Origin of the sequence: Caballeronia sordidicola (genome assembly GCF_001544455.2) — a bacterium.
GTDB lineage: Bacteria > Pseudomonadota > Gammaproteobacteria > Burkholderiales > Burkholderiaceae > Caballeronia > Caballeronia sordidicola.
Genome location: NZ_FCOC02000032.1, coordinates 1 through 57671, shown reverse-complemented (window position 1 = coordinate 57671; position 57671 = coordinate 1). Strand labels below are relative to the sequence as shown.

At 61.0% G+C, this 57671-nt stretch carries 47 protein-coding genes and 1 pseudogene (1 of these 48 running past the window's edge); 28 read left to right on the top strand and 20 right to left on the bottom strand.

Going from position 1 to position 57671, the window contains the following annotated elements:
• The 5 genes from AWB64_RS29070 to panB all read left to right on the top strand — a co-directional run.
• Positions 1-338, top strand: the end of a protein-coding gene (locus AWB64_RS29070; protein ID WP_060858872.1) for a histidinol-phosphatase. It extends 349 nt beyond the left edge of the window; 338 of the gene's 687 nt are visible here — the last part of the coding sequence; its start codon lies off the left edge, out of view; its stop codon occupies positions 336-338.
• 49 nt (positions 339-387) lie between these two features.
• Positions 388-1911, top strand: coding sequence for a polynucleotide adenylyltransferase PcnB (gene pcnB / locus AWB64_RS29065; protein ID WP_374728657.1), 1524 nt, complete (start codon positions 388-390; stop codon positions 1909-1911).
• A 72-nt stretch (positions 1912-1983) separates the two neighbouring features.
• Positions 1984-2511, top strand: a complete 528-nt coding sequence (folK, locus tag AWB64_RS29060) for a 2-amino-4-hydroxy-6-hydroxymethyldihydropteridine diphosphokinase (protein ID WP_060858870.1) — start codon at positions 1984-1986, stop codon at positions 2509-2511.
• A 39-nt stretch (positions 2512-2550) separates the two neighbouring features.
• On the top strand, positions 2551-3255 hold the full coding sequence (locus AWB64_RS29055; protein ID WP_060858869.1) for a deoxynucleoside kinase: 705 nt from the start codon (positions 2551-2553) through the stop codon (positions 3253-3255).
• A 58-nt stretch (positions 3256-3313) separates the two neighbouring features.
• Positions 3314-4129, top strand: coding sequence for a 3-methyl-2-oxobutanoate hydroxymethyltransferase (gene panB, locus AWB64_RS29050; protein ID WP_060858868.1), 816 nt, complete (start codon positions 3314-3316; stop codon positions 4127-4129).
• Positions 4130-4133: 4 nt separating this feature from the next.
• Here the strand turns inward: panB and pabB are convergent, their stop codons facing one another.
• From pabB to grpE, 5 genes are all read right to left on the bottom strand, one after another.
• Positions 4134-5927: an aminodeoxychorismate synthase component I gene (gene pabB, locus AWB64_RS29045; protein WP_374728656.1), complete on the bottom strand. Its 1794-nt coding sequence runs from the start codon at positions 5925-5927 to the stop codon at positions 4134-4136.
• A gap of 4 nt (positions 5928-5931) precedes the next feature.
• Positions 5932-7071 (bottom strand): molecular chaperone DnaJ, encoded by a 1140-nt coding sequence (gene dnaJ, locus AWB64_RS29040; protein ID WP_060858866.1) that lies wholly within the window; start codon positions 7069-7071, stop codon positions 5932-5934.
• Positions 7072-7402: 331 nt separating this feature from the next.
• Entirely contained in the window at positions 7403-9355 is a 1953-nt protein-coding gene (gene dnaK, locus AWB64_RS29035) for a molecular chaperone DnaK (RefSeq protein WP_060858865.1), read from the bottom strand.
• 191 nt (positions 9356-9546) lie between these two features.
• A complete protein-coding gene (locus AWB64_RS29030) occupies positions 9547-9948 on the bottom strand; it encodes a thioredoxin family protein (RefSeq protein ID WP_060858864.1) in 402 nt (133 codons plus the stop codon).
• Between the two features lie 25 nt (positions 9949-9973).
• Entirely contained in the window at positions 9974-10555 is a 582-nt protein-coding gene (gene grpE, locus AWB64_RS29025) for a nucleotide exchange factor GrpE (protein WP_060858878.1), read from the bottom strand.
• 455 nt (positions 10556-11010) lie between these two features.
• Here grpE and AWB64_RS32025 point away from each other — a divergent pair, with 455 nt between their 5' ends.
• The gene (locus AWB64_RS32025; RefSeq protein ID WP_167353950.1) at positions 11011-11172 is read left to right on the top strand and encodes a hypothetical protein; all 162 of its coding nucleotides are present in this window, start codon (positions 11011-11013) and stop codon (positions 11170-11172) included.
• On the opposite strand, the gene AWB64_RS29020 is transcribed toward AWB64_RS32025, so the two are convergent.
• The 3 genes from AWB64_RS29020 to hrcA form a co-directional block, all read right to left on the bottom strand.
• A complete protein-coding gene (locus AWB64_RS29020) occupies positions 11144-11551 on the bottom strand; it encodes an Hsp15 family ribosome-associated heat shock protein (protein WP_060858863.1) in 408 nt (135 codons plus the stop codon). The genes AWB64_RS32025 and AWB64_RS29020 overlap by 29 nt on opposite strands.
• 9 nt (positions 11552-11560) lie before the next feature.
• The gene (gene hemH / locus AWB64_RS29015) at positions 11561-12628 is read right to left on the bottom strand and encodes a ferrochelatase (RefSeq protein WP_060858862.1); all 1068 of its coding nucleotides are present in this window, start codon (positions 12626-12628) and stop codon (positions 11561-11563) included.
• Between the two features lie 165 nt (positions 12629-12793).
• Positions 12794-13810 carry a heat-inducible transcriptional repressor HrcA gene (gene hrcA, locus AWB64_RS29010; RefSeq protein WP_056356176.1) on the bottom strand — a complete coding sequence of 339 codons (1017 nt, stop codon included), beginning with the start codon at positions 13808-13810 and terminating at the stop codon, positions 12794-12796.
• A gap of 231 nt (positions 13811-14041) precedes the next feature.
• Between hrcA and AWB64_RS29005 the strand changes: the two genes are divergently transcribed.
• Positions 14042-14944 (top strand): NAD kinase, encoded by a 903-nt coding sequence (locus AWB64_RS29005; protein ID WP_060858861.1) that lies wholly within the window; start codon positions 14042-14044, stop codon positions 14942-14944.
• A gap of 7 nt (positions 14945-14951) precedes the next feature.
• Positions 14952-16607, top strand: a complete 1656-nt coding sequence (gene recN / locus AWB64_RS29000; protein ID WP_060858860.1) for a DNA repair protein RecN — start codon at positions 14952-14954, stop codon at positions 16605-16607.
• Between the two features lie 52 nt (positions 16608-16659).
• Here recN and glnE read toward each other — a convergent pair whose 3' ends face one another.
• Positions 16660-19458, bottom strand: a complete 2799-nt coding sequence (gene glnE, locus AWB64_RS28995; RefSeq protein WP_060858859.1) for a bifunctional [glutamate--ammonia ligase]-adenylyl-L-tyrosine phosphorylase/[glutamate--ammonia-ligase] adenylyltransferase — start codon at positions 19456-19458, stop codon at positions 16660-16662.
• Between the two features lie 204 nt (positions 19459-19662).
• Between glnE and AWB64_RS28990 the strand changes: the two genes are divergently transcribed.
• The 4 genes from AWB64_RS28990 to aroG all read left to right on the top strand — a co-directional run bounded on the left by AWB64_RS28990 (position 19663) and on the right by aroG (position 27926).
• Positions 19663-23937, top strand: coding sequence for a YhdP family phospholipid transporter (locus tag AWB64_RS28990; RefSeq protein ID WP_060858858.1), 4275 nt, complete (start codon positions 19663-19665; stop codon positions 23935-23937).
• An 87-nt stretch (positions 23938-24024) separates the two neighbouring features.
• Positions 24025-24858: a carbon-nitrogen hydrolase family protein gene (locus tag AWB64_RS28985; RefSeq protein ID WP_060858857.1), complete on the top strand. Its 834-nt coding sequence runs from the start codon at positions 24025-24027 to the stop codon at positions 24856-24858.
• A 138-nt stretch (positions 24859-24996) separates the two neighbouring features.
• The gene (tldD, locus tag AWB64_RS28980; protein ID WP_060858856.1) at positions 24997-26463 is read left to right on the top strand and encodes a metalloprotease TldD; all 1467 of its coding nucleotides are present in this window, start codon (positions 24997-24999) and stop codon (positions 26461-26463) included.
• A gap of 389 nt (positions 26464-26852) precedes the next feature.
• Positions 26853-27926: a 3-deoxy-7-phosphoheptulonate synthase AroG gene (gene aroG / locus AWB64_RS28975; RefSeq protein WP_060858855.1), complete on the top strand. Its 1074-nt coding sequence runs from the start codon at positions 26853-26855 to the stop codon at positions 27924-27926.
• A 42-nt stretch (positions 27927-27968) separates the two neighbouring features.
• On the opposite strand, the gene AWB64_RS28970 is transcribed toward aroG, so the two are convergent.
• Positions 27969-28520 carry a cob(I)yrinic acid a,c-diamide adenosyltransferase gene (locus tag AWB64_RS28970; RefSeq protein WP_060858854.1) on the bottom strand — a complete coding sequence of 184 codons (552 nt, stop codon included), beginning with the start codon at positions 28518-28520 and terminating at the stop codon, positions 27969-27971.
• Positions 28521-28701: 181 nt separating this feature from the next.
• On the opposite strand from AWB64_RS28970, the gene AWB64_RS28965 reads away from it, so the two are divergent.
• From AWB64_RS28965 to proC, 6 genes are all read left to right on the top strand, one after another.
• The gene (locus tag AWB64_RS28965; RefSeq protein WP_060858877.1) at positions 28702-30117 is read left to right on the top strand and encodes an FAD-binding oxidoreductase; all 1416 of its coding nucleotides are present in this window, start codon (positions 28702-28704) and stop codon (positions 30115-30117) included.
• Between the two features lie 136 nt (positions 30118-30253).
• A complete protein-coding gene (locus AWB64_RS28960; RefSeq protein ID WP_060858853.1) occupies positions 30254-31747 on the top strand; it encodes an FAD-linked oxidase C-terminal domain-containing protein in 1494 nt (497 codons plus the stop codon).
• Positions 31748-31941: 194 nt separating this feature from the next.
• A complete protein-coding gene (gene glcE, locus AWB64_RS28955) occupies positions 31942-33030 on the top strand; it encodes a glycolate oxidase subunit GlcE (protein WP_060858876.1) in 1089 nt (362 codons plus the stop codon).
• A 17-nt stretch (positions 33031-33047) separates the two neighbouring features.
• Positions 33048-34274 (top strand): glycolate oxidase subunit GlcF, encoded by a 1227-nt coding sequence (gene glcF, locus AWB64_RS28950; protein WP_060858852.1) that lies wholly within the window; start codon positions 33048-33050, stop codon positions 34272-34274.
• 81 nt (positions 34275-34355) lie between these two features.
• Complete coding sequence (locus tag AWB64_RS28945; RefSeq protein ID WP_060858851.1) at positions 34356-35057, top strand: YggS family pyridoxal phosphate-dependent enzyme; 702 nt, start codon at positions 34356-34358, stop codon at positions 35055-35057.
• Between the two features lie 18 nt (positions 35058-35075).
• Positions 35076-35888, top strand: a complete 813-nt coding sequence (gene proC / locus AWB64_RS28940) for a pyrroline-5-carboxylate reductase (protein ID WP_060858850.1) — start codon at positions 35076-35078, stop codon at positions 35886-35888.
• A gap of 48 nt (positions 35889-35936) precedes the next feature.
• Here proC and AWB64_RS28935 read toward each other — a convergent pair whose 3' ends face one another.
• Positions 35937-36434: a MarR family winged helix-turn-helix transcriptional regulator gene (locus AWB64_RS28935; RefSeq protein WP_060858849.1), complete on the bottom strand. Its 498-nt coding sequence runs from the start codon at positions 36432-36434 to the stop codon at positions 35937-35939.
• A 262-nt stretch (positions 36435-36696) separates the two neighbouring features.
• Here AWB64_RS28935 and guaD point away from each other — a divergent pair, with 262 nt between their 5' ends.
• The 3 genes from guaD (at position 36697) to AWB64_RS28920 (ending at position 40636) form a co-directional block, all read left to right on the top strand.
• Positions 36697-38001, top strand: coding sequence for a guanine deaminase (guaD, locus tag AWB64_RS28930; RefSeq protein WP_060858848.1), 1305 nt, complete (start codon positions 36697-36699; stop codon positions 37999-38001).
• A 56-nt stretch (positions 38002-38057) separates the two neighbouring features.
• Entirely contained in the window at positions 38058-39326 is a 1269-nt protein-coding gene (locus AWB64_RS28925; protein WP_060858847.1) for an MFS transporter, read from the top strand.
• 98 nt (positions 39327-39424) lie between these two features.
• Entirely contained in the window at positions 39425-40636 is a 1212-nt protein-coding gene (locus AWB64_RS28920) for an MFS transporter (protein WP_060858846.1), read from the top strand.
• Here AWB64_RS28920 and AWB64_RS28915 read toward each other — a convergent pair.
• The 7 genes from AWB64_RS28915 to recG all read right to left on the bottom strand — a co-directional run bounded on the left by AWB64_RS28915 (position 40631) and on the right by recG (position 49143).
• A complete protein-coding gene (locus AWB64_RS28915) occupies positions 40631-41920 on the bottom strand; it encodes an NCS2 family permease (protein ID WP_060858845.1) in 1290 nt (429 codons plus the stop codon). The two genes, AWB64_RS28920 and AWB64_RS28915, sit on opposite strands and share 6 nt — an antisense overlap.
• A gap of 146 nt (positions 41921-42066) precedes the next feature.
• On the bottom strand, positions 42067-42927 hold the full coding sequence (gene ubiA, locus AWB64_RS28910; RefSeq protein WP_060858844.1) for a 4-hydroxybenzoate octaprenyltransferase: 861 nt from the start codon (positions 42925-42927) through the stop codon (positions 42067-42069).
• A gap of 147 nt (positions 42928-43074) precedes the next feature.
• The gene (locus AWB64_RS28905) at positions 43075-43566 is read right to left on the bottom strand and encodes a Dps family protein (protein WP_060858843.1); all 492 of its coding nucleotides are present in this window, start codon (positions 43564-43566) and stop codon (positions 43075-43077) included.
• A 182-nt stretch (positions 43567-43748) separates the two neighbouring features.
• Positions 43749-43910: a hypothetical protein gene (locus tag AWB64_RS31775; RefSeq protein WP_157766725.1), complete on the bottom strand. Its 162-nt coding sequence runs from the start codon at positions 43908-43910 to the stop codon at positions 43749-43751.
• A 69-nt stretch (positions 43911-43979) separates the two neighbouring features.
• A complete protein-coding gene (locus AWB64_RS28900; protein WP_060858842.1) occupies positions 43980-45464 on the bottom strand; it encodes a catalase in 1485 nt (494 codons plus the stop codon).
• Between the two features lie 345 nt (positions 45465-45809).
• Positions 45810-46769, bottom strand: a complete 960-nt coding sequence (locus AWB64_RS28895) for a hydrogen peroxide-inducible genes activator (RefSeq protein WP_060858841.1) — start codon at positions 46767-46769, stop codon at positions 45810-45812.
• A 145-nt stretch (positions 46770-46914) separates the two neighbouring features.
• Positions 46915-49143 carry an ATP-dependent DNA helicase RecG gene (recG, locus tag AWB64_RS28890; RefSeq protein ID WP_060858840.1) on the bottom strand — a complete coding sequence of 743 codons (2229 nt, stop codon included), beginning with the start codon at positions 49141-49143 and terminating at the stop codon, positions 46915-46917.
• A 159-nt stretch (positions 49144-49302) separates the two neighbouring features.
• On the opposite strand from recG, the gene queA reads away from it, so the two are divergent.
• The 7 genes from queA to AWB64_RS28855 all read left to right on the top strand — a co-directional run bounded on the left by queA (position 49303) and on the right by AWB64_RS28855 (position 56075).
• The gene (gene queA, locus AWB64_RS28885; protein ID WP_060858839.1) at positions 49303-50352 is read left to right on the top strand and encodes a tRNA preQ1(34) S-adenosylmethionine ribosyltransferase-isomerase QueA; all 1050 of its coding nucleotides are present in this window, start codon (positions 49303-49305) and stop codon (positions 50350-50352) included.
• A gap of 144 nt (positions 50353-50496) precedes the next feature.
• Positions 50497-51657 (top strand): tRNA guanosine(34) transglycosylase Tgt, encoded by a 1161-nt coding sequence (tgt, locus tag AWB64_RS28880; RefSeq protein WP_060858875.1) that lies wholly within the window; start codon positions 50497-50499, stop codon positions 51655-51657.
• Positions 51658-51829: 172 nt separating this feature from the next.
• Positions 51830-52153 (top strand): preprotein translocase subunit YajC, encoded by a 324-nt coding sequence (gene yajC, locus AWB64_RS28875; protein WP_056356232.1) that lies wholly within the window; start codon positions 51830-51832, stop codon positions 52151-52153.
• Positions 52154-52275: 122 nt separating this feature from the next.
• Positions 52276-54348 carry a protein translocase subunit SecD gene (gene secD / locus AWB64_RS28870; protein WP_060858838.1) on the top strand — a complete coding sequence of 691 codons (2073 nt, stop codon included), beginning with the start codon at positions 52276-52278 and terminating at the stop codon, positions 54346-54348.
• A 17-nt stretch (positions 54349-54365) separates the two neighbouring features.
• Positions 54366-55316, top strand: a complete 951-nt coding sequence (gene secF, locus AWB64_RS28865; RefSeq protein WP_060858837.1) for a protein translocase subunit SecF — start codon at positions 54366-54368, stop codon at positions 55314-55316.
• Positions 55317-55496: 180 nt separating this feature from the next.
• Positions 55497-55775 carry a BrnT family toxin gene (locus tag AWB64_RS28860; RefSeq protein WP_060858836.1) on the top strand — a complete coding sequence of 93 codons (279 nt, stop codon included), beginning with the start codon at positions 55497-55499 and terminating at the stop codon, positions 55773-55775.
• 42 nt (positions 55776-55817) lie between these two features.
• Positions 55818-56075, top strand: a complete 258-nt coding sequence (locus tag AWB64_RS28855; RefSeq protein ID WP_060858835.1) for a BrnA antitoxin family protein — start codon at positions 55818-55820, stop codon at positions 56073-56075.
• 17 nt (positions 56076-56092) lie between these two features.
• On the opposite strand, the gene AWB64_RS28850 is transcribed toward AWB64_RS28855, so the two are convergent.
• Positions 56093-57367: an MFS transporter gene (locus AWB64_RS28850; protein WP_060858834.1), complete on the bottom strand. Its 1275-nt coding sequence runs from the start codon at positions 57365-57367 to the stop codon at positions 56093-56095.
• Between the two features lie 193 nt (positions 57368-57560).
• A pseudogene (locus AWB64_RS32445) lies at positions 57561-57671 on the bottom strand (polyisoprenoid-binding protein); the annotation flags it as partial.

The window sequence follows — 57671 nt, the reverse complement described above, 5'->3', positions numbered from 1 at the left end:
TCACCGCGCCGATCGGCCAGGCGTTCGGTATTGACGCGCTGATCGCGTGCGAAGTCGAAACAGTCGACAATATCCCGAACGGCGAGCTGACCGGCCGCCCAACCGGCACGCCGAGCTTTCGCGAAGGGAAGATCGTGCGTACCGAAATGTGGCTGGCTTCCATGGGAAAAAGCCTGAGCGACTTCGAACACAGCTACTTCTACAGCGACTCGCACAACGACATTCCTCTGCTCGAGAAAGTCACCGACCCGATCGCGACCAATCCTGACGACACCCTGCGCGCTCACGCGCAAGCCCGCGGCTGGCGCATCCTGGAAATCTTCTCCCCACGTGATTAAAAAACTCATCCGCAAGCTGTTCGGCCAGGAAAGCGCCAAAGAGGACGCTCTGGCGACCGCCCCGCTCTCCGACGATGTAAAACCCGCCCGCAAGAGCACGCGCAAGAAGGCTGCGCCAGCCGCGGCCAGGCGCGATCCCAACGTGCCGGTGATACTGCCGGCGGATGTGCATGGCATCGACCCGTCGCTGATTTCGAAGAACGCGATTCGCGTGACCGAAGGGCTGCAGCAAGCCGGGCATCGGGCGTTCATTGTAGGCGGCGCGGTGCGCGACCTGCTGCTGAACGTGGCGCCGAAAGATTTCGACGTTGCAACAGACGCCACGCCGGATCAGGTGCAGAAGCTGTTTCGCCGGGCGCGCATTATCGGCCGGCGGTTTCAGATCGTGCACGTGCAGTTCGGGCAGGACATCATCGAGACGTCGACGTTCCGCGCGCTCGTCGATACCCCCGCCGACGCGCCGCCATCGCCGCCTCCGCCGCGCCTGAGACGCGGCGAGATGGACACGCGCACGCACGCGGTCGACGCAAGCGGCCGCGTGCTGCGCGACAACGTATGGGGCGAACAGCACGAAGACGCGACGCGCCGCGATTTCACCATTAATGCCATGTATTACGATCCGGCCACGCAAACCGTGCTGGATTATCACGACGGCATGGCCGACGTCCGCGCACGCCTGCTGCGCATGATCGGCGATCCCGCCACGCGCTACAGGGAAGATCCGGTGCGCATGCTGCGGGTCGTGCGCTTTGCGGCAAAGCTCGGTTTCGAGATTGAGCCGGCCACGCGCGCGCCGATCGCTGAACTGGCCGACCTGATCAGCAATGTCCCGGCCGCGCGTCTGTTCGACGAAATGCTCAAGCTGCTGCTCTCCGGCCACGCGCTCGCGTGCCTCACGCGGCTGCGCGCGGAAGGCTTGCATCACGGTGTATTACCGCTGCTCGACGTCATCTTCGAATCGGCGCACGGCGAGAAATTCATCACGCTGGCGCTCACCAATACCGACGAACGCGTGCGCGCGGGCAAGGGTGTATCGCCGGGATTTTTGTTTGCCACGCTGCTCTGGAACGACATGCAGTCGCGCTGGCAGCAATACACGCTCGCCGGCGAATTCCCGGTGCCCGCGCTGCATCGCGCGATGGACGACGTGCTCGACATGCAGACCGAAAAGCTTGCTATCCACAAGCGGTTTTCATCGGATATGCGTGAAATCTGGGGCCTGCAACATCGGCTCGAAAAACGCTCCGGCCGCAGCGCCATGAAGCTGCTGGAACACCAAAGGTTTAGAGCGGGTTATGATTTCCTCCTGCTCCGGTGCGAATCGGGCGAACTGGATGCATCGGTCGGGCAGTGGTGGACGGACTTTATCGCTGGAGACACAGCCGCGCGAGAGTCACTGCTGTCGCAAGGCGGGAAGGACCGGGCGCCCAAGAAACGACGGCGGCGTAGCAGTAACGCCAAAAGCCGCGGGCCGGGCACCGGAATGGAGGGCGGCGCGAGCGCGGGGGACACATCGGCTCGTGAAGAACGTGATGTGCGCGAAGAGCGCGACGTGCGGCATGGCGACGATTGACACGGCCCGCACGCGTTTTTGAAAACGCATTCGCGTCATGTTTCGCCGAACGACAGTCGTAGGATTCATGCCATGACGGTAGCTTATCTGGGCCTGGGCGCAAACCTTGGTGATGCGCGCCAGACCCTGAAAGACACAGTGGTGTGTCTTGCTCAGCAACACACAATCACCGTGCTCGCGAAATCGAGCCTCTATCGCACCGCGCCCATCGACGCCGGCGGCGACGACTACTTCAATTGTGTCGTCAAGATCGATACCACCCTGCCCGCGCGACATCTGCTGCGGCTGTGCCATTCCATTGAAGAACACTTCGGGCGCGAGCGGCCTTATCGCAATGCGCCGCGCACGCTCGACCTCGATATCCTCCTGTTCGGAGACTCCTGCATCGAGGAAGCCGATCTGGTGATTCCGCATCCGCGTCTCACGGAGCGCGCGTTCGCGCTCGTGCCGATGATCGAACTCGATGGCGAGATTGTCATTGCCCAACGCGGCCGCGCCGATGCGTTCCTGGCGTCCGTCGCAGATCAACGCATCGAAAAAGTGGCGACGCATCAGTGCCCGCTTTTCGCCTCCCGCTGCACTTCGCGTCGCGAAGCCTGAACGCCTTCTGGCGGAAAGCCTCACAACCATGAGAACTCCATGAGCACGCCGCTTACCGTCACCGCGCCGCATTTGCGCCCGCCGCACCGATACATTGCAATAGAAGGCCCGATTGGCGTTGGCAAGACCACGCTCGCGCGGCTGCTCGCGGAGCGCTGGTCCATGCGCACGTTCTTCGAACGCCAGCAGGAAAATCAGTTCCTCGAGCGGTTTTATCGCGACAACACGCGTTACGCGCTCGCCACGCAATTGCAGTTCGCGTTGCAGCGCGCGCAGCAGGCGCAGGAAATCGGCGCGGCGCTCGTGGGCGGTCCCGGGCATCTCGGACAGACGGCGGGCGCACCGCTCATCACGGATTTCATCACCGAGAAAACCGCGCTCTTCGCGCGCCTCACGCTACCCGACGACGAATTCGAACTGTTCCGCGCGGTGTCGGCGCGCTTCAATGCGCCGGCGCCCGCGCCCGATCTGGTGGTGTATCTGCAAGCCAGCCCCGAAGCGCTGTTCGCGCGCATCCAGAAACGCGCGATACCCATGGAACTGCAAATCCCCGATGCCTATCTGCGCGCCCTTTGCGACGCCTACAATGATTTCTTCTATCACTACGACGCCACGCCCTTGTTGACGGTGAGCGCCGAGCATCTGAATCCGCTGGAATCGGACGCCGATCTGGCGCTGCTGGTCGACCGTATTGAAACCATGCGCGGGCGCAAGGAATTCTTTGTCAAGGGCACGTCACTCTAAATCCGTCCGGGCGGCGCGACAGCGTGCCGTCTCCTATCTCGTCGATGTGGAAATTGCCATGGCGTATTTGCAGGAAACCAGCCGCGCCGCGATCACGGTCCCGAAGCTTCGGACCATGCGCGAAGCCGGCGAAAAGATCACGATGCTGACGTGTTACGACGCAAGCTTTTCTGCCTTGCTGGACCGCGCGGGCGTGGATGTGCTGCTGATTGGCGATTCGCTTGGCAACGTGTTGCAGGGGCACGGCACCACGTTGCCCGTGACGCTCGATGACATTGCGTATCACACGGCTTCGGTGGCACGCGGGAACAGGAATGCGCTGGTTGTATCGGATATGCCGTTCGGCACCGTCGGCTCGCGCGAGGAAACGTACGCGAACGCCGTGAAGCTGATGCGTGCGGGCGCGCAGATGGTCAAGATCGAAGGCGGAGAATGGTCGGCGGACATCGTGCGGTTCCTGGTCGACCGGTCCATTCCGGTTTGCGGCCACGTTGGCTTGACACCGCAATCCGTGCACGCGTTCGGTGGCTTCAAGGTGCAAGGAAAAACCGATGCCGGCGCCGAGCAGATGCGCCGCGACGCATTGGCGTTTCAGCAGGCCGGCGCGCAGTTGCTCGTGATCGAGGCCGTGCCTACATTGCTCGCGCGCGAGGTGACGGAACAGTTGGTTATCCCGACAATCGGCATTGGTGCCGGGATCGATTGTTCAGGACAAGTGCTCGTGCTGCATGACATGCTCGGGATTTTCCCCGGCAAGCGTCCGCGCTTTGTTAAGGACTTCATGCAGGGACAGCCGAGTATTTTCGCGGCCGTGGAAGCGTATGTGCAGGCCGTGAGAGATAAAACTTTTCCCGGGCCCGAGCATACGTTTTAAAGGTTTAGCTTTTGCGCTTCAACCGCGCAGCTACCGCGCCGCGCAGCGCGTTGCAAATCATCAGCGCTTCTGCGCGGTTCAGGTCGTCGGCCGTCAACGCGTGCTCTTGCGCGTTCAACTCTTCCAGCAAGACACCGCGCATTACTCCAGGCAAGACGCCTGAGTCTAGCGACGGCGTTTTCCAGCGGCCATCGAGCTTCAGGAACACGTTCGATCGTCCGCCTTCCGTCAGTTCGCCACGCTCGTTGAAGAACAACATGTCGAATGCGCCTTGCGCCTCGGCTTCGCGCCACGCGAGGTCATAGTCTTCGCGCGATGTGGTCTTGTGCATGAGCAATGGATCGCCGGAAGAACGCGGCCCAAAGCCACAGTCCGATGCCAGCAGTACATTCACCGCTGGCTCCGGCAACGGCGCAAGCGGCGCGCTCGTGAGGTTTATTTCGCCACTCTTCGCCAACGCAATCCGCAACCGGTACGGCGCGTCGGCTTCAAACCCGGCGATGGTTTCATCGATACGCGCCTCCAGCATTATCCGGTCAAGCGGGAAGCCGCACCATCCGGCGCTCGAAGCCAGCCGCGCCAGATGCCTGTCCCAGCGGCGAATCCCGTCTTGCTTCGTCGCAAACGTGGTTTCGAAGAGTTGAAAACCCGGATCGGAACCCGTCAGGAATCGCGCTTTCAACTGACACTCCTCGTATTCGTCGGCGGCGTTGCTATCCAGCACGATCCCAGCGCCAATACCCATCCTGCCCCGGCCGTGCTGAATTTCGAGCGTGCGGATCGGCACGGACAAACAAAAATCATCGCGTTCATCCAGCCAGCCGATAGCGCCCGTATAAATGCCTCGCGGCGTGCTTTCGAGCGCGTCGATCAGTTGCATGGTCTTGTGTTTCGGCGCGCCCGTAATCGAACCGCAGGGAAGCAATGCGCGCAGGATATCGGCGAAAGTCGTGCGGGGACGCAAGCGCGCCTCTACCGTCGAGGTCATTTGCCACATCGACTTGTACGCTTCCACCGAAAACAGCTTCGGCACATGGACGCTCCCGGTGACCGCCACACGTGACATATCGTTGCGCAACAAATCAACAATCATCACGTTTTCAGCGCGATTCTTCGGATCGAGCCGCAGCCATTCCGGATCGACACTGCGCGGCGCGGTGCCTTTCATGGGCCGGGCACGAATCACATCACCGTCACGTTCTATGAACAATTCAGGCGAGCAAGACAGCACCTTCCGCCCATCGGGCATCGCGATCAACGCGCCGTAGCGCACGGGCTGCCGCTCCCTCAACCTTCGGTACAACCCGATTGCCGAGCCAAACACACTGAAGGCGAGTCGAAACGTGTAATTGATCTGATACGAGTCGCCGGCGTGCAGCGCTTCCTGCACGCCCGCGATGGCCTGCTCGAACGCATCGGGCGTCACGCTCGACTCGATGTGCGCGACACCCGCCACCGACGGCCGATCTGCCGAGCCGTTGTCGTTTTCGGCAAGCCATTGATCCGCCTCATTCCGCGAGAGCTTTGTGCACTCGCGGAACAACAAAAAGCGCAGCGCGGCATTGCCGGGCTGCGCCAACTGAAGGTTGCGGCCAAATTCGTAGTCCGCCAGCACGACGGCATGCAATCCGTCGCGCAAATCGTGCTGGACGCCCGCACATACGGTGTCGAGTTGCGCGGCATCGTGACATGCCCGTTCGCGCACGAAGCTGGCGTAAAGGCGACTCGACCGCCTTTCGGCGGTCGAGTCGCAATCGTCGAGCAGCGCGAAAACCTCGCTGCGTTGCTGCATGGTCAGTGCCTCAATCGAAGAAACTCTTGACCCGGTCGAACCAGCTCTTGCTTTGCGGGCTATGACGCGCGCCGCCTTCGGTCAGCGAACGTTCGAACTGCTTGAGCAGGTCGCGTTGCTGGTCGGTGAGCTTGACCGGCGTCTCGACCTGTACATGCACATATAGATCCCCGGCAATGCTCGAACGCAATCCCTTGATACCCTTGCTGCGCAGACGGAACGTCTTGCCGGACTGCGTGCCTTCCGGCACGGTGAAGCTCGCACGGCCCGCCAGTGTTGGCACTTCGATCTCGCCGCCAAGCGCCGCCGTGGTGAACGGAATCGGCATCTGGCAATGAAGGTCGTCGCCGTCGCGCTCGAACACCGAGTGCTGCTTGATGTGAATTTCGACGTACAGATCGCCGCTCGGACCGCCATTGATGCCCGGCTCGCCGTTACCGGACGAACGAATTCGCATGCCGTCGTCAATGCCAGCCGGAATCTTCACTTCCAGCGTCTTCGTTTCCTTTACCTTGCCCGCGCCATGGCAATGACCGCACGGTTCAGGAATATAGGTGCCGGTGCCGTGACATTTCGGGCAGGTTTGCTGGATGCTGAAAAAGCCCTGCGACATCCGCACGGTGCCTTGTCCGTGACACGTCGGACATGTTTCCGGCTTCGTACCGGGCTTCGCGCCCGAGCCTTTACAGATTTCGCAATTGACCCAGCTCGGCACGCGAATTTGCGTGTCGTAGCCGTGCGCGGCCTGCTCCAGCGAGATTTCCATGCTGTAGCGCAAATCCGCGCCACGATAAACCTGCGGACCGGCGCGCCCGCGCGCCGCACCCGCGCCACCGCCGGCGGCCTGGCCAAAGATGTCGCCGAATATATCGCCGAAAGCATCGGCAAATCCGCCGAAACCCTGCTGGCCCGCGCCCATGTTTGGATCGACACCCGCATGGCCGTACTGATCGTACGCCGCGCGCTTTTGCGGATCCGAGAGCATTTCATAGGCCTCCTTGGCCTCCTTGAAACGCTCTTCCGCATCCTTGCTATCCGGATTGCGGTCGGGGTGATGCTTCATCGCAAGCTTGCGATACGCCTTCTTGATTTCGTCGTCGCTCGCGTTCTTCGCGACGCCCATAACCTCGTAGTAATCCCGTTTCGCCATATCGGTTCCGCGCCACCGTGCCCGATCTTTCCGATCAAGCCGACAGCTCCCTCTTGGATGCCTGGAGTCTTGCGACTCGTGTGATTTGTCGACGCCCCGCCTTTGTGCGATTTCGCCCGGTCAGCAAACAACCGGCGCGCATGAGTCGTACAAAGCGCAGCGCCCTCTAAAAAACAACGTGCCCGGGGAGCCATTTGGCTCGCCAGGCGCGTTCTTTGTCCTTGCGCTCAACGTCTCGCAAGACATCTTCCGTCGCGGTCCCGCACGCAGCCGAAGCTGCACGGGACCGGTTCAACTTTCGCCGAAGACACGCTTGCGCGGTTCAATCGACTTAGTCCTTCTTCACTTCCTTGAAGTCGGCATCGACAACGTCGTCGTGCTGCTCCGGCGCCGCCTGTTGCGCACCCGGGCCGCCTGCGCCCGCTGCTGCCGCGCCCGCCGCACCTTGCGCCGCAGCCATGTCGGCGTACATCTTTTCGCCGAGTTTCTGCGATGCGGTCGACAGCGTTTCAATCTTCGCGTCGATTGCGGCCTTGTCGCTCGCCGTGCTCTTGAGCGCTTCTTCAAGATCCTTCAATGCAGCTTCGATCTGTTCCTTTTCAGCCGCTTCGATCTTGTCGCCGTACTCAGCCACGGCCTTCTTCGTGCTGTGCACCAGCGCGTCGCCCTGATTGCGCGAGTCAGCCAGTTCACGCAGACGATGATCTTCGTCGGCGTTCGCTTCAGCGTCCTTCACCATCTTCTCGATCTCGGCGTCCGACAAGCCCGAGTTCGCCTTGATGACAATCTTGTTTTCCTTGCCGGTTGCCTTGTCCTTCGCGCCGACGTGGAGAATGCCGTTCGCGTCGATGTCGAAGCTCACTTCGATCTGCGGCGTGCCGCGTGCTGCCGGCGGAATGCCTTCGAGGTTGAACTCGCCCAGCAGCTTGTTGCCCGCCGCCATTTCACGTTCGCCCTGGAACACCTTGATGGTCACGGCGCTCTGGTTGTCGTCGGCGGTCGAATAGACCTGTGCGTGCTTGGTCGGGATGGTCGTGTTCTTGTTGATCATCTTCGTCATCACACCGCCAAGGGTTTCAATACCCAGCGACAACGGCGTCACGTCCAGCAGCAACACGTCTTTCCGGTCGCCCGACAGAACCTGACCCTGAATGGCGGCGCCAACAGCCACGGCTTCGTCCGGGTTCACGTCGCGGCGCGGTTCCTTGCCGAAGAATTCCTTGACCTTGTCCTGCACCTTCGGCATACGCGTCATACCGCCGACCAGGATGATGTCGTCAATATCGCCGACCTTCACGCCTGCATCTTTAATAGCGACGCGGCACGGTTCCATGGTGCGCTCGATCAGTTCCTCGACCAGCGACTCGAGCTTCGCACGCGTAATTTTCAGGTTCAAGTGCTTCGGACCCGACGCGTCGGCCGTGATGTACGGCAAGTTGATTTCAGTTTGAGCCGCCGAAGACAACTCGATCTTCGCTTTTTCAGCCGCTTCCTTCAGGCGTTGCAGCGCAAGCACATCCTTCGACAGGTCGACGCCTTGTTCCTTCTTGAACTCGCTGATGATGTAGTCGATGATGCGCTGGTCGAAATCTTCACCGCCCAGGAACGTGTCGCCGTTCGTGGAGAGCACTTCGAATTGCTTTTCACCGTCGACATCGGCGATTTCGATGATCGACACGTCGAACGTGCCGCCGCCCAAGTCGTACACGGCAATCTTGCGATCGCCCTTTTCGTTCTTGTCCAGGCCGAACGCCAACGCGGCGGCGGTCGGTTCGTTGATGATCCGCTTCACTTCCAGACCGGCAATACGGCCTGCATCTTTCGTTGCCTGACGCTGGCTGTCGTTGAAGTACGCCGGAACCGTAATCACGGCTTCCGTCACTTCCTCGCCGAGATAATCTTCAGCGGTTTTCTTCATCTTGCGCAGCACTTCAGCCGAGATTTGCGGCGGCGCCAGCTTTTGATCGCGGGCTTCAACCCAGGCGTCGCCGTTATCGGCGCGCACGATCTTGTAGGGCATCAGCGCGATGTCCTTTTGCACTTCTTTTTCGTCGAAACGACGGCCAATCAGCCGCTTGACCGCGTACAGCGTGTTCTTCGGATTCGTCACCGACTGACGTTTCGCCGGCGCGCCGACGAGGATTTCGTTGTCGTCAACGTAAGCGATGATCGACGGCGTGGTACGCGTACCTTCCGCGTTTTCGATCACTTTGACGGAATTGCCTTCCATGATCGCCACGCACGAGTTCGTTGTGCCCAGATCGATCCCAATGATTTTGCCCATTTTTATCACTCTCCTGACTTTGATCGCAGCGCATCCGTTTTTCCGTTTCGACGCGTTTGTCATCGATAAACGCTGCCGGATGCCCAAAATTTAACCCTGTACGCCAAATAAGAGCGTTCGCATGGTTTTCAAGACCAAAAACCCACGCAAACTCGACTTTTTTCAGCCTGTCTGCAACTTTTTTCGCGCGTTCAGCTCAGGTGCTTCATGTCGAGCGCCCGGATTTTCTCCCGGGCGGCCGCCACGGCGGCTTCAAACTGGCCGAGTCCATGCCAGCCGGTCGCCCGTCCAAGACGCTTGCCGCGGTAGAAAAAGAACCACGTGGGAACGCCGTGCAGCATGAAACGCCGGCCAAGCTCCCGATGCTCGTAGACATTGCTGTGAAACCACTTCAATCCGAGCGCCCGGATTTCGCCTGGCTTGGCGAGCATCGCTTTTTTCGCGATCTCGCAATTGAAGCACTCGAAGCCCCAGAAGAACACAACCGCAAGCTCGTCTTCCGCCGACGCCAGGCCGGCGTCGAACATGTCGGCGCTCAGTTCCTGCATGTCGAAAACGGAAAACGCCGTGGCGTCGACCGGAATATTGACCATGACGGCGGAGCTCGGAGCGGTACGTTTACTTCGGCGCAGCCACGGTTACGAGCGCCGGCCGCAAAACGCGATCGGCGATCACATAGCCTTTTTGCAGCACTGACACGACCGTGTTGGCTTCCTGATCCGCCGGCACCATCGAAATAGCCTGATGACGATGCGGGTCGAACTTTTCGCCAACCGGATTCACCTCGATGACGCGGCCCTTTTCCAGCGCGCCGGTCAATTGGCGCAGCGTCAATTCGACGCCTTCGCGGACCTTGGCGAGATCCGTCGAGGAATGCACGAGCGCGGCTTCCAGGCTGTCGAGCACTGGCAGCAGATTTTCGGCGAAATTTTCGATAGCGAACTTATGTGCCTTCTGGACGTCTTCCTGCGCCCGGCGCCGCACGTTTTCCGTCTCGGCTTTCGCGCGCAAGAACTCTTCTTGCAACGCTGCAGCCTTGGCCTGGGCTTCGGCGAGAAGCGCCTCGGTTTCGTTCACGTCGACGGCGTCCGTTGCCGCGCCTTGTATTTCTGGCGTGTTCGGCTGCTGTGTGTTTTGAGCCGCCGTTTCGTCGACGGGCGTGGGGTTCTGACTCGCGGAGTTGTCTTGCGTGTTTTCCATGTCGCTTGAGATCTTTGCTATGGGTGAAAAACGAATGAAATCGGAGACAGCGTTGCGGCTCCGACCCATCAAAAAAACTGCCGATGATAACTGCCGGTCAACGTTGCAAAAACACAACTACTGCAACGCCTCATTGGTCCAGATGATCGAGGACTCAATGTGTCCGTCCCAAAAGCGCACTTGAGGCTCGAATGAGCGTTTTCAAGGGGTTGCGTAGTGTTTCAGGGGTCATTTCTATAGTGTGGAAACGGCCCGTTACAACCATTTTTAACCGGTGATCAGATTCAGATTGAGCCGCCCGAATACGTCGCCTACACTTCGATCATGCCTTCGGAAGCGCTAGTTAACCCTAATCTTACGAAAGCCGGAATCCAAGCTTTTTAATCGCTGAAGTGAGCTTTTGAGCCAACGTCAGCGCCTGAACGTCGAGCCGCTGCGTTGCCACGAGGAACACCATGAGACTAACCTTTGCTATTGCGGTGGTCGCGTTGGTGCTCGTTGGCGGCACAACCACCATCTGCATGTCAGGCGCGGTAAACGATCACAACGTGGAGTACGGCGGTGTGTCCGCGACCATGGACAGCCTGTTCAATCAGCACCTGAAAGTTTGTCGATAATGCGCCGGTCGCGTTTGGTCGGCCGCCCCTGCAGCGCGGCGGCCGGTTCACGATAAGTCTTTCTGCGTTCGTTCTCCGCCACGCGCTTTTCCCGCCCGGCATCGGTTTCCTTGTAAAGCGTTTGCGCCACCGTTGCGGGACCGCGCACTTCGCAAATCCCCAGCACGTCGACCTGCCAGAGCACATGCTCGATCTCGATCTCCACCAGATCGCCGACCCGCACGTCCTTCGATGGTTTCACGCTCGCGCCGCCAATCCTGACGCGGCCTTTCTCCACCGCGTCGCTCGCCAGTGAACGTGTTTTAAAGAAACGCGCGGCCCATAACCATTTATCGATGCGAAGTCGCGCGCTGGAATCCGTGGAAATAGCGTAGTTCATGGCGAAACCTTATGCCGCCGCGCTCAAGGTCTGGGGCGCTTGAACCGGCCAGCCTTGCAGATGCTGAGCCAAGATTTCTCCAAGCGCCTTGATCCAGGCCGGCGATGCATTCAAACAGGGAATCCGGTGAAATTCCCTGCCGCCGGCGTTCAGAAACTCATCGCGTACTTCAATTCCAATTTCCTCGATGGTTTCCAGGCAATCCGACGTGAATCCCGGGCAAAACACGTCAACGCGTTTCGCGCCCGCAGCGCCAAGTTCCGCAAGCGTAGGCGCGGTATAGGGCTGCAGCCATTCAGCGCGGCCAAAACGTGACTGGAACGTTACCCGGCATTCGACCGGCGAAAGCCCGAGGCCAGCCATCAGCAATGATCCCGTCTGTTGACACTGGTCGTGATAAGGATCGCCCAGGTCCATGGTCCGCTTGGGAACACCGTGAAAGCTCAGCACCAGCCGGTCTCCCGACGCGAAGTCAGGCTGGCCGTGCTGGTGCCAGTATTCCCGAACCTGCTCCACCAGTGCGCCGATATACGCCGGATGATCCGCGTACTGCCGGATAGTGCGCAGTTCCGGCTGATTGCGCACGCGCTTCAGCGCGTTGAAGGCGTCGTCAAAAGCCGTGGCCGTGGTCGACGACGAATACTGCGGATACATGGGCACGAGCAGCACGCGTTCGGCGCCTTCCAGCTTGAGCTGGTTCAGCATGGCCGGAATGCCCGGCGAACCGTAGCGCATCGCGTAATCGACGATCACGTGATAGTCGTTCACTGCAAACAGACGCCGCAACGCTTCAACCTGTTTTTCCGTGTAGACCCGCAACGGCGAGCCTTCGGGCAACCAGACCTGGGCATATTTCCTGGCCGAGGCTCGCCCGCGAAACGGGAGGATCGCCAATCGCAGGATCACTTGCCACGCGAGCGCCGGAATTTCCACCACGCGCGGGTCCGAAAGGAACTGGGCGAGGTACTTGCGCACCGCCTTGGGCGTGGGCGCGTCCGGCGTGCCGAGGTTGATCAGCAGCACGGCAACGCGATGCGAAGCGGAAGGCTGCGAGGGCAACTCGAGGTCGTAGCGCATGGAAGAGAAGCTCGGCAAGCCAGCGTGATTAAGTAAAACCCATTATAGCGGCGCGTTTCGGAACGCAACATCGGCCGAACGGCCTAGTGGCGCGGCGGCTTGCGACGGGGCAAGATGGGTTGTCGGACGGAGGTGGCGGGATTTACCCGCCCTTGCGGGACCGTCTTATTGTTGGCTGAGCGAGAGGGACAAAAGCCGCGCGGTGATATCGACTATTGGAATGACGCGGTTGTACGCCATGCGCGTGGGTCCGATCACACCAAGCGTGCCGACAATCTTTCCGTTCACTTCATAGGGCGCGGTGACCACGCTCATTTCTTCGATTGGCACGAGATTCGACTCGCCGCCAATGAATATCTGCACGCCTTGCGCGTGGCTCGACACGTCGAGTAATTGAAGGAGACTCGTCTTTTGGTCAAACACGTCGAAAAGCTTGCGCAGCCGCGCCATGTCGGAGGAAAGATCCGCCACTTCCAGCAGATTGCGCTCGCCGGAAATCAGCAAGGTCTCGCCGGGATCGGTCTCGTCAACGCTCGCGGCCACCGCTGCCTGCATCAGCGTGGTCATGTCGCCGCGGAGCGCGTCGATTTCCTCGCGAAGTCGGCGGCGCACTTCGTCGAACGACAAACCGGCAAAATTCGCGTTGATATAGTTCGACGCCTCGGTGAGTTGCGACGGCGAATAGTCGCGCTGGGTCGCCATGATTCGGTTTTGAACGTCACCTTCAGGCGTGACGATGATCAGCAGAATGCGCTTGTCGGACAGCCGCATGAACTCGATCTGCTTGAACATGTGGCTGCGGCGCGGCGTGAGAATGACGCCCGCGAATTGCGACAGGTTCGACAGGACGCTCGCGGCAGCCGCCACGATCTTCGCCGGTTCGCCGCCTTGCAGCTTGATCTTGACCGCGGAGGTCATGGCTTCGTCGTCGGTGGTTTCGACGGTCAGCATGGTGTCCACGAAGAGCCGGTAGCCGCGAGGCGTGGGAATCCGGCCAGCCGAAGTGTGCGGACTCACGACCAGCCCGAGGTCCTCCAGATCCGACATTACGTTGCGGATGGTGGCCGGGCTGAGTTCGAGGCCGGAGTAACGCGACAGTGTGCGAGAACCGACCGGCTGACCTTCGGCGATGTATCGCTCGATCAGCGTTTTGAGGAGGGTCTGGGCACGTGGGTCTAGCATGGGGAAATTTTAGCTCAACGTGGTGGGCGCAGCGAGCGCGATGACTGAAGAAACAAAAGGGAACGCCCCTTTTTCATTCATTCGTCATCAATTCATGTTGCACATCATTCTAACGAGAATTCTGCGAAACGCCGGGGCACAGCACAGGAGGACCGTCGCCAAGGCAAGCTCAAGGCAACCCGGACCTGGCCCACGGTTCTTTTCAACACTCACCTATGGTGTAATGCCGCCATGGATATTGGCACCCAATTCAAGACCGTCGCGCTCGTGGGGCGCAACAATACGCCCGGCATCAGGGAGCCGTTGACGGCGCTCGCCGCTTGCATCGTGAAGCGCGGGTTCAACGTCGTGTTCGAAGCCGAAACGGCTCAGGAAGTCGGCGTGACCGACTATCCGGCGTTGACCGCGCCCGAGATCGGCGCCCGCGCGGATGTGGCGGTCGTGCTGGGCGGCGACGGCACCATGCTTGGCATCGGCCGGCAACTGGCGCCGTACCGGACGCCCCTCATTGGCGTGAATCACGGACGGCTTGGCTTCATCACGGACATTACGCTCGCCGAAATGCAGGAACTCGTTCCGCAAATGCTGGCTGGCAGTTTTGAGCGCGAGGAGCGGACCTTGCTCGAAGCACGCATCGTCCGGGACGGCCTGCCGATCTACCACGCGCTGGCATTCAATGACGTCGTGGTGAATAGAAGCGGCTTTTCAGGCATGGCGGAACTGCATGTTTCCGTGGATGGCCGCTTTATGTACAACCAGCGCTCGGACGGGTTGATCGTGGCTACCCCAACCGGATCGACTGCTTACGCGCTCTCGTCCGCCGGCCCGATCCTGCACCCGCAACTGGGCGGATTCGTGCTCGTGCCCATTGCGCCACATTCGCTTTCCAACCGGCCGATCGTCCTGCCTGACGATTCGAGCGTTGAAATCCAGATCATCGGCGGGCGGGACGTGAACGTGAACTTCGACATGCAGTCGTTCACCGCCGTGGAACTGAACGACACAATACAAGTGCGGCGTTCGCGGCATACCGTGCCAGTGCTGCATCCGGTGGGATATAGCCACTACGCCACACTGCGCAAGAAGCTGCACTGGAACGAATATCCCTCGCACGAAGACGCTTCGAAACTCTAAGACGCCCATGCTCCGCCATTTATCGATTCGGGACTTCGTCATTGTTTCCGCGCTCGACCTTGAGTTCGAGCGCGGCTTCACCGTGTTTTCAGGTGAAACCGGCGCGGGCAAATCGATTCTTATCGACGCCCTCGCGCTTACGCTCGGTGCTCGCGCCGACGCCAGCATCGTGCGCACCGGTGAAGCGCGCGCGGACATCACCGCCGAGTTTTCCACGCACCAGCAAGTCGTGCAGTGGCTCGACGAGCATGCGCTCGCGACGGGAGACGGCGACACGGTCATGCTCCGGCGCGTGGTGGATTCCGGCGGCCGCTCGCGGGCCTTCATCAACGGCACGCCGGCTACCCTTGTGCAATTGCGCGAGTTGAGCGAAATGCTCGTCGATATTCATGGCCAGCACGCACATCAGCTTCTGATGCGCCCCGACGCGCAGCGCGAACTCTTCGATACCCACGCCGGACTGCTGGAGACCGCGCAAAAAGTGGCCAGGACACATCGGGTCTGGCGTGACGCAACCCACGCCGTGGAACTGGCGCAAAACCGCGATCGCGAATTGCAACTGGAACGCGAGCGCCTCGCATGGCAACTGAGCGAGCTCGACAAGCTCGCGCCGCAGCCAGGCGAGTGGGAGGAAGTGAGCGCGGAGCATCATCGGCTGTCGCATTCGGCGAGCTTGATCGATGGCGTTCAGGGCGCATTGAACGCACTGTCGGAGTCGGACGAAGCCATGATCACGCAGCTTGCCGCCATTGTGTCCCGGCTGCGCGGCCTGGCTGACATCGACCCCGCGCTTGCGGACGTACTGGCGTCGCTCGAACCTGCCGAAATCCAGCTACAGGAAGCGTCGTATTCGCTGTCGCATTACGCCCAGCGGCTGGAACTCGATCCGAACCGTTTGGCGCAGGTCGAGCACAGGATGGATCAATTGCATTCGACCGCGCGCAAGTTCCGGATGCAACCGGAAGCGCTGCCGGAAGAACATGCGCAGCGGCGCAGCCAGTTGGCCGCGCTCGATGCCGCCACCGATCTCGACGCATTGCGCGCCGCCGTATCGAAAGCGAAAGAGGCTTATCTGGCCGAAGCGACGGTCTTATCGAAGGCGCGCGCGACGGCTGCGAAGTCGCTGGGCAAGGCAGTCACCCAGGGAATGCAGGAATTGTCGATGATCGGCGGGAGTTTCGAAGTCGCGCTCGTGCCGCTCGCCGAAGGCGGCGCGTACGGACTCGAACAGATCGAATTCCGCGTGGCGGGTCATGCAGGTGTGACCCTACGGCCGCTGGCGAAAGTCGCATCGGGCGGGGAACTCGCGCGGATCAGTCTCGCGCTGGCGGTCATTGCGAGCACGGCCAGCCCGACACCCACGTTGATTTTCGATGAAGTGGATACCGGAATTGGCGGAGGTGTCGCGGAAGTTGTCGGGCGTTTGCTGCATCAGCTCGGGCGCGACCGGCAAGTGCTGTGCGTCACGCATTTGCCGCAAGTCGCGGCGCGCGGCGATCACCACTTTCAGGTAGCGAAGACCGGCGATTCGGCGGGCGGTACGGTCAGCACTGTTACGCCGCTCGATAAATCGAAACGCGTGGAAGAAGTCGCGCGCATGCTGGGCGGGCTGGAAATCACGGCCACTACGCGCAAGCACGCGAAGGAAATGCTGGCGGCGTGACATTGCCGCTCTGCCATGGCGACTGGTCAGAGCGGCAAACCAACTTACTGACTTACTCGAAAACCCGCTTCCAAAGCCCGCTGACAGCCTCCCGTTCAGCCGCGACCACATCCGGTTCCACACGCGCCTTTTCCATTCCGTCGAGCCTGAGCGTGTGCTGCAACTTCCTGTAGCGCCGATAAGCCGCGGCCACTGTTTCAGCCTCGGCGGCGCTCATCAGGCCAAATCGGGCGGCGTGACCCAACAGCGAAATATTGCCGAGATTGCGCACAAATTCGCCGTCTTCGCGCGAGTGCAGCAGCACCCAGAACTGCACGATAAATTCAATATCCACCATCCCGCCGCGATCATGTTTCAGATCGAAGAGCCTGCTTTTGTTCGGATGTCCGGCATACACGCGCTCGCGCATCGCGACAATTTCCTGCGCGAGGGCACTGGCGTCGCGCGGCATGGTCAGGACGTGAGCGCGAATCGCTTCGAAGTGCGCGCCGATCCCGGCGTCGCCGGCGCAATAACGCGCACGCGACAACGCCTGATGCTCCCACACCCAGGCCGTATTCGCGGCATCGCCTTCACGAATCTGGTAGCGCCGGAACGATTCCAGGCTCGTCACCAGCAAGCCGGATTCGCCGTTCGGACGCAAACGCAGATCGACATCGAATAACGTGCCGGCGCCCGTTGCCGTTGTGAGCCACGTGACCAGACGGCGCGCGAACATGGCGTAGATATCGCTCGCGGAATCGTCGGGGTCGTCGTGGAGAAAGATCAGGTCAAGGTCCGACGCATAGCCCAGTTCCTTGCCGCCCAGCTTCCCGTAAGCGATTACCGAGAAGCGCGGCACGTCGCGATGGCGCTTCGGGAACTGCGCCCATACGGTTTCCATGGTGACGTCGAGCACCGCATCGGCGAGCGCCGACAGCAAGTCGCTCACATGTTCGACCGTGATCTTGCCGCTCAAGTCGATCAGCAAAATGCGGAACACTTCGGCCTGATGCGCATGCCGCAGCAAGTCCATTTGCTGCTCGGCGCCATCGGCGGCGGCCATTTGCGCGCGCAACGCCGTGCGGAATGCCTGCCAGTCGAATGGGCTGGAAATGACTTCGTCGTCGAGCAGTTCGTCCAGAAGCTGCGGATGCCGGATCAAATAACCCGCGGCCCAGCGCGATGCGCCCAGCACCGCCAGCACGCGCTCGAGCGCCGCCGGATATTCGGTCAACAACGCGAGGTACGCGCCGCGCCGGCTGACCGCTTCGAGCAGATCGAAGAGGCGCGCGATGGTGTCGCCGCGCCGCTCGGGCGGCTGCGCTTTCTGGGCGGATTCGAGCGCGCGCTGCGCGATGATGTCGAAGCGTTCGCGGCTGCGCTCGGGCAAGCCTTCGTATCGCGTCGATGTCCACACGCTGCGCAGGCGCGCGAGCACGGCGGGCGCGTCGGTGAAACCGAGTTCCGTCACGCGTTCGAGCAATTGCGCTTCGGCGCTGTCGTCGCCGAGCGCGCTGCTCCAGACCCACGACGCCGCCGAATCTTCCGCCACGGCGCAGCCGCCGTCGCCATTCACCTTGTCGGCGAAAATCTGGTCGAACTGGAGCGCGACGCGCGCCCGATGCGCTTCCAGTGCGTCCTTGAGGGCATCGTAATCAGGGAAATCCATCGCGCCAGCGATCGCCGCGCGATCTTCTGGCGAGACCGGCATGGCGTGGGTCTGCGCGTCGTTTCTATATTGCAGCCGGTGTTCGAGCTTGCGCAGAAACAGGTACGCCTCGGTAAGTTCGCGGCACACCGCCGCCGATATCAGCCCGTGCGCCTCTGCCCGGCTCAGCACGGACAAGGTCGGGCGAATCCGCAGATCGGCGATCTGGCCGCCCCGGATCAACTGGAAAACCTGCGCGCTGAATTCAATCTCGCGAATTCCGCCGCGGCCGAGCTTGATGTCGTCGGCTTTGTCGGGGCGCATGGAGGCACGGCGCTGCGCTTCCTGGCGAATCTGGACATGCAGCGAACGGATGGCGCTGATTACGCCATAGTCCAGATACCGTCTGTAGATGAACGGCGTGGACAACGCTTCGAGTTGCTTCGCGAGCCGTTGCGCCGCTTCGCTTGTCCCCTCCGACACCAGCCGCCCCTTGATCCACGCATAGCGTTCCCACTCGCGGCCCTGCACGTAGAAATACTCTTCGAGCATGCCAAGTCCGCAAGCCAGCGGACCGGCGTCGCCGTTTGGACGCAGGCGCATGTCGACGCGAAAGACGTAACCGTCCTCCGTCACCTCGGCCAGCGCGCCGATCAGCTTGCGCCCGAGCCGCGTGAAATACTCCTGCGTCGATAAAGCCGCGCGCTCGCCGCCCATCGTTTCGCCATCGTCTTCGTAGACGAAGATCAAGTCGATATCCGACGATACGTTCAACTCACGTCCACCGAGTTTTCCCATGCCCACCACGCCGAGCGTCAGGCGTTGTCCATCGGGCCCGCGCGGCTCGCCGAACGTCGTTTCAAGATCCGCCGACAACACCGCCAGCGCCCGCTGAATCGTCAACTCGGCAAGATCGGTCATGGCGCCGGTGACTTCGGCGACATCGGCGAGACCAGCCAGATCGCGTTCCATCACCGTGCAGAAAACTTCGCCCCGGAGCTTGCGCAATGCGGTCTTGAGCCTGGCTTCGTCGAACCGGGCGCCGCCAGCGCAAACGTCGCACAACGCGTCCAGGCGCTCCTCGATCCACGCGCGGCGAACCGGCGCCTGCGACCATTTCGCCACCTGCACCGGAAGTTCGGGACGCGCGGCGTACAAGCGCGCCGCGTAGTTGGAAGCGCTGGCGCTCAGCAGCACATTCGGCGGATCGGCGTCGGTCATGAAAGGTCGGGCTCAGTCATTGCTCGTAAAACGTGTCCGGCAGTCCGCCGGGGCTTTTGTGACAAAGTGCGCAAGGGGAAAGGTCCATCCGGCGCGGCTTGGCGGGCGCATGGTAGCGTCTCCCCGCAGTTTTTTGAACTGCGCGCTGTGTTACATTTCCACGTCAAATCTCGAAAACCTACCATATCGCCGACCCACCGCCGCATGTCCGACCAAAAGGAATTTGCCGACCTGCCCGAAGCTGTACCAATGAAGCTTGGCGGTCGAGTCGAGCGCGTTTTGGCGCGGGCGCTCAAAGTCCTTCTGGTGGCCGTTGCCGTGGTGTATTTCGCGGTCGCCGGCATCTACCTCGTCCTGCGTTACGCCGTGCTGCCCGAAATCGATGCGTTCAGGCCGCGCATCGAGCAGATGGTATCGGCGAAAATTCACGCGCAGTTGCGTCTCGGGCGCATCACGGCAAGATGGTCCGGGCTCCAGCCTTCATTCGATATCGACAACCTGCGTATTGACGCAGCCGATGGTTCGCCCGGCCTCGCTGTTCCGCACGCGAGCGCGACGCTGGCGTGGCGCTCGCTGCTCGGGCCTATTCCGGTGTTGTCCAACCTGAGCGTCGATGGACCCGACGTCATCATCGCGCGCAACAAGGACGGCACGTTCAGCGTGGCGGGCGTGCAGATTCCGTCGAAACGCACGGGCAACAACACGTTCATGACCTGGCTCCTGAGCCAGCAAGCCATCGTGCTGCGTAACGGCACGCTGCGCTGGCACGACGCGCAACTCGGCGCGCCGGAACTTGCGCTCAAGCGCATCAAGCTCGCCATTCTCACCGACGGCCAGCGTCACCGGCTCGCGCTGCAAGCACCGCCGGACGGCGACGTGCTGCACGGCCCGCTCGATTTCCGCGCGGATTTCCGCCACACGCTGTTCAGCGTGGCGGGCCGTCCGGAGAACTGGACCGGAGACGCTTATCTGTCGACGGGACCGGTCGACCTGCCCATGCTCGCGCGCTACGTGAAGATGCCGTTCGCAACCTACAGCGGGCGCTTCGACAACCGCATCTGGCTCGACTTCGCCGGCGGCAAGCTGAAGACGGCGGGCGGCGACCTGACCGGCTCGGATATCGCGCTGCGGGTCCGCCCAACGCAGCCGCGCCTGGACATGCCCATCGCCAAATTCAACTGGGATCTGGCGCTCGAGGACCACGAGTACACGCTGCACCTCGCCAACCTCCAGGCGGAACTCGGACAGAAGCCCATGCCCGACGGCACGCCTGTGTCGCGGCTGCTCGCCATGCGTACGCTGACCGGCAAATATCGCGTGGCAACCGTGAATCTCGGGCAGAAGTTCGGCGTATCGGGCGACTTCGTGGATCTCGGCATTCTCGGCGAATTCATGCGCGCGCTGCCGTTGCCCGCGAAAGTGCAGAACGATCTGATCCGCTTCGATCCGCGTGGCCAGATCGCCAACTACGCGCTGGAAACCGAACGTCCCGCGCCCACTACGGCGGCTCAAGCGCAGGAGCAGCGCGAGAAAGGCACGGAGCCGCCCACGCGATACACCATCAAGGGCGACCTTCACGGCGTGAGCGTGCTCGCGCAGGAACCGCCGCCCGGCCTGACGGTGAACAACCATCCGCGCGCCGGGATTCCGGGCGTGGAAAACCTGTGGGGGAGGATCGACGCGGATCAGGACCACGGCAGCGCAGTCATCGATACAAAGAACACCGCGATCACCCTTCCCGGTGTCTTCGATAACCCGCGCCTGGTTCTGGACCAGATCGACGGCCATGTGACCTGGACCGTCGCCGCCGCGCCGGGCAAGCCGCACAAGGCGATCACGGCGCACGTTGCCGACCTGCACGTGAAGAACGCCGATGCGGAAGCCCGCGCCACAGCCGACTACCGGAACGAAGGCGAAGGACGCGGTTCGCTCGATCTGAAGGCGACCGCCGAATATCTGAACGTGACGCGTTTGATCAACTATCTGCCGACCAGCATCAGCGAGAAGGTACGGGTTTATCTCGGGCACGCGTTGCAGGCAGGCGTTTCGCGCAATGGCACCATCGAGATTCACGGCGACCTGACGAAATTCCCCTATTCCCGTTTCCCCGATGCCGGCAAGTTCCGTATCGTCGCGCCTTTCAGCGGCGGCAAGTTCGAGCCCACGCCCTTCCCGCCGCGGACCATGGCGAACGGCACGCCGAATCAATGGCCGGCTTTCGACGGTATAGACGGGACGTTTCATCTGGCCGAAAACAAGCTCGGTTTCGATATTACGCGCGGCCATTATCTCGGCGTCGGTGTGCGCAAGACGACCGGACGCATTGAAGACCTGGGCAATCGCGAATCGAAACTCGTGATCGACGCCGACGCGCATGGCCCGATCACCGACATGCTGCGCTACGTGGAAGACAGTTCGCTCGGTTCGCTTTCGCAGCATGTCGCGACGAAAATTCACGCAACCGGCGACGCCACGCTCGCGTTGCAACTGCTGATTCCACGTGTCGCTCCGCCGCCCGGCCAGCGCCAGCGCGTGGGCTACAAAGGCTCGCTCACGTTCACTGGAAACGATCTCGAATATGCGGCGTTTCCGCCTTTATCGAATCTCAAGGGGCGCGCGAGTTTCGGTGAAAAGACGGCTTCTCTCGATGGCATCACGGGCAAGTTCCTTGGCGGCGACGTACGCGGCACGGGCGGCGTGAAACCCGACGGCAGCTACGCGTTCGACGTCACGGGCCGCATTGGCGCGGACGCGGCCCAGAGCCTCAATTTGCGCAATCAGGCGCAGACGGTCGCGCTCCTGAAACATCTCAGCGGCACCGCGCCCTACGACCTGCACGTGCGCGGCGTGAAAAACGCGTTGCCGCGCGTGGAGGCACAGTCCGATCTGACCGGCCTTGGCCTGGACTTCCCCGCGCCGTTCAACAAGGCTCAAGGCACGCCGATGCCATTCACGTTCACCTTTGCGCCCGTTGCCGGATCGCAGCAGGAACACGACGCGAAGCTGACGCTCGGGCCAATCAACGCGCACTACCTGCTCAGGCGCGAAGGCAAGGCGGCGCCGGTCGTGGAGCGCGGCGCTATCGGTGTGAACAAGCCAGCCGATCTTCCCGCAGAGGGCGTGACCGCGGCGGTCGATCTGGACGAACTCGACGCCGACGCCTGGCGCAAGACCATCGCCGACCTGGGTCCCATGCCACCGCAGCAACCGGTTCAGCAACCAGCGCCTCAACCCGTTCAGCAAGCCGCGCAGCTACCCGGCGGCAAGACGCCGGCCGCGATCGCGAAGGAGTTCCTGCCCGACCGCGTGGCATTGCATTTCGCCACGCTCAAGCTGCTTGCGCGGCGCTGGGAAAACGTTGCCGTGGGTGCCACGCGCGGCGCTGGCGCGGACGACCGGAAATGGCAGGCGAACATTGCTTCGAATCAGGTGTCCGGGTATGTCGAATGGATGCCGGGCGCGACCCGCGAAAGTCCCGGCGCGTTGCAGGCGCGCTTTGCCAAGGTGGTGATTCCGAACAAGACGGAGAACGACCTGGTCGGGCAAATGATCCGCAAGCCGCCGCCGAACAACATGCCGTCCATCGACTTGATCGTGAACGAACTGGTGGTGCGTGAGCGGACGCTTGGACGCCTGGAAGTCAACGCGCGCAACGACGTGGAAGACGGCGTGCCGGTCTGGCATCTGGACAAGCTCGACCTCACGAACCCGGACGCGAAGCTTTCCGCCACGGCCAACTGGCGCACGATCGCGAACCCGGGCGCATCGCCTGCTCAAACCCAAACCGATACCGACGACGACGGCCCGCGTCGCACCGCAGTCGATTTCAAGCTGGATATTCTCGATGCCGGCTCGCTCGTCGAGCGCATGGGCTTGCCGCAGACCGTGAAGAACGGCAAGGGATCGGTCTCGGGCCAACTCGGCTGGGACGGCAGCCCCGCCGCGATCGATATGCCCACGCTCAACGGAAAAGTCGCCGTCGACCTGGAACATGGCCAGATCCTGAAGGTCAAGAACGCGGCGGCCGCGAAATGGCTCGGCGTATTCAGCCTGCAAAGTCTCGCGCACTTTCTCACGCTGAATTTCCAGGATGTCGTCGGCAAGGGATTGCCCTTCGAGAAGATCACCGGGACGGGAACCGTGCAGGATGGCATCGCGCGCACGAACGATTTGAAGATGATCACGGCGCCGGCGCGTGTCGAACTGACGGGCCTCGTCGATTTGCCGAAGCAAACGCAGGACATGCACGCAAAGGTTGTCCCGACAATCAGCGCGGGCGCCGTGGCGATAGGCGCGGCCGTGATCAATCCGCTGCTTGGCCTCGCCACGCTAGCGGGGGACCTGGTGTTGTCGAAGTCGATTGGCAAGGCGTTCACCATCGACTATTCCATTACCGGCCCGTGGTCGAAACCCGTCATTCAGCGGGTCAAAGGCGATCAGGGTAAGATCGAAACTCCCGCTGCAGCCGTGGCAAATTGAGCGGATTCATTTCGTTTCAGAGGCCGTGGGCCAGCAACGCCGATCATTCATCGCGCCCCTTTTTGGAAGGCCGACACGAAGGCTGACATGAGCGAAAGATCAAGCGAAAGCACTCCAGACTCCTTCCGCGTCGCCGCGCTGCAAATGGTCAGCGCGCCTGATCGCGAGCGCAATATTGCTGAAGCGGGACGGCTGATCGCCGAGGCGGCGCGCGATGGTGCGCAACTCGTGCTGCTGCCGGAGTACTTCTGCTTCATGGGTTTCAAGGACACGGACAAGCTCGTGATCCGCGAAACGCCGGGGCATGGGCCGATCCAGCAGTTTTTATCGGACGCGGCACGCGAACATAGAGTGTGGGTGATTGGCGGGACTTTGCCGCTGGAGTCGCAGGAAGCCGAGCGCGTGCTGAATACCACCCTCGTCTTCGATCCCACCGGCAAGCAGGTCGCACGCTACGACAAGATTCATCTGTTCAATTTTGAAAAGGGCACGGAATCCTTCGACGAAGCCCGCACCATTTGCCCGGGCAATGAAGTGCGTACGTTTGAAGCGCCATTCGGACAGGTCGGATTGTCCGTGTGCTACGACCTGCGCTTTCCCGAGCTATACAGAAAAATGGGCGATTGCGCGTTGATGGTCGTGCCGTCCGCATTCACGTACACAACCGGCGAGGCGCACTGGGAAACCCTGCTCAAGGCGCGCGCGGTCGAAAACCAGTGCTACGTGCTCGCCGCCGCGCAAGGCGGAAAGCACGAGAACGGCCGCCGGACGTGGGGCCACAGCATGCTGATCGACCCTTGGGGCGAGATCGTGGCCGTGGTCGAAGAAGGTCCCGGCGTGGCTGCCGGAAACATCGATAAAGCGCACATTGCATCCGTCCGCCAGAGCCTGCCGGCCTTTCGCCACCGAGTGCTGGGCTAAGCCGGTGATTGATTACAGGGCTAGCTTGTTTGGTTGGCTTGTTTTTTCCGGAGTACCCCTCCATTTGGCCAGGGTGTGGCATAAATACTCCGACGTTAGAATGCTTTTAATCTCAACAGACTTCGCCACAGGCAACGAATGAACATCATCGAACCCGGCATCCGAAATCTCGCCACTGCGAAAGAGATTCTTCTGACGCCTTATGGCCTCGACGAATCCACGATTACGCGCACGCTGGCGGAGATCTTTACGCACCGCGTCGACTACGCGGATCTCTATTTCCAGTCCACGCGCAGCGAAGCGTGGAGCCTGGAGGAAGGCATCGTCAAATCGGGCAGTTTCAGCATCGATCAGGGTGTGGGCGTGCGCGCCGTGTCGGGCGACCGGACGGCGTTCGCGTATTCGGACGATTTATCGGCGGAATCCATCCGCCAGGCGGCCGTCGCCACGCGCGCGATTGCGAAAGCGGGCGGCGGCAAGCACAAGGTCAAGTCGGCAAGTTCGCTGACTGGCGTGTTTGGCCGCGACCTGTATTTGCCCTCCGATCCGCTTTCTTCCCTCGACGCCACCGCCAAGGTGAAATTGCTGGAACGCGTGGAGCAGATGGCGCGCGGCCGTGACCCGCGCATTGTCCAGGTAATGGCCGGTCTCGCGGGCGAATACGACGTGGTGCTGGTCGCGCGCAGCGACGGCGCGCTGGCGGCGGATATCCGTCCGCTCGTGCGCGTTTCCGTGACGGTGATCGCGGAAAAAGACGGACGCCGCGAGATTGGCAGCGGCGGTGGTGGCGGACGATACGACTACGGCTATTTCACCGACGAAATCCTGTCCACCTACGTTGATCAGGCCGTGCATGCGGCGCTCGTGAATCTCGACGCACGACCAGCCCCCGCTGGCGCCATGACCGTCGTTCTCGGGCCGGGCTGGCCCGGCGTGCTGCTGCACGAAGCCATTGGCCACGGACTCGAGGGCGATTTCAATCGCAAGGGGTCGTCGGCGTTTGCGGGTCGTATTGGCGAGCGGGTGGCGGCAAAAGGCGTCACGGTCGTCGATGACGGCACGATCCCCAACCGCCGCGGGTCGCTCAATATAGACGACGAAGGCAATCCCACGCAGTGCACCACGCTGATTGAAGACGGCATCCTGAAGGGCTACATTCAGGATTCGCTCAACGCGCGCCTGATGAAAATGCCGGTCACGGGCAACGCGCGGCGCGAATCGTACGCGGCGCTCCCCATGCCGCGCATGACCAACACGTACATGCTCAATGGCGATAAAGACCCGGGCGAAATCCTGGCGTCGGTGAAAAACGGTTTGTATGCGGTGAATTTCGGCGGCGGCCAGGTCGATATCACCAACGGCAAATTCGTGTTTTCGGCGTCGGAAGCGTACATGATCGAAAACGGCAAAATCACGTATCCGGTCAAGGGCGCGACGCTGATCGGCAGTGGCCCGGAGTCGCTCAAGTACGTGACCATGATCGGCAACGACATGGCGCTGGACGGCGGCGTGGGCGTGTGCGGCAAGGAAGGTCAGAGTGTGCCGGTCGGGGTTGGCCAGCCGACACTGCGCATCGAGAAAATGACGGTGGGCGGCACGGTTTGATGTATTTCGCGACTTTTCGCGCGCCGCGCCACATGTTGGAAGTGAGCGCGGCATGCGGGAAATCCGCACCAGATTCACGCGATTCGTGCGGAAATGGCCTTCATGACGCGGATTGTCCGCATTTTGATACCGTGCAACTTGCCAGCCGGGCAGGTTTAAGGTTATAAAGCCAGACGTTCAATTTTTACCAAACGACACAAACCTCATGTCCGCCAAGTTTTATTTTTACTTCTTTTGGTATCTCAAGCCGCTGGCGGATCGAGAGGGGTGAGTCGTTTGTGCTGAACCCAAGTTTCCCGAAAACCGCCAGCCGAGTCTGGCGGTTTTTTTATGCCTTTTTGTTTCATCACTTCGAATACAGCACTAAACCGAGTTCCTGGAGAACCAGCATGCCCCCGCACAACACCGACGATGTCCGAATCCGCGAATTGAAAGAACTGACGCCCCCCGCTCACCTGATTCGCGAGTTCGCCTGCGCCGAGCCCGTTTCGAATCTCATCTACAACTCGCGCCAGTCGATGCATCGCATCCTGCACGGCATGGAAGACCGGCTGATCGTGATCATCGGGCCGTGCTCGATCCACGACACGAAGGCAGCCATCGAATACGCGGGCCGGCTGGTCGAACAGCGCAAGCGCTTCGCGGGCGAGCTCGAGATCGTGATGCGGGTGTATTTCGAAAAACCGCGAACAACGGTCGGCTGGAAAGGCCTGATCAACGACCCGTACATGGACAACAGCTTCAAGATCAACGACGGTCTGCGCACCGCCCGCGAACTGCTGCTGCAAATCAACGAACTGGGTCTTCCGGCCGGTACCGAATACCTCGACATGATCAGCCCGCAGTACATCGCGGACCTGATTTCGTGGGGCGCAATCGGCGCGCGGACGACAGAATCGCAAGTGCATCGCGAACTGGCTTCGGGGCTGTCGTGCCCGGTTGGCTTCAAGAACGGCACGGATGGCAACGTGAAGATCGCCGTGGACGCCATCAAGGCCGCGTCGCAGCCGCATCATTTCCTCTCGGTAACGAAGGGCGGCCACTCGGCGATTGTGTCGACGGCTGGCAACGAGGATTGCCACATCATCCTGCGTGGCGGCAAGGCGCCAAACTACGATGCCGAAAGCGTCAACGCGGCATGCAGCGATATCGGCAAGGCAGGATTGGCGGCGCGCCTGATGATCGACGCAAGCCACGCGAACAGTTCGAAGAAGCATGAGAACCAGATCCCGGTTTGCGCCGACATTGGCAAGCAGATTGCCGGCGGCGACGAGCGGATTGTCGGCGTGATGGTGGAATCGAATCTGGTTGCAGGACGTCAGGACCTGAAGGAAGGTTGCGAGTTGACGTACGGCCAGAGCGTGACCGACGCGTGCATCAGTTGGGAAGACAGCCTGGGCGTGCTGGAAGGCTTGGCCGCCGCCGTGAAGCAGCGCCGTGTGGCACGTGGGAACGGCAACTGAAAACGAGGAAGGCTGCGAAGACAGGCTCGCAGCCTTTTTACTTCAGAGCTTGCGCTCGTGATTCCACAACACATCCGATCCGCCATCCGCGCGGTTCAGCACGCGCGCCAGCACAAACAGCAGATCCGATAACCGGTTCACATATTTCCGCGGCTCGGCATTGATCCTGTCGACGCGGCCAAGCGCCACGATCGAACGTTCGGCGCGCCGACAGATCGTCCGGCCAACGTGGGCAAGCGCCGCCGCGCGCGACCCGCCCGGCAAAATGAACTCCTTCAGCGCCGGCAGGTTGGCGTTGTACTCGCCAATCCATGTATCGATACGCGCAAGATGCGCCTCTTCAATCATGGAATGGCCGGGAATGCAGAGCTCGCCGCCAAGGTCGAAGAGATCGTGCTGGATGTCGACCAGTGCGGCGCGAACATCGCCGGGAAGCTTTTCGCACAGCAGCACGCCGATCTGCGAATTCAGTTCATCCACGTCGCCGATTGCTGCAATGCGCGCGTCGTCTTTCTGCACGCGGCTGCCGTCGCCCAGACCGGTGGTGCCGTCGTCGCCGGTGCGCGTGGCGATCTTGCTCAGGCGATTGCCCATGATGTTCTCCAGGTTGCACGCGAACGCCGGTCAGCGTCCGCGTTCATTATGGCATTGGGCGGGCGTCGGCTGGACTTGGGGTATCGGCGTAAAATAGACGCATAAAACGCATGAATCCTGCATGCCAGCGCCGGATTTCGTGTATCCCAACGTCCGCCATAAAGATGTCCGGAGACATGCCGTGAACCATCCCGTCCCGCCTATTGCCGTCCGCCGTGCCTTTCCCGCCGCCTTGCTCGATGCGCTCAAAACCGCTTTTGGCGAGCGCGTCTCGACCACGACCGCCGTGCGCGAGCATCACGGACGCGACGAATCGCCGTTCGATCCGCAATTGCCCGACGCGGTTGTGTTCGTGACCAGCACGGAAGATGTCCAGGCGGTGGTGAAGCTCTGCGCCGAACATAACGTGCCGGTGATCCCCTACGGCAACGGTTCGTCGCTGGAAGGTCATCTGCTGGCCGTGCAAGGCGGCGTGTCCATCGATATGTCCGGCCTCAACCGGGTTTTATCGATAGACGCCGAAGACCTCACTGTCACCGTCCAGCCCGGCATTTCGCGCAAGCAGTTGAACGAGGCGTTGAAGGACACTGGCCTGTTCTTCCCGATCGATCCGGGCGCCGACGCGAGCATCGGCGGAATGTCGGCGACCCGCGCGTCGGGCACGAACGCCGTGCGCTACGGAACCATGCGCGAAAACGTGCTCGGGCTGACCGTTGTGCTGGCCGACGGACGCGTCATCAAGACCGGCACGCGAGCGCGCAAATCGTCGGCGGGATACGACTTGACGCGCTTGTTCGTGGGCTCGGAAGGCACGCTCGGCGTGATCGTCGAAATCACCGTGCGGCTTTATCCGCAACCGGAGGCCGTGTCGGCGGCCGTGTGCGCGTTTCCGTCGATGGCCGACGCCGTGCGCGCGACCATCGAAACCATTCAGATGGGCGTGCCGGTGGCGCGCGTCGAATTCCTGGATTCGCTCGCGGTGCGCTCGATCAACCGCCACTCGAACATGAATTTCCGCGAATCGCCGATGCTGTTCTTCGAATTCCACGGCACGGAAAACAGCGTGCAGGAGCAGGCTGAAACGGTGCAGGGAATCATCGCGGAAAACCACGGCACGGATTTCGAATGGGCGACGCGCCCGGAAGATCGCAGCCGTCTTTGGAACGCGCGTCACAACGCCTACTTCGCGATGCTGCAACTGAAACCGGGCTGCCGCGCCGTGACGACCGACGTGTGCGTGCCGATTTCGCGCCTGGCCGAATGCGTGATCGAAACGGAACAGGACTTGAAGGCGAGCACGCTGCCCTGCCCGATTGTCGGCCATGTCGGCGACGGCAATTTCCATGTCGCCATGCTGCTCGATCCCGCCAGGCCGGAAGAGCTGGAAGAAGCGGAACGCATCAACCATCGGATCGTGCAGCGCGCGCTTCGCATGGGCGGGACGTGTACGGGCGAGCACGGCGTGGGGCTGCACAAGATGCAGTTCATGATCGAGGAACACGGCGAGGACGCCATCAGCGTGATGCGCTCGCTCAAACACGCGCTCGATCCCAACAACCTGATGAATCCGGGCAAGATCTTCGCGTTCGACGCTTGATCGATACCCTGAGAACCTTAGGGAAAACGCGGTCCGTCCCCGTAATTAGCCCAATCGACGGCGGGGACGCCGAGGTGCAAGATCAGGCGTTCTGCTGTTGGAAATGCTCCAAAGCACACACCGCCGGGGAGGAAACATGAACGCACCCGCCGAGCTTTCGCCGGAAGTGCTCGCGCAACGTCAGCGCGAAGTAGTCCAGGCGCTGATGGCCGTATTGCCGACACATTGCCTGCTGTATCGCGAGGAAGACACGGCCGCGTATGAATGCGACGGGCTCGCCGCCTATAGACGATTGCCCCTCGCCGTTGCATTGCCGGAAACAGAAGCACAGGTTCAGCGCGTTGTGCAGATTTGCGCACGGCTCGACGTGCCCATCGTGCCGCGCGGCGCCGGTACGGGCTTGTCCGGCGGCGCCATGCCGATTCGGCATGGCATCGTGGTTTCCCTTGCGCGCTTTCGCAAGATCATGGAAGTGGACCCCTACGCACGCACCGCGACCGTACAGCCGGGCGTGCGCAACCTCGCCATTTCCGAAGCCGCCGCGCCCTACGGCCTTTACTACGCACCCGATCCTTCGTCGCAGATTGCGTGCACGATCGGTGGCAACGTCAGCGAAAATTCCGGCGGCGTGCATTGCCTCAAATACGGCCTGACGTGTCACAACGTGATGCGGGTGCGGGCTGTGTCGATGGAAGGCGACATTCTGGAATTCGGTTCGCTCGGGCTGGACGCACCCGGACTCGACCTGCTCGCGGTACTGATTGGCAGCGAAGGCATGTTCGCGATCGTCACCGAGATCACCGTCAAGCTGATTCCGAAGCCGCAGACGGCGCAGGTCATCATGGCGAGTTTTGACGACGTGGTGAAGGGCGGCAACGCGGTCGCGGCGATCATCGCGGCTGGCATCATTCCGGCGGGCCTCGAAATGATGGACAAACCCGCGACGCGCGCCGTGGAAGAGTTTGTCAAGGCGGGTTACGACCTCGAAGCCAAGGCGATCCTGCTGTGCGAATCCGATGGCACGCAAGACGAAGTGTCGGAGGAGATCGTCCGCATGACGGCGGTGTTGCGCGAGTTCGGCGCGAATCGCATTCAGATCTCGCGCTCCGAAGCCGAGCGGCTGAAATTCTGGTCGGGCCGCAAGAATGCGTTTCCGGCGGCCGGGCGTATCTCGCCGGATTACTACTGCATGGACGGCACCGTGCCGCGCCGCCAGATCGGGCCGTTGCTTGCGCGTATCGAAGAAATGGAAGTCAAATACGCGCTGCGATGCATGAACGTGTTCCACGCCGGCGACGGCAACATGCATCCGCTGATTCTCTTCAATGGCAACGATCTCGACGAATGGCACCGCGCCGAAGCGTTCGGTTCGGACATTCTGGAAGCGTGCGTAGAACTGGGTGGAACGGTGACGGGCGAGCACGGCGTGGGAATCGAGAAGATCAATTCCATGTGCGTGCAGTTTTCGCCGGAAGAACTCGACACGTTCCATGCGATCAAGCGCGCCTTCGATCCCCCCGGCCTGCTCAATCCGGACAAAGGCATTCCCACGCGCGCGCGCTGCGCCGAGTACGGAAAAATGCACATACGCAGTGGTTTGCTGCCGCATCCCGAACTCCCGCGTTTTTAGGCAACGTGTTTATGGGCCGTGTCTAAACATCCGCTTCCAGCGGCGGCGGGCGTTTCGAGGCGGAAAACATATCCACGTTTATACGAGTGGCCTTACCAGCACGCGCCGATACACTGACCTTGGGCACCACAAAACGAGCCATACGGCCAACCCATGCGGCCAACCCTATGGCAAGCCATCACACGCGGGACATCATGATCGAGGAAGACATTGTCGCGAGCTGGTCCGAGCGCGTGCGCGCGGCGACCGCGAGCAACACGCCGTTGCGGATTCGCGGCGGCGGAACGAAGGACTGGTACGGGCAAGCGCTGCAAGGCGAAATAATCGATACACGCGCCCACAGCGGGATTATTGAACATGATCCGGCCGAACTCGTGATCACCGCGAAGGCCGGCACGCCGCTGCGTGAAATCGAAGCGCGGCTCGACGAATGCAACCAGATGCTGCCGTTCGAACCGCCGCATTTTGGCCACGATGCAACCATCGGGGGCTGCATTGCCGCCGGACTCGCCGGGCCGCGGCGTGCGGCAACGGGTGCGCCGCGTGATTTCCTGCTGGGCGCCGTGGTGATGAACGGCCAGGGGCATGTGCTGCATTTCGGCGGACAGGTCGTGAAGAACGTTGCCGGCTACGACGTCTCGCGGTTGCTCGCCGGGTCGCTCGGAACGCTCGGGATGATCCTGGAGGTATCGGTGAAAGTGCTGCCGAAACCCGTCGCCGAAATCACGCTCAAGTTCGAAATGAACGACACCGACGCCGTGCGCAAGCTCAACGAATGGGGCGGCCATCCGTTGCCGCTGACCGGCAGCGCGTGGCGCGACCACACGCTTGCGTTGCGGCTGGGCGGAGCGGAAGCGGCGGTGAAATCGGCGCGCACCGCGCTCGGCGGCGAAGTGGTCGATGCCGTCGAAGCCGATCGTTTCTGGTGCGGCCTGCGCGAACAGTCCGATCCGTTTTTCGCGGTGCTGCCGCCGAAATCGGCTTTGTGGCGAATGTCGTTGCCATCGATTGCCGAACCCATGCATCTCGCCGGCCCGCATCTGATGGAATGGGGCGGTGCGCAACGCTGGTGGATCACCGACACCGACGCGCAGACCGTGCGCATCAGCGCGAAGCAGGCAGGCGGCCATGCGACGATCTTTCGCTCGGGCGCGTTATACGACCGCAATGCCGGCGTCTTCACGCCGCTTACCGCGCCCATGATGAAAATCCACCGCGGCCTCAAAGCTGCATTCGATCCCGCGCGCATCTTCAATCGCGGCCGCCTTTACCCCGACTTCTAAGCTCACCGACCTACGCAATGCAAACCAATCTCGCCGATTTCCTGCGCAATACGGCCGACGGCGACGAAGCCGAAGCCATCCTGCGCAAGTGCGTGCATTGCGGATTCTGCACGGCGACCTGTCCGACCTACCAGATTCTCGGCGATGAACTCGATGGCCCGCGCGGCCGCATCTACCTGATGAAGCAAATGATGGAAGGCGCGCCCGTCACGCGCAGCACGCAGCTTCATCTGGACCGCTGCCTCACGTGCCGCAATTGCGAAACCACGTGCCCATCGGGCGTGCAATATGGAAGGCTGGTCGAGATTGGCAGGAAGATCGTGGAGGAGAAAGTCGAGCGGCCGTTCGGCCAGCGCGTGCAGCGCAAACTGCTGGCGAATTTCCTGCCGAACAGCAAGCTCTTTACGCCTGCCATGAAGCTCGGGCAGCAATTCCGGCCGCTCCTGCCGAAGACCTTGCGCACGAAAGTGCCTGTCCCGCAGCGGCCGCTCGTCGTGCCGACCAGCATCCATGAGCGCAAGATGCTGATGCTCGCGGGTTGCGTCCAGCCGGCCATGATGCCGAACGTGAACACGGCGACAGCGCGTGTCTTCGACGCATTGGGCATCCAGATCCTGATTGCGCCGGACGCGGGATGCTGCGGCGCGATCCGCCTGCATCTTGGTTATAACGAGAATGCGCTAGACGACGTGCGCAACAACATCGACGCATGGTGGCCATACGTTGAAGCCGGCGTTGAGGCGATCGTGATGAACGCCTCCGGTTGCGGCGCGACCGTGAAGGAGTATGCGCATCTGCTGCGCAACGATCCGGCGTACGCTGAGAAAGCCGCGCGGATTGTGGACCTGACGCGCGATCTCGCCGAAATCCTGCCGCAATTCGAAGACGAACTGAGTGCAATGGTGCGGCGGCGCGCCGTCCACACCGTGGCATTTCATCCTCCGTGCACGCTACAGCACGGGCAGCAGATTCGCGGGCGCGTGGAAAATCTGCTTACGGCGCTCGGCATGGAAGTCCACCTTCCCGCCGATAACCACTTGTGCTGCGGTTCAGCCGGAACGTATTCGGTACTGCAGCCAAAACTATCGTACACGTTGCGCGACCAGAAACTCGACAAGCTCGAAAAGCTGGAACCGCAGATGATCCTGTCGGCAAACGTGGGGTGCATCGCGCATTTGCAAAGCGGTACGTCGACGCCCGTGGTCCACTGGATTCAGCTCGTAGAACATCTGCTGTATGGCTAACGCTCGCCGGCGCGTGCCTTGCAGCCGCGCCGCGTCCGTATAATCGGACCTCAGCCTTCCTTCATTGCGGCGTCCGATCCCATGTCCTCACACATAGCCCGTCATCTCGACGAAGTCCGCCAGCGCATTGCGAAAGCGGCTGCCGCTGCTTCGCGCGATCCTTCCTCGGTGGCGTTGCTGGCGGTATCGAAGACATTTCCTGCTGACGATGTCCGCGCCGCTTTTAAAGCGGGGCAACGTGCGTTCGGCGAGAACTACGTGCAGGAATCTGTCGCAAAAATCGCCGAACTGGCCGATTTGCGCGGCGAGATCCAGTGGCATTTCATCGGCCCGTTGCAGTCGAACAAAACGAAGGTGGTCGCCGAAAATTTTGACTGGGTCCATTCGGTCGACCGGTTGAAGATCGCCGAACGCCTGTCGGCGCAGCGCGCGGCCGGCATGCCGGCGCTCAACGTCTGCCTGCAAGTGAACGTCAGCGGCGAGGAATCCAAAAGCGGCGTGACGCCGGGCGATGCCTTGGCGCTCGCGCACGCAATCGCCGCGCTGCCCAATCTGAAGCTGCGCGGCCTGATGGCGATTCCCGAAGCCGCCGGATCGCTCGATGAACAACGCATGCCGCACCGGCGCTTGCGCGAACTCATGGACAGCTTGCGCGCGGACGGACTCGAACTCGATACGCTTTCCATGGGCATGTCGGCGGATATTGAAGCGGCGATCCTGGAAGGTGCGACCATGGTTCGCGTCGGCACCGCGATTTTCGGCGCGCGTGATTACTCTCACTAAACCCTTACCGAATTCACTATGAAAATTGCGTTTATTGGTGGCGGCAACATGGCGTCGGCGCTGATCGGCGGCTTGATCAAGCGCGGCGTGGCGGCGGCGGATCTCTATGTGGTCGATCCGGGCGAAGAAGCGCGCGCACGCGTCGCGAAGGAGTTCGGCGCGGCGACGGGGGCATCGATCGATTCCAGGCTCGGCGGTTACGACGCCATTCTGCTTGCGGTCAAACCGCAGGTTTTGAAGGACGTGGCCGGTGCGTTGCAGCCGGTGTTGTCGAAGCAACTGGTGATCAGCATTGCTGCCGGCATTCGCGCTGCCGATCTGTCGCGCTGGCTCGGCGGCTACACGCAAATCGTGCGAACAATGCCGAACACGCCAGCATTGATCGGCATGGGCGTGACAGGCCTCGCCGCGCTGCCCGGCGTGGACAATGCGGCGAAGGCGCTGGCGTCGAAAGTACTGGAAGCGGTTGGCGAGACCGTGTGGTTCGAGGACGAAGCGAAGATCGACGCCGTCACCGCCATTTCGGGCAGTGGTCCGGCGTACGTGTTTTATTTCATCGAAGCCATGCAGGAAGCCGCGCGCCAGCTCGGCATGGACGAAGAGCAAGGACGCGCGCTTGCCATAGCCACGTTCACTGGCGCGGCGCAGCTGGCGGCGCAATCGGGTGAACAGCCCGGCGTGCTGCGCGAACGCGTGACGTCCAAAGGCGGCACGACAGCAGCAGCGCTGGCTTCCTTCGACGCCCAGGGCGTGAAGGAAGCGATCGTTCGCGGCGCGCTGGCCGCCAATGCACGGGCTAAAGAGATGGGCGCCGAATTCGGTAAGGCTTGACGCTTTTGGTTTTGATCGAGGACGCTGGAGCGCACCGCTCCAGCGCGCCTAACTCTCGTGCCGGCTCAAAAGCTTACGCAACAATCCGGCTAGTTGCTGACGTTCGACTGCGTCGAGCGGTTTGAGTAATTCTGCCTCGGCGCTCAGATGATGCTCCGTGGCGTCGTCGACCACTTCCAGGCCCTTTTCGGTCAGCCGCACAATGACACCGCGTCGATCCGCGGGATCGGGATGGCGCGTGACCAAGCCGGCTTTTTCCAGCCGGTCTATTCGGTTCGTCAATCCGCCCGATGAAATCAGCACCATGCTCTGCAACTGGTAGGGCGATAGTTCAAATGGCTCGTCTACGCGGCGCAAGGCGGCAAGCACATCGAACTCACCCACGGTGAGCCGGTAACGCGCGAGGTCGACCAGGACGCGCCGCGTGATGAAGTATTCGAGCCGCACAATGCGCCCGATGACTTCAGTGCTCGACGGGTCCAGGTCGGGGCGGACTTGCCGCCAGCGGCTGACGATCCGGTCAACGCCGTCGGTTCGATCTGGCATGAAGGAAATCTATAAAGGTGAAAAAGGCGCTATTAAAACAGATCGGCACTGAGCGCTCATAGCGTTCGATCATGATTTCTTCACTGGATGTATCTTGATATAAAGATACTTGATGAAAAGCAAAACCCGCGAAAGCGCTGCGGCGCACAATATCTGCACCAAGGGCGATTAGCGCATTTTCTTATTACCCAATGCGCGGCCTGAGGCGGCAGTCAATTTGCGTTTTGACTGCCTGGCGAAGGTGTAGAAAGGGAGTTTCAAGATGCAAACAGCAATTCGCGGCGCAATGCTCACGTTCAAGGACGACCCGTTCCAGCGGGATATGCGGGATTGCATGGTCTACGAGGCGGACGCGATCATTGTCATGGAAGACGGCTTGATTAGTGCGGTGGGGCCGGCAAAAGATCTAATCGGGACGCTTTCCTCCGACACACAAATTCGCAATTATAAAAACAGTCTGATTGTCCCCGGTTTTATTGACAGCCACGTACATTATCCGCAAACGCAGATTATTGGCGCCTACGGAGAGCAACTGCTGGACTGGCTGAACAATTACACGTTTATCGCGGAACAGCAGTTCTCTGAAAAAGAGCATGCCACCGCCGTAGCCGAGGTGTTCTTGCGCGAGCAGCTACGCAATGGCGTAACGAGTTCCACCGTGTACTGTACGGTTTATCCGCAGTCCGTCGATGCCTTCTTCGAAGTCGCCAGCAAATACAACATGCGCGTGCAGGCGGGCAAGATCTGTATGGATCGCAATGCCCCCGGCGCTTTGCTGGATACACCGCAACGCGCCTACGACGAATCCGCCGCATTAGCGAAAAAATGGCACGGTAACGGGCGCAATGAATATGTGATTACGCCGCGCTTTGCACCCACGTCCACGCCAGAGCAATTTGAAATGCTGTCCCAGTTGGCGTCGGATTTACCGTCGGCACTGATTCAGTCTCATGTATCGGAGAATATAAATGAGGTGGCTTGGGTGAAGTCGCTTTATCCGGAATGCAGCAGTTATACCAGCGTTTATCATAAGTACGGTTTGCTGCGGGATCGGGCTATCTACGGTCACGGCATTCATCTGAGCGATGAAGAACTTGATTTGTTCTCCGCAACGGGCGCCGCCATTGCGCATTGTCCCACGTCCAACTTCTTTCTTGGATCGGGTTATTTCAATATGAAAAATGCAAGGACCCGTAAAAATCCGGTGCGAGTCGGAATGGCAACCGATTTAGGCGCAGGCACCAGCTTTTCCATTTTGCAAACACTGAACGAAGCCTATAAAGCCGCGCAGTTGAATGGCAATGCACTTTCCTCGGGCCATGCGTTTTATCAGGCAAGCCGGGGCACAGCTTCAGCATTGGGACTCGCGGACAAAATCGGCACGATAGCCCCGGGGTTTGAAGCTGACCTGGCTGTGATCGATCTGCATTCGACGCCGATTATCGATTACCGCATGCGTTATTGCGAAAGCCTCGAAGAGTCGTTGTTCATCCAGATGACATTGGCCGACGACCGCGCCATTGCCGCTACCTACGTGGCTGGACGCCAGGTGTACGACCGGCCGTAACCGCATTTCCTTCCGCTGCACTACGCAGCGGCAGTCACCTTTCTGGAATCAAAATCATGAGTGCTCGCGACAATGACCTGAGCACCGTAACACCCACGCCGGTAGCGGCGCAGGGCGGCGGTTATGCATGGCTGGTATGGATACTGGCTACCGTCTTCGTGGTCTGGTTGTTCAACGTTCAAACCGGCTACGCAATTCTTAATACACACGTCCAGGCCGATATTGGCCTGCGACTCGATCAAGTCGGTTTGATCGCCGCGGTTTATACGTGGGTTTTTGCAATTGCCCAGTTATTCTCCGGCGCACTTCTCGACCGCCTGGGATCCCGGAAAATATTATTGCCCGCCATTCTCCTGGTTGGAATAGGCGTATTTCTTTTCGCCACGGCTCACAGCTTTGAAGTATTGCTGCTCTCGCAGGTCGTGCTGGCGCTGGGGTCGTGCGCCGGTTTCGTCGGAGCGGGGTACGTTGGCGGCGTGTGGTTTGGCATGGCCAAGTTCGGCGTGATGTTTGGCCTCGTGCAACTGGTGGCCGCATTGTCTTCTGCCTTCGGCGCTGCCGGTTTCGATGCCGCCCTGTCCGTCATGACGTGGCGTCAGCTGATGCTGGGCTTCGGTGGCTTTGGCGTACTCCTGTGGCTGGCGGCGCTCGTCTTCGTGCGCAATCCCGTTACGCCGGACACTCGCGGGCTGACCACTGGCAGGTTCCTCTCCGACGTCATCGGTTCAATGACCGAAGTGCTCAAGAACCGTCAGGTGCTGCTGATCTCGCTGGCCGGCGCGATTACCTTCGGCGTGATGCTCGCGCTGGGCGTGGTCTGGATGCCCAAGCTCGTCATGGCGCATGGCGTCAGCGAATCCGACGCAAACATGGCAAACGCCTGCTTATGGCTCGGCCTCGCGGCGGGCAGCCCGCTGATCAACAAATGGTCCGATGCCATCAAGGCACGCAAGAGCCCTGTGATCATTACCGCCATCATTCAGCTTGCCGCCCTGCTCGCACTGATCTACCTGCCGATTACGGGCATCCTGGCGATGGGCCTGTGCTTCATTGTCGGCTTCGCCAACGCGGGCCACATGCTCGCATTCACCATGGCCGGCGATAACGTGCCGCCACGCCTGATTGGCACATCGGCATCGGTTGTCAATGGCGCCATGTTCATCGTGGGCGGCGTGCTGATGAACCTTCCTGGCCGCTTCCTCGAAGGCACCGCAGGCGACCTGCCCGCGTTCCAGCACGCCATGCTCAGCATGCCGGCTTTGCTCGCCGTGTCGTGTGTGCTGTCGATCATCGTCAAGGAATCTCATCCAGCGCGTCAGCGTTAAGCCGTTGCAGCCGCGTCAGCTTCGTGCTGGCGCGTTTCCGGCATGGCGACCTGATGTCCGGTGGATCGCCATGCCCTCATCTTCTCGGGAGCATGCTCATGCACACCCGTGTTTTATCTGCTTGCAAGCCCTGGTTCAACTGGGCGCTCAGTGTCTCTTTCGTGGTTCTGGTCTTTGGTTTCCAAACGGGTTATGCCATCACCAATGGCGACATGGCGTCCAGTCTCGGTCTGGACATGGCCGATATCGGCCTGGTCGGCTTTGCCTATACGTGGTGTTTTGCCGTAAGCCAGCTGGTTTCCGGCGCATTGCTCGACCGCGTGGGCGCGCGGCGCTTGCTGCCTCTCGCGTGTGCGTTGTTAACCCTGGGCGCAACGCTTGTAGCCAGCGCACACAGTCTGACCGCGCTGTTGCTGGCGCAGTTGCCGCTGGGTCTGGGCGCGTCCTTCGCCTTTATTGGCGCGGGATTCGTGGGCGGCGTGTGGTTTGCGCCGGAACGCTATGGCGTCATGTTTGCCTGGGTGCAATTCGTTGCATCGATTGCCGCGTTTTTATCGCAGATTACGTTGACGCAATCGCTTGTCGCGTGGTCGTGGCATGCCGTGATCTATTCACTGGCCGCCGTCGCCGCCTGCCTGACCGTGCTGATGTTGTTGATGCGCGATCCACCAGGCTGGAACAGCAATCACGGATGGCCCGACGCACCGTGGCTTTTCTTGCGGCAAATGGGACGCGACCTGTTCAGCGTCACGCACGTCCCGGGCATGTTGAGCAACCTGCTTATCGGCGCGGTCAGTTTTGGCAGCATGCTGGCGATGGGCGTCGTGTGGGCGCCCCGGCTCGTTGAGGCTTATGGCATTGCGCAGCATCCCGCGCGGATTGCTGCGGCGTGCTGCTGGCTCGGAATGGCGTTCGGCGCGCCGCTGTTTGCACGCATTGCCGGCCGCAATCCTAAAACGCCGCTGCTTATCGGCGTGCTGCTTCAGTTGGGGATATTGGTCGTGTTGCTGGGAGGCGGCGCTATCGGCGTGGGACTGCTTGCCCTGCTCCTGTTTGTCTTTGGGCTGGCTGCGGGCGCGTCGATGCTGTGTTTTAGCATTGCCGGCACGCTGGTTGGGCCGGACAAGGCAGGCATTGCATCGGCGCTGGTGAATGGCAGCCAGTTCGTGATGGGCGGATTGATGATGATGATGCCCGCGCGCCTGATGGACAGCAGCGGCGTGCTGACGTCGCTTACTGTTTTGCCATTGATGTTGCTGATCGCGTTGCCACTATTTATCTGGTTGCCGACCGAGCCGAAACGCTCATAGGAACAGGTAGCGCCCCATGAACAAAGCCGCCACGACCACAATGGGCGCCTCAAGGCTCCGGTGCTGGCCGCACAACACCTTCAGGAGAACATACGCGATAGTGCCAAAAGCGATGCCATCCGAGATTGAAAAGGTGAAGGCCATCACCGTGACGCAGACTACGGCGGGCGCCGATTCCGTAAGATCCTGCCAATCAAGATCAGCCAGGCTCCTGAGCATCAGGATGGCCACGAACAGCAATGCAGGCGCGGTCGCGTGCGGCGGAATCATTGCCGCCAAGGGCGCGAAGAACAGGCTGCCCAGGAACAGCAAGGCAATGACCACGGCGGTCAGTCCGGTGCGTCCGCCAGCGGCAATGCCGGAGGTGCTTTCAATGTAGGACGTGGTGCTGGAAGTCCCGAGCAGCGCACCCGCGCTGATCGCCAGCGAATCGGCCAGCAGAGCGCGTTTCAGGCGCGGCAACTTGCCGCTGGCATCGAGAAACCCGCCGCGGCTCGCAATTGCGATCAGCGTGCCGGACGTCTCGAACAAGCTCATCAGAAAGAAAGACAGCACCACGCCGAGCACGGCGCCGTTGAGTGCGCCTTTGATATCGGCGTGCAGGAATGTGGGGGCAAGGGACGGAGGGCTCGACGCAATACCGCCATACGGCGTGATGCTCATCGCAATCGATACACCGGTGACCGTCAAAATGCCGATGAGAATGGCGCCCCGCACGCCCCGCTTGTCCAGCACGACCATCAACAGGAAGCCGGCCATGGCGAGCAATGCTTGCGGCGACTTGATATTGCCGATGGAAACGAGCGTATCCGTGTTAGCGGTGACAATACCGGCCTGATGCAGCGCCACCAGCGCGACAAACAAGCCGACGCCGGCGGAGATCGACAATTTGAGGCCTGTCGGAATGGCGTTCACAAACCATTCGCGCACCTTGAAAAGGCTGAACAACACGAACAACACGCCCGACAGAAACACCGCGCCCAGCGCCACTTCCCACGACAACCCCATGCCTTTCACAAGACCGAATGTGAAAAAGGCGTTGATGCCCATGCCCGGCGCTTGTCCAATCGGATAATTTGCGACCAGTCCCATCAGCAGGCTGCCGATCGCGGCCGCGAGACATGTGGCGACGAACGCCGCGCCATGATCCATGCCCGCGGCTTTGAGAATGTCCGGATTCACGAACAGGATCGCGGACATGGTGAGGAATGTGGTGAACCCGGCGAGACACTCGGTGCGCACGTTGGTGCGGTTGGCGGTCAAAGAAAAAAATTGGTCGAGCATGAAATTCCGATGCGACTGTCGCCCGCTATCTTGACGTTTTGCCGATGCGGGGAGGTCGAATCATAGCGGACGCCTTTGGCCGCCCTTCGCCTGCGGAGTTGATCCCACGCAAGCTTCGCAAGAAAATTTTTGCCTAAGACGCTGTCTTAATGCATGAACGCATACTGCGCCGCGATACCCGCAAACAACACGCCGCCAAGCCAGTTGTTGTGTTTGAAGGCCACGAAACATGCCATGCGTTCGCGGTCCTTGATCAACGTGTAGTGGTAGATCGCACACGCCACCGCCGCTGCCCATCCGATCCAGTAAAGCACGCCGAACCCAAGCGCCATGCCAACCCACACATAGATTCCGAGCGTCACGGCGTAACACAGCATGATCGCGAGGACATCGAAGCGGCCGAATGTCAGCGCCGACGTACGAATGCCGATCTTGATGTCGTCGTCGCGATCGACCATTGCGTATTCGGTGTCGTAGGCGACCGACCAGAACACGTTGGCGGCGAGCATGATCCACGCGAGCGGCGGCACGTGAGCCTGCACGGCGGCAAAAGCCATGGGAATGCCGAAACCAAAGGCAATCCCCAAATACGCCTGCGGAATCGCGAAAAACCGCTTCGTGAACGGATAAGTACCCGCGACAAAAAGCGCGAACACCGACAGTTCTTTAGTCAGCGCGTTGAGCGGCAAGATCAGCAGGAACGCAATCGCCGATAAAACCGCCGCCAGCGCCACGGCCTCCCACGCGGCAATCTTGCCGGACGTGATCGGCCGGTTTTCGGTGCGCTTCACGTGTTTATCGAAATCGCGATCGGCGTAGTCATTGATCGCGCAGCCGGCCGAACGCATGAGCAAGGTGCCGAGCACGAAGATCAGCAGGATCATGGGCGACGGACGCCCGCCCGATGCAATCCACAACGCGTTGAGCGTCGGCCACAGCAACAGCAAACTGCCGATAGGCTTGTCCATGCGGACAAGGCGAAGATAGAGCGGAAGACGAGCGAGCATGGCGTTCGGGCTGCGGCGGATCACGGTGACGGTATTTTAAGGCAGCGCGCCGAAGCGCCCCGCTTTCCCTTCGCCGATAACAAAAAGCCCCGCGTTCCGAGAAACGCGAGGCTTTCTGCCAATCATTTCACACGTTCAGCCGGCTTCTTACTCCGCCAGCATTGCGCGCAACATCCACGCCGTTTTCTCGTGAATCTGCATGCGTTGCGTCAACAAGTCCGCCGTCGGTTCGTCGTTGGCGTTGTCGGTCAACGGGAAAATCGCGCGCGCCGTGCGCACCACCGCTTCCTGCCCTTGCACCAGTTGGCGGATCATCTCTTCCGCCACCGGAATGCCATCGGCTTCCGGAATGGACGAGAGCTTCGCGAACTCGCGATAGCTGCCCGGCGCGTACACGCCCAGCGCGCGAATACGTTCGGCGATGGCGTCCACAGCCAGCGCCAGTTCCGTGTATTGGCCTTCGAACATCAAATGGAGCGTGTTGAACATCGGCCCTGTCACGTTCCAGTGGAAATTGTGCGTCTTAAGGTACAACGTGTAGGTATCGGCCAGCAGATGCGACAAGCCATCGGCAATCTTCTTGCGGTCTTTGTCGCTGATACCGATGTTCACAGCCGGTGATGCGATTTTCTTCGCCATAGTGACTCCGTGAGAGTGATACGAACAATGCGGGCGAATGACTGATCCAGATCGTGGACCGGGTTCCGCCGGGCGTTCGTGAGTTTATCTTAGAAACGCGGCCGGACCCGCCGTGCAGCGCGGGTCCGAAGGGTTATCGGGCGCGTCAATGCGACGCGCACCGGACCTCTGGTGCGGGTTCGTCAGACCAGACCCGCGCCGTGCAATCCTTCGATAACCACCACCGCGTAACTCGCCGCGACAATGCCAAAACCGATCGCGAGCCGCACGCCACGCGACGCGTTCAGGCTTTTGGCCTCAATGCCGCTCACCGCCCGCTCGATATTCATGATCGCTTGTGTCATCGCCGTTTCTCCTTGAGTCCTGCGTTTTCAATCGATTGGGACGCTTCTGCTCGAGCGTCCCGGCCTGCCTTACTTCGTTACTGCTTCAAGATCCGCGTCAGCGTTCTCGACCACCTGGCCCAAAGCCGCCAACGCCGCGACCACACCCGCCGCATACGCCGGATCCGCGCGCCGGAAGTGCTCGATCTGCACCTTGACGATCTCGTTCGGCACGCCGTGGATATGCCGCGCGATGTTGCCGAAGAAGCGCTGCTTTTGCGCGTCGTCGAAGAGGCGGAACAACGCGCCCGGCTGGCTGTAGTAGTCCTCGTCTTCACGATGGTCGTAACGCTCCACCGCACCCGCCGCCAACGCCGGCTCGTTCACGCTTGCGTCCTGAGCAAAGTCGCCAAAACGATTCGGCTCGTAGTTCACGCGGCCGCCGCTGTTGCCGTCCACGCGCATGCCGCCGTCGCGATGGAAAGAATTCTGCACGGCGGCCTTCGGCGCATTCACCGGAATCTGATGGTGATTGATGCCAAGGCGATACCGGTGCGCGTCGCCATACGAGAACAAGCGGCCTTGCAACAAGCGATCCGGCGAGAAGCCGATTCCCGGCACCACGTTCGCCGGCGTGAAGGCGGCTTGCTCGACATCGGCGAAATAGTTGCCGGCGTTGCGATTCAACTCGAGCGTACCCACGTCGATCAGTGGGAAATCCTTGTGCGGCCACACCTTGGTGATATCGAACGGATTCATGCGGTAGGTCGCCGCCTGCGCTTCCGTCATCACCTGGATGCGGAAATTCCACTTCGGGAAATTGCCGCGATCGATGTTGTCCACCAGGTCGCGCTGCGCGCTTTCACGGTCGCTGCCGACTACTGCCGACGCTTCGGCGTCGGTGAAATTCTCGAGCGGCTGTTGCGACTTGAAGTGGAACTTCACGTAAAAGCGCTCGTTGTTCGCGTTGATGAACGAGTACGTGTGCGAGCCGAAGCCATGCATCTGCCGATAGCTTTTCGGAATTCCCCGATCGCTCATCAGGATGGTGACCTGATGCAACGATTCCGGATGGCGCGACCAGAAGTCCCACGCCGCCACGTTGCTGCGCATGTTTGTGTACGGATCGCGCTTTTGCGTATGGATGAAATCAGGAAACTTCAGCGGATCGCGGATGAAAAACACCGGCGTGTTGTTGCCGACCACGTCCCAGTTGCCTTCTTCCGTGTAGAACTTGATCGAGAAACCGCGCACGTCGCGCTCGGCATCGGCCGCGCCGCGCTCGCCTGCGACCGTCGAGAATCGCATGAAGAGCGGCGTCTGCTTGCCGACTTCAGCAAACACCTTGGCCTTCGTGAAACGGGAGATATCGTGCGTGACCGTCAGCGTGCCGAATGCGCCCGATCCCTTGGCATGCACGCGGCGCTCGGGAATCACTTCGCGGTCGAAGTGCGCGAGCTTTTCGATCAGCCAGAAATCCTGCAACGCCACGGGACCGCGGGGACCCGCCGTCATGGAATTCTGGTTGTCGCCGACTGGCGCGCCTGCTGCGGTGGTAAGGGTGCGATTGGTCATCGAATACTCCTGGAATTTGCTCGGAAACAGTTATGCGGGGCGTGTTCAGCAAGTGCGCGCGAAGCTGGCCAGCATGTCGACCACCACGCTGCGTGCTTCGCGATAATTCGCGGTAAGTTGCATGGCCTGCCGGGCGATCAATGTCATGGCTTTCTCCTTTTTTTGTCGGACCGGACGGAGCCGAACCATGGATAGGAGCTTAACAAAAACTATCTATCTCGATAATTCAATTAATTCAATCTATCCGATAGGGCGGCCGAATGCCGCGATTGGTTCAACGTTCGAAAACAGTGGGGAAAGCACAGAAGCCGCGCCAGAACGGCGCGGCGAGGCGATGCTCAGTGCTTAGTTGACGGCGGCGGGCAACTCGAGCCGCGTGACGCCGGGAATGTTGCAGGCAGCAATTGCATCGCAAATTGCTTCGATGGCGGGCATCCGCGTAAAACTCTTGCGCCACGCCAGGACCACGCGGCGGTCGGGTACGGGGTCATCGAAGGGAACGTAGCTCAGCAGACCGGCATCCACGCCCGCCGCGTGAGGCTTCACTTCCATGACCGACATGCGCGGCAGCACGGTGATTCCCACTCCGCTCGCGACCATGTGCCGGATCGTTTCCAGCGACGATCCTTCGAAAGTCTTCTGGATTCCATCTGCATTCTGCGAAAAACGCATCAACTCGGGACACACGCCGAGCACGTGATCGCGGAAACAATGTCCGCTGCCGAGAAGCAGCATGGTTTCCAGCTTCAGGTCGTCGGGATCGATCTTCTCGCGGTTTTCCCAGGGATGACCGGCGGGCATGGCGACCACAAAGGGTTCGTCGAACAGCGGCCGCACCATCAGGCCGGTTTCGGGGAACGGCAGCGCCATGATGGCGACATCGATTTCACCTTGCTTGAGCAGTTCGATCAGCTTGAGCGTGTAGTTTTCCTGCAGCATCAGCGGCATCTGCGGCACGCGCTTGATCATCTGCTTGACGAGCGTGGGCAACAGATACGGCCCGATGGTGTAGATCACGCCCAGCCGCAACGGGCCGACCAGAGGGTCCTTGCCCTGCTTGGCGATTTCCTTGATGGCAAGCGTCTGCTCCAGCACGCGCTGCGCCTGCGTCACGATCTGTTCGCCGATCGGGGTCACGCTGACTTCGCTCGTGCCGCGCTCGAAAATCTGTACGTTCAGTTCGTCTTCGAGTTTTTTTATTGCTACCGACAACGTCGGCTGACTCACGAAACACGCCTCGGCCGCACGGCCAAAATGCCGCTCGCGCGCCACCGCAACGATGTACTTCAATTCGGTCAGGGTCATTAGGGGCCAATCAGAGTCATTGAATCGATAGGATTTGACTTATACACCCGTAGAGGGGATTCGCCAACCCGCGCAGGAATAGTCGCGCTCAAAACGAGAAAGCCGTTTCACGCAGTCGCTTAAGACCCGGGAAACCACGCTGCGTTCACGCTTTCAAGTATTGCTCGCGCGCGCCAAGCCATCTGGCGAGGTGATTCGTGACGGCTTCGGGAAATTGGGCAAGCATCTGGTCGGCTGCCGCGCGCGCCGGTTCGATCAGCCAGCCATCGTTTTCCAGACTGGCGAAGCGCAGCATGGCCGCACCGGATTGCCGCGCGCCGAGAAACTCGCCGGGGCCGCGAATCTCCAGGTCGCGACGCGCGATTTCGAAGCCATCGGCGGTTTCGCGCATGGTCTGCAAGCGGGCGCGGGCGGTCTGCGACAGCGGCCCGGCGTACATCAGCACGCACACCGACGCCGCGCTGCCCCGTCCCACACGGCCTCTCAACTGGTGAAGCTGCGCGAGGCCAAACCGTTCGGCGTGCTCGATCACCATCAGCGATGCATTCGGCACGTCCACGCCGACTTCGATCACGGTCGTGGCAACCAGCAACTGGACTTCGGCACGCGAGAACGCGTCCATGACGGCGCCTTTCTCCGCAGGCGGCAGGCGTCCATGAACAAGCCCGATGCGCAATTCCGGCAGCGCGGCGGCCAGCGTCTCGTAGGTCTCGACCGCCGTCTGCAATTGCAGCGTCTCGCTTTCCTCGATCAGCGGGCACACCCAATACACCTGCCGTCCGGTCAACGCCGCCTCGCGCACGCGGGCTATGACTTCGTCGCGGCGGTTGTCGGAAACGAGCTTGGTCAGGATCGGCGTGCGCCCCGGCGGCAATTCGTCAATAGTCGATACATCCAGGTCCGCGTAATACGTCATGGCAAGCGTGCGCGGGATCGGCGTGGCCGACATCATCAACTGATGCGGCTGGAAGTTCTGCGCACCGTCACCGGCGTTTTGCGCCTTGGCCCGCAAGGCGAGCCGCTGGGCCACGCCAAAGCGGTGTTGTTCGTCGATGATTGCAAACCCCAGGCGCGCGAACTCGACCGCGTCCTGAATGATCGCGTGCGTGCCGATCACCAGTTGCGCCGCGCCGGACGCCGCCGCCTCCAGCGCCGCGCGCTTTTCCTTCGCCTTCAGGCTGCCGGCAAGCCACGCGACGGTCACGCCCAGCGGTTCGAGCCACGCGCGAAGCTTGCGCGCGTGCTGCTCGGCAAGGATTTCGGTCGGCGCCATCAACGCGGCCTGATATCCGGCATCGATAGCCTGCGCGGCAGCCAGCGCCGCCACGATTGTCTTGCCGCTGCCCACATCGCCTTGCAGCAAACGCTGCATGGGATGCGGCAGCGTCAGTTCGCCGGAAATCTCCGCGCAGACGCGCTCCTGCGCCCCGGTCAGCTTGAACGGCAACGTCGCCAGGAAGCGCGCGACGAGCGACTCCGGCGCGTCGTGCAGGCGCGGCATCATGGGCGCGGCGCGTGTGCGGCGCTCCTCGTGCGCGCGCTTGAGCGACAACTGCTGCGCGAGCAACTCCTCGAACTTGATGCGCGTCCACGCCGGATGCGTGCCGTCGATCAACGCGTTTTCATCGGAATCCGCGTGGGGATGATGGAGCGTTTTCACGGCGTCAAGAAGGCCGGGCACGTTCAGCGGCTGAAGATGCGCACGCGCAATCTTCTCCGGCAGCAATTCCGGCAGATGAACCCGCGACAACGCACTGTCGATAGCCTTGCGCAAATACGCCTGCGACACACCCGCCGTGCTCGGATAAACCGGCGTCAGCGCTTGCGGCAGCGGCGTGTCTTCATCCACCGGACGCACCTGTGGATGCACCATCTCCATGCCGAAGAAACCGCCGCGCACGTCGCCGCGAACGCGCAAGCGCACGCCGATCGCCATCTGCTTGACCTGCGAGCCGTAGAAATTGAGGAAGCGCAGCGTGAGTTCGTCGCCGGCGTCATCGTGCATTTTCACGAGCAACTGGCGGCGTGGCCGGTACGCGATCTCGTTGTCGAATACCACGCCTTCGGTCTGCGTGTTGTCGCCGGGAATCAGATGGCCAATAGGCGTGATGCTCGTTTCGTCTTCGTAGCGCATCGGCAGATGCAGCACCAGATCGATATCCGATTTCAGGCCGAGCTTCGCGAGTTTGTCGACGGGTTTAGGCGGCGGCGCAGCGGGTTTGAGCGGCTGGACCTTGTCCGCAATTTCAAGATCGGCGAGTTTTCTCGTACGCCCGCGCTTGGGTTTCTGGATGGGCGCGTCCGGTTCGCCCGCTGCTTCAGGAGCAATTCCGGCTTCAGGATCGACGAGCAAACGGCGGTCGGGCAAGGGCATCTGATCTCTTCAAAGTACAATATCGGCTTCGTTCGGCGCGGCGAAGCGGGAGTTCCCCTCTCGCCGTGCGTTCTTTACGACGGCGCCGCCGCGCGCCGCCCTGCCACGCGTTTTTGCAAAATACCGCGCGAATCATCGTGCACTGACTCGCTTTCCCCAATGTTCACGCTTTCCGACTTCGATTTTAATCTGCCGCCCGAGCTGATCGCGCAAACGGCGCTCGCCGAGCGCAGCGCGAGCCGTCTGCTCGACGTGGACAACAGCGCCGCTGCGCCTGTGTTCACCGACCGCCAGTTCACCGAGTTGCCCGGCTTGCTCGAACCCGGCGATCTGCTGGTATTCAACGATACCAAAGTACTGAAGGCACGGTTCCTCGGCCAAAAGGCCAGCGGTGGGCGAGTCGAGGTGCTCATCGAGCGTCTGACGGGCGCGACAACCGCGCTCGCGCAGATCCGGGCAAGCAAAAGCCCGCAGCCCGGCACGAGGATCGTTCTCGCCGATGCTTTCGAAGTCACGGTCGGCGAGCGCGCGGAACCGTTCTACACGCTGCATTTCCCGGCTGATTGCCTCACGCTGATCGAGCAATACGGGCGCTTGCCGTTGCCGCCGTACATTGAGCACGATCCCGACGCCTACGACGAAACTCGCTACCAGACTGTTTATGCCGCGAACCCCGGCGCGGTCGCGGCGCCCACCGCGGGCCTGCATTTCGATGCCCCGCTCCTCGCCGCGCTCGACGCGCGCGGCGTGGATCGCGCGACGCTGACGCTGCACGTGGGCGCGGGCACATTCCAGCCGGTGCGCGTGGAGAATCTCGCGGAGCACAAGATGCATAGCGAGTGGTACAGGTTGCCGCAGTCGCTCGCCGACAAGATCGCGGCGGCAAAAGCGCGCGGAAATCGCGTGATCGCGGTCGGAACCACGTCCATGCGCGCCCTCGAAGCCGCCGCGCGCGACGCCGATGAAGCCGGCCGCACGCTCGCGGAAACCAGCGCCGAGACGGATATTTTCATCACGCCGGGTTACCGGTTTCGCGTGGTCGACCGGCTTGTGACGAATTTCCATTTGCCGAAATCGACGCTGATGATGCTCGTTTCCGCGTTTGCGGGCATGGACGCGATCCGCGCCGCCTACGCGCATGCAATTGAAGAGCGATACCGTTTTTTCAGCTACGGCGACGCCATGCTGCTCACGCGGCAAACGTCTTGAACCCAGCGGCCCACGCAATAAATTACCCATTTGCGCCGGACACGCCGGTCCGGAGTTGGCGCTTCAGCGCCTGACTCCGTCCCCAATGCAGGGCCTTTCCGGTCGCAGGAGCTTCGAATGAACGAAATGAACGAAACAACCCATATGGCCGAAACAACGACGCGCCCGGAAAACGGCCTTGCGTTCGATCTGATCGCAACCGACGGCCAGGCGCGCCGCGGCCGCGTCACGCTGAACCATGGCGTGGTCCAGACGCCAATCTTCATGCCCGTTGGCACCTACGGCACGGTGAAGGCCGTCCAGCCGCGCGAACTCGAGGAAATGCACGCGCAGATCATCCTCGGCAACACGTTTCACCTCTGGCTGCGTCCGGGGCTGGAAACAATCTCGGCGCATGGCGGATTGCATCGCTTCATGAACTGGAACCGGCCGATCCTCACCGATTCCGGCGGCTTCCAGGTCTTCTCTCTCGGCGATCTGCGCAAGATCACCGAAGACGGCGTCACGTTCGCGTCGCCCATCAATGGCGACAAGCTGTTTTTATCGCCGGAAATCTCGATGCAGATTCAGAAGGTGCTGAACTCTGACATCGTGATGCAACTGGACGAATGCACGCCCTACGCCACCAACGGCGTGCCTACGCCGCACAAGGACGCGGCGGATTCCATGCGCATGTCGATGCGCTGGGCCAAACGTTCGCTCGATGAATTCGCGCGGGGCGGCAACCCGAACGCGCTGTTCGGCATTGTCCAGGGCGGCATGTTCGAGGATCTTCGCGACGAATCGCTCGCCGGTCTCGCGGACATGGATTTTCATGGATTTGCGATCGGTGGTTTATCGGTCGGCGAGCCGAAGGAAGAGATGATCCGCCTGCTGGAACACGTAGGTCCTAAGCTTCCCGCCAATAAACCCCGTTATCTGATGGGCGTGGGCACGCCTGAAGACCTCGTCGCGGGCGTAGGCTCGGGCGTGGACATGTTCGACTGCGTGATGCCGACCCGCAATGCGCGCAATGGCTGGCTCTTCACCCGCTTCGGCGACGTCAAGATCCGCAACGCCACACACAAGAACTCGCTCCGGCCGCTCGACGAAAGCTGCGGCTGCTATACCTGCCGTCATTTCACGCGTGGGTATTTGCACCATTTGCATCGCGTGGGCGAAATTCTCGGCTCGCAACTGAACACCATCCACAACCTGCACTACTACTTGCAACTCATGCAGGAAATCCGCGATTCAATCGAAAACCACATGTTCGACGCGTTCGTGAAGGTGTTTCATGAGAACCGGGCGCGTGGAATCGGCTGACCAGATGGCTAACGTTCGCTTGATCGACGCTTCGATTCACGCAATAGACATTACAATTGCTTTACGCCGCCCTTTAACAGCTTGATCACAAAGCGCATTCCGCGCTTGTGCGGCGAAGCCCGGTGTTAGAATGGCGGGCTAATTTTCTGATCGTTATAACGGAGAGACCGACGTGGATTTTATTTCAAGAGCCTTCGGACAAGGCGCCGACGGTGCACAGTCAAGCATCATGAGTTTTCTGCCTCTGATCTTGATGTTCGCTGTGTTGTACTTCATCATGATTCGCCCGCAAATGAAGCGCCAGAAGGAACATCGCAACATGCTGGCTGCAATGGCGAAGGGTGACGAAGTCGTAACGAACGGCGGTATTGTCGGCAAGGTGACGAAGGTGTCGGACGCGTATGTGGGCGTCGAGATCGCGGAAGGCACGGAAATCACCATCCAGAAGGCGTCTGTCACGACCATCCTCCCGAAAGGCACGATCAAGTCGCTGTAAGGCCGATATTTCTTGCGTCCGGCGCGGCTCGTGCGGTTACGCACCTTTACGCCGGCAGCCCGCTCATTGCCGGACGCAAACGCTTATCCCCTCCTCGCCAACTCTCCTGTTCGGCCATTCCCATGAATCGCTACCCACTTTGGAAATATGCCGTGATGCTGGTGGCGCTCGTCATCGGCCTCGTCTATACACTGCCCAATTTTTTCGGCGAAGCGCCAGCGGTGCAGGTATCGAGCGGCAAGGCAACGGTCAAGCTTGATTCGTCAACGCTTGCCAATGTCGAGGGCGCCCTGTCGGCGAGCAAGATCGCGGCAGACGAAGTCACCTTCGACAACTCGTCGGCTAACGCGAACATCCGCGTGCGCCTGAAAGACACGGATACGCAATTGCGCGTGAAGGATCTGTTGCAGAAAACGCTCAACAGCGACCCGAACGATCCGCAATATATCGTCGCGCTGAATCTGCAGGCGGCTTCGCCACGCTGGCTCACCGCGTTGCATGCATTGCCCATGTACCTTGGCCTCGACTTGCGCGGCGGCGTGCACTTCCTGCTGCAAGTGGACATGGCGGGGGCACTGAACAAGAAGCTGGATTCGAACGCCACTGACGCCCGCGCCCTCCTGCGCGATAAAAACATCCGCGATGGCGGCGTGAATCGCGTGAATCAGGCTGTGGTGGTCAACTTCTCCGACCAGGCTGCCGCCGATTCCGCGCGCACGGTGCTTTCGACGAGCCTGAACGAACTGCAATGGGCAACACGTCAGGGCGGCGACGGTTACCAAGTGGTCGGCACGTTCACGCCGGCTGCGCAAAAGACGGTTGAAGACAGCGCACTCAAGCAGAACATCATCACGCTGCATAACCGCGTGAACGAGCTTGGCGTGGCCGAGCCGGTGATCCAGCAACAAGGTTCCGACCGGATCGTGGTCGAGCTGCCGGGCGTGCAGGACACGGCGAAAGCGAAGGACATCATCGGCCGCACGGCAACGCTCGAAGCCCGCCTCGCCGATCCGACCAACACGCATCCGGGCCCGAACGACCCGGTTCCTCCCGGCGACGAACTCTTCACGCAGGGCAACACGGGGCCCACGCTCGTACGCAAGCAGGTGATTTTCTCGGGTGACCGGATCATCGACGCATCGGCGGGATTCGACGAACATCAGCGTCCGTCCGTGAACATTCGCCTCGACGCGGCCGGCGGCCGTTCGGTAAGCAGCGTGTCGCGCGACAACATCGGCAAGCCGATGGCCATGATCCTGTTCGAGAAAGGCAAGGGCGAAGTGCTGACGGTCGCGACCATCCAGTCCGAACTCGGCGACCGCTTCCAGATCACCGGACAGCCTTCGCCGCAAGCCGCAACGGATCTCGCGCTGCTGCTGCGCGCCGGCTCGCTCGCTGCGCCCATGGACATCATCGAAGAACGCACGATCGGCCCGAGCCTGGGCGCCGACAACATCAGGAAGGGCTTCGATTCGGTGCAGTACGGTTTCGCCGCTATCGCCGTCTTCATGATCGCGTACTACATGCTGTTCGGCCTGATCTCCATGTTGTCGCTGTCGGTGAACCTGCTGTTGCTGGTGGCGATTCTCTCCATGCTGCAAGCCACGCTGACGCTGCCGGGTATAGCGGCTATTGCGCTCGCGCTCGGTATGGCAATCGATGCAAACGTGCTGATCAACGAACGTATCCGCGAGGAACTGCGCAACGGCGCGCCGCCGCAGCTCGCTATTCAGAACGGCTTTTCGCACGCATGGGCAACGATTCTCGACTCTAACGTGACCACCCTGATTGCCGGTCTGGCGCTGCTCGCGTTTGGCTCGGGTCCGGTGCGCGGCTTTGCGGTCGTGCACTGTATCGGCATCCTGACATCCATGTTCTCGGCTGTGTTCTTCTCGCGCGGTCTCGTGAATCTCTGGTACGGCGGCAAGAAGAAACTGCAATCGCTCGCGATTGGTCAGGTCTGGCGTCCGACTGGCAGCGACACGGCCGCGGCCACCGCCGCTTATCTGGCGAACGAGCGTGGTGACGATTCTCCCGTCGACGAAATCGTCCAGCCCGCCGCCCGCGCCAAGGCGCCAGTCCCCGCCCGTGCGCAGAAACAGCAGGCTGCGCCCGCGCTTCGCAACGGCAAGCCGGTTGTTCGCCGCCGCTCGGGGCCTGGCATCGAGCCGAAAAAACCCGGCTCGTCCAACTGAGTCCCGGAGAATAAATCATGGAATTCTTTCGTATTCGCCGCGACTTGCCGTTGATGCAGCGAGCATTGCTTTTCAACGCAATTTCGCTCATCACGTTTCTCGCCGCTGTGTTTTTCCTTCTGCATCGCGGACTGCATCTTTCCGTGGAATTCACCGGCGGGACCGTGGTGGAAGTGCAGTATCCGCAGGCCGTGCCGCTCGAACCCGTGCGCGACACCATGAGCAAGCTCGGTTATCCCGACGCCCAGGTGCAGAATTTCGGCACGTCGCGCGACGTGCTGATCCGCTTGCCGTTGAAGCAAGGATTGACGTCCGCGCAGCAAAGCGATCAGGTGATGAGTGCGCTGAAGAACCAGGATGCGCAGGCGCAGTTGCAGCGTGTTGAATTCGTCGGTCCGCAAGTCGGCAAGGAACTCGTCACCAACGGGCTGCTCGCGCTTGCCTGCGTGGTGATCGGCATTGTGATCTACCTGTCGTTCCGGTTCGAATGGAAATACGCGGTGGCCGGCATTATCGCCAACTTGCATGACGTGGTGATCATTCTCGGGTTCTTCGCGTTCTTCCAGTGGGAGTTTTCGCTCTCGGTGCTGGCAGCGATTCTTGCAGTGCTCGGTTACTCGGTGAACGAGTCGGTGGTTATCTTCGACCGGATTCGCGAAACCTTCCGCAAGCAGCGCAAGATGACGGTGATCGAGGTGATCAACCACGCAATCACCAGCACCATGTCGCGAACCATCATCACTCACGGTTGTACGGAAATGATGGTGCTGTCCATGTTCCTGTTCGGCGGCGCGACGCTGCATTATTTTGCGCTGGCGCTGACGGTGGGCATCTTGTTCGGTATTTATTCGTCGGTGTTCGTGGCTGCTGCGCTGGCCATGTGGCTTGGCGTGAAGCGCGAAGATTTGGTGAAGGACAAGAAGCCGAAATTCGATCCCAACGATCCGAACGCTGGCGCAGAGGTTTAAAGCGCCAGGGATTCAATGTTTGAAGGCAGGAAGGGCCGATTCGAAAGAGTCGGCCTTTTTGCTTTTGGGGCGGGGATTTGCAACATTTGGTGGAACCGACACATGCGGCTACGGGTAAGCCGACTGCGGGAGTTCCTAATACTGCACAATGTATGTACAATCGTAAATACAGGAAGCGTCATGCAATTCGAGTGGGACGAAGCGAAGAACCGCAGCAATATCCGGAAACACGGTATCGACTTCAATGACGCGGTCGAAATTTTCAAGTATCCCGTGCTGACCGCGGCGGATCGCCGGGAAGACTTTGGCGAAGACCGCTGGATTGCGCTCGGATGGATGAAACTGATCGTTGCGTTGGTCGTATATGTAGAGCGCGACGGCGACACCATACGGATCATTTCGGCACGCAAGGCAACGCGTCCCGAAGTAAGACGTTATGGGGACGCCATTTCCCGTTGATCCATTCAACGCCTTCCAGGCACTTAAGGGCAGAGCAAAACCATGAGCAAAACTACAAAGACCGACTGGAAGCGCCTGGAAGCCATGCCGGACGCCAGCATCGACACAAGCGAGATGCCCGAACTTGGCGACGATTTCTTCAAGAATGCCGAACTGCACAAACCGCCCAAGCAAGCCGTCACCATGCGGCTCGACGCCGACGTGCTGGCGTGGTTCAAGGAACAAGGCGAGGGGTACCAGACGCGCATCAACAAGCTTTTGCGCGCCTACATGCAGGCGCAGCAAAAGCGGCACTCATGAGAACGCGGTCGTACCTGTCACCTGAATCCAAGCCGTTTTCTCGCCGCCATCAACGCCACGAGGCTGATCGCCGCCGCGAAAATCATGTAGAAACTCGGCGCGGCCTTTGATCCCGTCGATGCAATCAACCACGTGATGATGAACGGCCCGAAGCCGCCGAACACCGTCACCGCAATGTTATAAGCGAGCGACATCCCGGTCGTGCGCGTCGCGACGGGAAACATCTCCGAAAGCAAGCCCGGCAACGCGGCGAAGTACCCCGTCATCAGTACGCCCAGCACTGCCTGCACGACCAGCAGGTTGCCGAACGTGGGATGCGCGACGATCCACGTGAAAAGCGGGTAAATGAGCAGAAGCAAGAGCACCGCCGAGATCAGCATGATGCGGGTGCGGCCGTGGGTATCGGAGAGATGGCCGACCCATGGCGAAAGCACCATCTGGATTGCGCCGGTCAGCAGGATCGCCGTGAACGCCACCGATGGCGCGAGGCCCAACTGGCGGATCGCATAAGTCGGCATGAAGAGTACGAGATAGGTCGCAACCGTTCCCAGCACCACGGTGCCAATGGCAATCAGCAAGCGCTCCTTGTTCGATGCAAACGTGTCCCGCAACGGCGTCGCGGTCGTCACGGCCGAGAGGAATTCAGGCGTTTCATCGAGTCGCGTGCGGATGTAGTACGCCACCGGCCCGATCAGCAAACCGAAGAAAAACGGCATGCGCCAGCCCCATGAATTCATCTGTTCCGGCGATAGATTCCCGGTCAAAACCACACCGAAAATGGCGGCAAGCAGCGTGGTCAAGCCCTGGCTCGCGACCTGCCAGCTCGCGAAGAAACCGCGCCGCCCGGGCACATGCTCGGCAAGGAACGCGGTTGCACTGCCGAATTCGCCGCCGGCGGAGAAGCCCTGCATCAAACGCGCGAGCACCAGGATCAGCGGCGCCGCAATGCCAATGGACGAGTAAGTCGGCAACACGGCAATAATTAACGTGCCCACCATCATCAACAGAATGGACAGTGTGAGCGCGGCCTTGCGGCCGGCTTTATCGGCGTAGGCGCCGAGCACGATCGCGCCCAGCGGCCGCATGAAAAACGACACGCCGAACGTGCCGAGTGTGAGCAAAATCGAGACTGAATCGTTGCCCGACGGAAAGAACAACTTCGAGATCACCACCGCGAAAAACCCATAGACCACGAGGTCGAACCATTCGAGCGCGTTGCCTATGGACGCCGCCACCACCGCGCGCCACGCGGCCGGCCGGACAACAGTTGCTGATACAGGCGTACTGGCCATGCATTTTCTCCTGGAATTTTTATATCGATGCCGCGCACATTCGGCCCGCAAGCAAAACTGCAAACGCTGCCGACTGTGCCACACCGAAATCCAGATCGAAATGCTCGCAAAACCCGGGGCGAAAAAAAACCGCTTCGTGCGAAGCGGTTTTTCCGGTCCACAGCATTGGACCGTGTAAGTAGTCGCTGCCTGCTTACTGGCGCACGCCTTCAGCCTGAATATGCAGCGTCGTCTTCATCTTGAAGCCGTAGGTCTTGCCATAATCCACGCCGAAATCGCCCCGATCGAACGTCGCCGTCGACTC

Coding starts and splice junctions, on each gene's coding strand:
- dnaJ (WP_060858866.1), bottom strand. CDS start 7,071: ATGGCGAAACGGGATTACTACGAGGTTATGGGCGTCGCGAAGAACGCG.
- glcF (WP_060858852.1), top strand. CDS start 33,048: ATGCAAACCAATCTCGCCGATTTCCTGCGCAATACGGCCGACGGCGAC.
- queA (WP_060858839.1), top strand. CDS start 49,303: ATGTTCACGCTTTCCGACTTCGATTTTAATCTGCCGCCCGAGCTGATC.
- AWB64_RS28925 (WP_060858847.1), top strand. CDS start 38,058: ATGAGTGCTCGCGACAATGACCTGAGCACCGTAACACCCACGCCGGTA.
- AWB64_RS28895 (WP_060858841.1), bottom strand. CDS start 46,769: ATGACCCTGACCGAATTGAAGTACATCGTTGCGGTGGCGCGCGAGCGG.
- aroG (WP_060858855.1), top strand. CDS start 26,853: ATGCCCCCGCACAACACCGACGATGTCCGAATCCGCGAATTGAAAGAA.
- AWB64_RS28985 (WP_060858857.1), top strand. CDS start 24,025: ATGAGCGAAAGATCAAGCGAAAGCACTCCAGACTCCTTCCGCGTCGCC.
- AWB64_RS28920 (WP_060858846.1), top strand. CDS start 39,425: ATGCACACCCGTGTTTTATCTGCTTGCAAGCCCTGGTTCAACTGGGCG.
- AWB64_RS28970 (WP_060858854.1), bottom strand. CDS start 28,520: ATGGGCAATCGCCTGAGCAAGATCGCCACGCGCACCGGCGACGACGGC.
- AWB64_RS32025 (WP_167353950.1), top strand. CDS start 11,011: ATGAGACTAACCTTTGCTATTGCGGTGGTCGCGTTGGTGCTCGTTGGC.
- tgt (WP_060858875.1), top strand. CDS start 50,497: ATGGCCGAAACAACGACGCGCCCGGAAAACGGCCTTGCGTTCGATCTG.
- panB (WP_060858868.1), top strand. CDS start 3,314: ATGGCGTATTTGCAGGAAACCAGCCGCGCCGCGATCACGGTCCCGAAG.
- recG (WP_060858840.1), bottom strand. CDS start 49,143: ATGCCCTTGCCCGACCGCCGTTTGCTCGTCGATCCTGAAGCCGGAATT.
- grpE (WP_060858878.1), bottom strand. CDS start 10,555: ATGGAAAACACGCAAGACAACTCCGCGAGTCAGAACCCCACGCCCGTC.
- AWB64_RS28990 (WP_060858858.1), top strand. CDS start 19,663: ATGTCCGACCAAAAGGAATTTGCCGACCTGCCCGAAGCTGTACCAATG.
- dnaK (WP_060858865.1), bottom strand. CDS start 9,355: ATGGGCAAAATCATTGGGATCGATCTGGGCACAACGAACTCGTGCGTG.
- AWB64_RS28905 (WP_060858843.1), bottom strand. CDS start 43,566: ATGGCGAAGAAAATCGCATCACCGGCTGTGAACATCGGTATCAGCGAC.
- AWB64_RS28915 (WP_060858845.1), bottom strand. CDS start 41,920: ATGCTCGACCAATTTTTTTCTTTGACCGCCAACCGCACCAACGTGCGC.
- folK (WP_060858870.1), top strand. CDS start 1,984: ATGACGGTAGCTTATCTGGGCCTGGGCGCAAACCTTGGTGATGCGCGC.
- glnE (WP_060858859.1), bottom strand. CDS start 19,458: ATGACCGACGCCGATCCGCCGAATGTGCTGCTGAGCGCCAGCGCTTCC.
- AWB64_RS28900 (WP_060858842.1), bottom strand. CDS start 45,464: ATGACCAATCGCACCCTTACCACCGCAGCAGGCGCGCCAGTCGGCGAC.
- AWB64_RS29005 (WP_060858861.1), top strand. CDS start 14,042: ATGGATATTGGCACCCAATTCAAGACCGTCGCGCTCGTGGGGCGCAAC.
- AWB64_RS29055 (WP_060858869.1), top strand. CDS start 2,551: ATGAGCACGCCGCTTACCGTCACCGCGCCGCATTTGCGCCCGCCGCAC.
- glcE (WP_060858876.1), top strand. CDS start 31,942: ATGATCGAGGAAGACATTGTCGCGAGCTGGTCCGAGCGCGTGCGCGCG.
- AWB64_RS28855 (WP_060858835.1), top strand. CDS start 55,818: ATGAGCAAAACTACAAAGACCGACTGGAAGCGCCTGGAAGCCATGCCG.
- hrcA (WP_056356176.1), bottom strand. CDS start 13,810: ATGCTAGACCCACGTGCCCAGACCCTCCTCAAAACGCTGATCGAGCGA.
- proC (WP_060858850.1), top strand. CDS start 35,076: ATGAAAATTGCGTTTATTGGTGGCGGCAACATGGCGTCGGCGCTGATC.
- AWB64_RS28860 (WP_060858836.1), top strand. CDS start 55,497: ATGCAATTCGAGTGGGACGAAGCGAAGAACCGCAGCAATATCCGGAAA.
- AWB64_RS28850 (WP_060858834.1), bottom strand. CDS start 57,367: ATGGCCAGTACGCCTGTATCAGCAACTGTTGTCCGGCCGGCCGCGTGG.
- AWB64_RS29030 (WP_060858864.1), bottom strand. CDS start 9,948: ATGGTCAATATTCCGGTCGACGCCACGGCGTTTTCCGTTTTCGACATG.
- secD (WP_060858838.1), top strand. CDS start 52,276: ATGAATCGCTACCCACTTTGGAAATATGCCGTGATGCTGGTGGCGCTC.
- AWB64_RS28960 (WP_060858853.1), top strand. CDS start 30,254: ATGAACGCACCCGCCGAGCTTTCGCCGGAAGTGCTCGCGCAACGTCAG.
- AWB64_RS28945 (WP_060858851.1), top strand. CDS start 34,356: ATGTCCTCACACATAGCCCGTCATCTCGACGAAGTCCGCCAGCGCATT.
- hemH (WP_060858862.1), bottom strand. CDS start 12,628: ATGCGCTACGACCTCGAGTTGCCCTCGCAGCCTTCCGCTTCGCATCGC.
- tldD (WP_060858856.1), top strand. CDS start 24,997: ATGAACATCATCGAACCCGGCATCCGAAATCTCGCCACTGCGAAAGAG.
- recN (WP_060858860.1), top strand. CDS start 14,952: ATGCTCCGCCATTTATCGATTCGGGACTTCGTCATTGTTTCCGCGCTC.
- ubiA (WP_060858844.1), bottom strand. CDS start 42,927: ATGCTCGCTCGTCTTCCGCTCTATCTTCGCCTTGTCCGCATGGACAAG.
- AWB64_RS28935 (WP_060858849.1), bottom strand. CDS start 36,434: ATGCCAGATCGAACCGACGGCGTTGACCGGATCGTCAGCCGCTGGCGG.
- AWB64_RS31775 (WP_157766725.1), bottom strand. CDS start 43,910: ATGACACAAGCGATCATGAATATCGAGCGGGCGGTGAGCGGCATTGAG.
- AWB64_RS29020 (WP_060858863.1), bottom strand. CDS start 11,551: ATGAACTACGCTATTTCCACGGATTCCAGCGCGCGACTTCGCATCGAT.
- secF (WP_060858837.1), top strand. CDS start 54,366: ATGGAATTCTTTCGTATTCGCCGCGACTTGCCGTTGATGCAGCGAGCA.
- guaD (WP_060858848.1), top strand. CDS start 36,697: ATGCAAACAGCAATTCGCGGCGCAATGCTCACGTTCAAGGACGACCCG.